The organism is Tidjanibacter massiliensis (assembly GCF_900104605.1).
Lineage (GTDB): Bacteria > Bacteroidota > Bacteroidia > Bacteroidales > Rikenellaceae > Tidjanibacter > Tidjanibacter inops.
This window is the reverse complement of sequence record NZ_LT629960.1, coordinates 633,520-690,668: the sequence shown is the minus strand read 5'-3', so window position 1 is coordinate 690,668 and position 57,149 is coordinate 633,520. Positions and strand designations below refer to the sequence as shown.

Sequence of the window (57,149 nt, the reverse complement as noted above, 5' to 3'; positions counted from 1 at the left end):
AAATTCGGAATTGATTTACCTTTGGCCCGCCGGATATTCCGGCCAATCACTTTTAAAAACTTTTCAATCATGAAGAAACGTTCTAAAAGTGGGGTAAGGTGTTTCACTCGCTGGTCACGCAAGGGATACGGCGCGTTCGCTTCACTCGGCAAAGTGGTGAAGATAGGCGTGCTCTCCCTGTCGATGTCCATCATCACGCTCAACGCCAAAAGCGCGTCGGCACAGCCCGACACGGTGAGGCTGCTACGCGAAATGGAAATCGAGGCGTTGCAGGTAACGGCCGAAAGACTGAATCCCACAAGGGGTGTAGTGACACCCACGGCGGTGTATAGCCGCGACACGCTGGGCATCGCGCCTCAGCAGACTATCGAAGGCGTACTCAGGCTCAATCCCGCGATAGACGTGCGAGAGCGGGGCGGAAAGGGAGTACAGGCGGACATCTCCCTGCGGGGAGGAACTTACGACCAGACCATGGTCCTTCTCAACGGCATCGACTTCACCGATGCACGCACAGGGCACCAGAGCCACAGCCTGCCCGTCGATATCGACATCATCGGTTCGATAGACATCATCGAAGGGCTGACCGGCATCGGGGCCTACGCGGGAGCGGTCAATATGGTGACTACTCCGCTCCGTCCGAACTACATGAGGACGGAAATCTCCGGAGGAGCCTACGGCTATCTCTACTCCAACATCTCCGGAGCCATCACCCGCAACGGCCTTTCGGTATTGGCCGCCGGTTCCGTCAGACGGAGTGACGGATACATTGAAAATACCGATTTCAACAATTCCAATCTTTTCACGCGTATTACTTACACTTCGTCTTCAGCCGGACTGTTCGACATGCAGGCCGGCTATCAGCGACGGGATTTCGGTTCCAACGGGTTCTACTCACTCTCTTTCCCCGACCAGTTCGAGCATACGGAGACTGCGCTCGCGTCGGTGAAATGGAACCGCAGTTTCGGCAGGTTTACCCTCAATGCAAATGCAAGTTATCGCAAGAACAACGACCGTTACGAGCTTTACCGCGGAGGCAAAGGGGCTCCCGAAGGATGGACTCCCAACTACCACACGACGGACAACGCCGGTGCGAGCATCAGTGCGGCATTCCGCTGGGCGGCGGGAGAGACGTCGGCCGGAGCGGATTACCGATACCACCACATCTACAGCAACGTGCTGGGCGACCTCCTCACGCACCCCATCCGGGTGCCGGGAGCGGACGCTTTTTATACCCACGAAAAAGGACGGAACATTTTCAACGGCTGGCTGAGCCATCGGGTACGGCTCGGCGGCACATCGCTGGCCGGTTCGGCGAATCTGGCCGGAAGTCCTTACGGGACCTTCCCTTCGTGGAGCCTCTCCGTTACCCAGCAAATCATGGAAGGCTGGAGCGCCGACGCCAATGCCACCCGTTCCATGCGCCTCCCGACCTTTACGGACCTATACTATACCAATGCCACCCACATTGGCAACCCCGACCTCAAGCCGGAACACGCCATGACCTACCGGGTGGGAACGCGCTACCATGCAGGCCGCTTTCAGGCCGCCCTTTCGGGATATTACCGCCATGGCCGGGACATCATCGACTATGTGCAGACGGAGACTCCCGAGGGGATGAAATGGAAATCAACCCAGCTTACCGAGCTGGATACCTACGGGATAGAGATGCAGGCTTCCTACCGTGGCCGGCGGATTCTCCGGCACATCACGGTGAGTTACGGCTGGATGTCTTCATCCAAAGCCGCTGCCGACCATATCACCAAATACGCTCTCGACTACATGAAACACAAGGCCGCCGTACAGTGCGGAATCGATATCGGCAAGGGGTTCGCCGCCGAAGTGACGGCATCGTGGTACTGCCGCAACAATACCCCGGACACCGCTTATGCTCCCTATTGGCTGCTGGATGCCCGTCTCAGTTGGAGCAGGGGCGTATTCTCCGTCTATGCAGAGGCTACCAACCTGCTCGATACGAAATATTACGATTTCGTGGGACTGATTCAGCCGCCACGCTGGATAACCGCAGGCGTCGTTTTGACCATTTGACTTTGACAAGGAGGGCGCACCGCGGTGCGCCCTCCTTGTATTCGGCGGATATATCGTTTATCGGCGTAACAGTTCAAGTATCCGGCGACACGCATCTCCGTTGGCGTTCGTTCGCTGACTGTCGCACATACGTTGCCGGTACGCATCGTCATTGCAAAGCCGAAGCGCAACGGTTACCTGCTGCTTCACCTCCAGAGAGCTGTAAGACATGCCGTGATAATGGAAAAATTCCGCATTCCGCGTTTCGCATCCGGGAATGGGAGCCGTATGCACGATGGGGATGTTTTTGACCGCCGCTTCTGTACTCGACAGACCGCCCGGTTTCGTAAAAAGCACGTCGCAGGCATCCATCAGCAGGGACATCCGGTCAGTGAATCCCAACAGGTGTATGTTGTCGAAACGACCGAACTCCGCCTTCAGAACGGTTTGCAGTTTCGCGTTGTTGCCGCAGACCATGAAGACCTCGGCACCTTTTCCGCAGCGCGACAGAATCTCACGAATCAGGTCGGCCGAACTGCCGAACCCCATGCTTCCGGAGGCAACGAGGAACCATTTCGCGGTCATATCGGCTCCGCTGTCGAAGGCCGCCGCACATGCCACTCTCGCCTCTCTTTTCGCAATGCGCTCGCGGAAGGCCCGGCGTACCGGAATCCCGAACGGAAAGAGCCGTTCTCTTCGCAGTCCCTTTTGGACACACTCCTCGACCAGGTGTTCGTGAGGGACGATATAATAATCCAAATCGGTCTCCCGCGTAAAGGGGATACACGTATAGTCCGTCATGACGAATACGGTTTTCCGGTCCAGTCGTCCTGCTCGTTTCAGTGCGGTCAGGGCTTCGGCCGGGAAAAGATGCGTACAGACCACCGTGTCGAAACCGTTGTCGACGATGTAATCGTACAGCCGTTTCGCATAGAGCTTGTTGGCCATATAGACAGGCGACTGGAGCGAAAGACCGGTACTGACCGTTTCTCCCATCCTGTACACCGTCTTGAAGAGGTTCCTGCGGGTGGAAAAGAGATAAACGTCCGATACCATCTGCGACACGGGAGAGGTCACGAGCGAGAGGGGGTCTGTCATTTCGCACGCCACCCCATTTTCCTCGAGGTATTCGAGAAGTGCTTTGCCGGCAGAGTTGTGTCCTTCGCCGGTGGAACAGGAGAGAATCAGCAGTTTCATGCGGGTGAGGAAGATGAGTGGATATTATGCGTTTTTTCGTATAGTTCGAGTGCCTCCCGCATCCGGCGGCGCCCTTCCGAAGAGATTCGGGCCGCCTTGTCGTAATCGCATCCTCCGAATCGGTTCATGGGGATATCTACCCGTATGTCGGGCGGATAGAGCTGTGCCGTCAGTTCCGCATTGCGCTGGAGCATCATGACGAAAGTTTTGCTCAGCACGGAATAGAAATTCTCATCGGGCAGCCTCCCCAGCGCAGGCAGCCGGCCGGCCGATGTCCGGTTCCGTTTGCGGGTTTCCCGGAGGTGTTCGAGCCGCATATCGCTGTGTGCGCTCACATTGACGGACACGAGCAGGTCGCCGTCGCTGCGTGTCACCCTGTTCAGCGGCAGCGGATTGAGAACGCCGCCGTCGATAAGGAGCATCTCTCCGTTCCTTTGCGGCTTGAAAAATGCGGGAATGGAGATAGAGGCCCGGATGGCTTCGTACAGACTTCCCGAATCGTACACGACTTCGCTGTTGTCGGCCAAGTCTGTCGCCACCGCACAGAATGGAACGGGAAGCGTTTCGATGGGAATATCCGGCATGATTTCCCTTAAAATTCCCATCACTTTCTCCCCTTTCACAAGATGGTCCGGGCCCATGGAGATATCGGCCAGCGCGAGCATCCGTTTCCGGTCCAGGGCGAACGCACGCTCCTTCACCTGTTCGAGTTTACCCGCAGCGAACATGCCGCCTATCAGGGCTCCCATCGAGGTCCCGGCCACGGATGCAATCTCATATCCCCGTTCCTGCAACTCCTCTATCGCTCCGATATGCGCGAACCCCCGCGCACCGCCGCTGGACAGAACTAAAGCCACTCTCTTCATCTTTATCCGCAATCGAATCTGCGCCAATATTCCGGACGGCCGTTACCGTAATCCGAAAATCAAAAATACGGAAATCTTTTCATATTTCTCCGCAAGGTACGCCGTTTGCAGAAAAACGATACGGGTGCGGAGAGCAAATCGGCATACGGGACAGCTCTCTGTGATTTTATGCTTCATTTTTAATTTTTTATTGCTACATTTGTCGTCCGGTAACGGAACTGAGCCATGGTGTAATGGTAACACTGCAGATTTTGGTTCTGTCATTTTGGGTTCGAATCCCGATGGCTCAACTTCTTCCCGACCCTGCCGCCACATCTGCCGGCAGGGTCTCTTTTTTACGGCAATTATTCTCTATCTTTGCGGAAGACTTAAAGACGAAACGAGATGCGGATAGTGGATTTCAAGGATACTTCCGGCGCGGTGCGCGAAAAGGTATGGCGACTGTACGAAGAGAGTTTTCCGGCGCATGAACGGCGCAGCCTTACCGCACAGGAGCAAGCGTTTGCCGACTGTCGTGCCCGGAGCAAGGTGATGCTGGACGATGAGGGCGAAGTGATGGCTCTCGTGTTTTACTGGCTGTATGCCGGCATGGTCTATGTGGAGTTCCTGGCGGTGAATCCCGCCATGCGCGGACGAAACATCGGGTCCGGGGTCGTGGAACGGTTGCTGGAACTCTATCCCGGCAAACTCGTCATTCTCGAAATCGAACCTCCGCAGGAGGAAATGGCCGTACGGCGCCTTCATTTTTACGAACGGCTCGGATTCGTTCGCAATCCGTACAATTACATCCACCCTTCCTACCGTAAAGGTACCGATGCCTGTCCGCACGAATTGGTGCTCATGAGCCACGGCCGCCTTGCGACCGAGAAAGAATTCTCCGGATTTACGGAGTTCATGCGGGAAGTCATCTGGGAATATGCCGACTGACGGATGAAGATTACGGCAGAAAAGGCGGCGGGCCTGAAAACGAAAAACAGAAAAGTACGGGATGAAAAGAGTTTTCTTGATAGCAGCGACAGTCGTTTTGCTGTGGGGATGCGGCAGCCATGATAACACGGCCGAAGGCAGGCTGCACTCGCTTCTGGCCGAGACGCATGAGAAGGCGGAACAGGACAACGGCAATCCGTCGGACATCGTAGAGGTCAGGATATCCTATTTTCGCGACGGAGAGGTCGTTTCGCAAGCGTGCCGCGGTTTTATCATGGATACGCACAGCCCGCTGATTAACAACGTAGGCATCATACTGGGAACGACCGACAAAACCTTGCTGTCGGTACCGTTCGTAGCGAGTTTCCCTACCGAAAGAAAGAAGAGTACGTTCACCTGCATCGTATTTCCCAAATACGTACACATATTCGACCATGTAACGGAAGACGGCACGGACTGCTACATCCTCAGTACGGCAACCTCTGCGGAGGGCCGGCCGGCCGTAACCGTCCAGGGAGAGTATGCGGCCGATATCAGGCCCTATCTGTTCGCGCTTTCGACGACCCTGCAGCCGGAAGGAGAATAAGGTCGGAACCGAGCCGGGAGAAGCGACGCGGGAGCGGTCACATCATGTCGCCGAATACCTTGCGCCCCATGCAGTAACGGAGCACGATGGATTTACCGTATATACCGCAGGGACGGGCTTGTGCCTCCCCCTGTATCTTTTTGCGTTTCGTGTGCAGCACTTTCAAGTTCCTGTAAAAATCCATGTGTGCCCGCCACACTTGCCGGAACGCATCCGTCCGTCCCTGTGCGAGATATACGAGAGCCGACGCTCCGTCTATCGCCATGCGCAACGGAACGGTGAACCATAACCTGCCCGCAGGCAGATTTTTGTAGAGCATCCACAGGTTATTCCGGTAATTCAGGTAAATTTTACGGGGCGAATCATTCGGCAGCGTCCCTCCGCCTAAATGATAAACGACGCTCGCCGGTTCTACGGCTATCCGGTATCCGACAAGCTGTGCCCGCCAACACAAGTCTATCTCCTCCATATGAGCGAAAAACTCCTCATCGAACCCTCCGACGCGGGTAAACATTTCCCGGCGGCAGGCCATGCAGGCTCCTGAGGCCCAAAAACAGGAACGGAAAGTATCATATTGCCCCTCGTCCCGCTCCGTGGTAAACAGTATCCTGCCCCGGCAGAACGGATAGCCGAACGCATCGATGAATCCGCCGCATGCACCGGCGTATTCGAAATACTCCCGCCGGCCATAGGCACGCAGCTTCGGCTGGACGGCGGCAAGCCGCGGGTCGGCATCCAGTGCGGCTATCAGCGGTTCGCACCAACCCGGAGAGGTCTCTACATCCGAGTTGAGCAGAATGTAGTAGTCGGCCTCGATGCATGCCAGGGCCCGATTGTAACCGCCCGCATAACCGTAGTTCCTGTCGAGCAGGAGCACTTCCACGCGGGGAAACTCCGCACGGAGCATCTCTGCCGAACCGTCCGTAGAGCCGTTGTCGGCCACGACAACCCCCACCTTTTCCGGCGTATCGCGCAGTACCGACGGCAGGAAGGTACGCAGATGCGCATAGCCGTTCCAGTTAAGTATGACGACCTTTACCTCGGACATTCCTCCTCCCTTTGTTTTTCGAGTTCTTCTGGAGTGGGCTTATGTTTCCAGCGTCTGTGCGACCAGAGCCACAACTCCGGCCGCTGCCGTATCATCGCTTCGAGTTTCGCGGCATACCGCTTCGTAATCTCGTGCGGCGCTACCCTCTCCTGCCCGTCGTAAATGAGTTCAAAACGGGCCGTATAGTGTGCCCGCCGTATCTTGTCGATGTGTACGAAATAGACCGGCATGCCGAAGCGCAAAGCCATGTTTTCCAACCCATCGTAAAACGAAGTCGGTTGACCGAGAAAGTCGTACCAGTAGTCCCGATGGAACCACGGAGGCGCCTGGTCGGCGATGAGACCTATCCCCATCCGGATACCTTGCTGCCGGTCGCGGACTACATGGCGCAGGATGACCGACATGGGGACGGGTTCCATGCCCATTCGCGACCGGATGCTGCGGTAAAGCATGTCCATCACCCGGTTATGGAGCGTTTTGTACACTCCGATGGTTTCCCGGCCCTCTCCGTCGCCAAGGGCATAGGCAATGAAATATTCCCATGAGCCGTAGTGCGACATGCCTGCAATCCAGTCCTTCCCCTCCACCTCCTTTCGGTGGACGGCTTCGTCCTTTATCATCATTCGGCGACGCAACTGCCTGCGGCTAATGCTTGTCAGGTCTATCGTATCAATGAATACTTCAGCCAAATGTCTGTAGAACCGCCGTTCGATACGGCGCAACTCCTCTCTGCTCTTTTCGGGGAAAGCGTTTTGCAAGTTGTCCCGCGTCACCTGCAGTCTGTACCGGAAAAGATAGTACAAGAGCAGGTAGCACACCCCTGCCAGCGGATAGTAGAGAAACCATGCCGGCAACAGTCCCACGGCCTTCAGCAGGTAGTACAAGGCGTAATAAGCGGCCTTTTGCGTCCGACTTGCGCCTGCGGTTATGTCATTCCTCCCCTTCTTCAATGTAAACGATAACATTATCGGTTTTCAGCCTCGTGCGCAGCCATCCCTCTATCCGGTCGTACTCCACTGCTCCCTGCGAGAGGCTGTCCGGCCGGACGGTCACCACGAGAGCGGTGTCGGTCGGGACACCCTGTACGTCGTAGAATATGTGTTTCGACATCGATACCCGTCCCACATGGTCGGCGACGTGCGCCATTTCGCGCGAAATATCTCCGGCGGCAACGGTATCCGCCGGCTGCACGGATGCGAGCCTCTCTTCCAGCCGGGCGATGGTGCGGTTCTTCTCGTCTATGATTTCCGCATAACTGTGCTGTATTTTGGAGAAATCGATGCGTTCGTTCTCATCCGCCTGCCGGACTATCAGTTCGGTGTTTTCCAGGCCGTAATAGGCCATCTGGGCGCTGGCATTCTCTATTACGTTGTGCGACAGCGGTTCGCCGACGAGGCGTACCTCCACGGCCGACTGCCTGCCTTCGTACCGGTAGCGGACGTCGTAATCAACGAGCATCGTCTTGTTGAACTGGAAGACGTTCGTCACGTACCTGTCTACGTTGGCTTCAAACTGCGTTTTACGCAGGATATTGACAGTAAGTATCATACTCGGCACGAGAATGATGACGGAAAAGAGAATGACATAACGTCTCATCCGCTTGCTGGCCGCCTGGTCGAGTGCCGTCTTTTTCTCATATTTCAGAAAAATCACCATGAGATAGGAGGCCAGGGCGATGAATACCGTATTGATGATGAACAGGTAGAAGGCACCAAGTACATACATGATTTCGCCGGACGCGATGCCGAATCCCGCGGTACAGAGCGGGGGCATGAGTGCGGTGGCTATCGCCACGCCGGATATGACGGTTCCGGTACGGTCGCGGCGCGTTTGGGCCAGCATACCCGCGACGCCGCCGAAAAAGGCGATAAGCACGTCGTAGGTCGTGGGACTCGTTCGCGCCAGCAGTTCGCTCTGAGCGCTGCTATACGGCGATATAAGGAAATAAACGGTCGAGGTGATAATGCTCACTACAAACATCCACAGGAAGTTGCGAAGCGATTTTTTCAGCAGTTGGAAATCGTTTATCCCGATGGAGAGTCCGATGCCCATTATCGGGCCCATGAGCGGGGATATCAGCATCGCACCGATGATGACCGCCGTGGAGTTTACGTTCAGTCCGAGCGAGGCGATGAACGTGGCGCAGATGAGCACCCACAGGTTCGTCCCGCGGAACTCCACTCCTTTGTAGATGCTCGCTTCCACCTCCGCCTGCGTTGCATTGTCCTCGCCGAGGTCGAAGCGGTCACGCACGTTACCGAAAAAACGTCCTATCAGTGTCTTGTAAACTCTTTTTTTCCTTTTTTTATCCTCTTCTTTCATGGCTTCCAATCATTTGTCGTCGATACCTTCATTTTCCGCGGCCCGTGTGGCCTGCCGGCCGGCAAGAACGATGACGAATTCCCCTTTCGGTTCGTGCTCCCTGAAATGGGCAGCCACTTCGTCCAGCCTTCCCCTGACCGTTTCCTCGAACTTTTTGGTCAATTCGCGGGAGACCGATACGGGCCGTTCCGGCCCGAACAGCACTGCGAGCTGTTCCAATGTTTTCACTACCCGGTAGGGCGATTCGTAGAATATTATGGTACGCGTCTCCTCTTTCAGTTGTTCCAATCGTTTGTTTCGCCCCTTCTTCTGCGGAAGGAATCCCTCGAAACAGAAACGGTCTGCCGGGAACCCGCTCTGTATCAGTGCAGGAACAAAAGCCGTAGCTCCGGGAAGCGTCTCCACCTCCACGCCGTGCGCGATGCAGGTGCGCACGAGCAGGAAACCGGGGTCGGAAATGCCCGGTGTCCCCGCATCGGAGACGAGAGCGATTGTCTCGCCGCTTTCGATGCGGGCGGCAACCGACTCCACGGCGGCGTGTTCGTTGAATTTGTGGTGGGCGAACATACGCTTCTCTATGCCGAGATGTTTCAGCAATACGGCCGTCGTGCGCGTATCTTCTGCCAGTACGACATCGGCCTCTTTCAACACGCGCACAGCGCGCAGCGTGATATCTTCCAGATTCCCTATCGGCGTAGGGACAATGTAAAGTTTACCCATGACGCAGCGTTACAACAGTTTTCTGGCCAGCATATCGGAGAGCAGAAGAGCTGCTTCGCTGGAACTGTTCCACCCGTAGCGGTCGTGTATGAAGAGCATGGCGTCTTCTATCGAGGTGAAGCCGTCGAGACGCGACAAGGCTTCCTCGTAGGCGTCCGCATCCCCGCCGAACAGGTCGCGTATGAACATATAGCGGTCGTTCAGTCCTATCATCCGGCGTAATGAGCCGGCCTTTTCGTGTCCCAGCACGGACGCGACATCCGCTACGGGAGCATTCAGCGTATCGGCGAATGTGCGGACACCCGTCCCCATGACTTCGCCCAAAACCGGACGTCGGGTATCGGAAAGATTACTGCCGCAGTCGGGCGTGTCGGCTTCGCGCGGTACGGTCGGAAGTGCTTCTGCGCGGTCGTCCGTTCCTTCCGCAGCTCCTTGCAAGTTTTCCGCAGCGACGGGCTCCGTGACGAAATAGCGGTGGACGGTCTCGATGTGCGCCATCCCCTCTCCGTCGTCATACAGGGCGCGGACGGTTGTGCCGCCGGGACGCTGGTATGCAGCCGTATGCGCCTCGGTCGATTCCAACGGAAACACCCCGGCAGAAACAGACGGTTCCGGTTCACGTGAACCGACCGAGGCGGCTTCCCGACAGGGCGTGGATTCGTCATGCTGTCCGCCGCCGAACCTCACCGTTTCGTAGAGGCTCTTTATTTTATCTAACAGGAGGTCATACTCCAACCCGCCAAGACGGCCTGTTTTCCTCCACTCTTCCAACAAGCCCGAAATGACTTTCAGGTCCTCCTCCGCAACTGTATGGTTCATATCTTCACGAATATATTATCTTGGTTCTCACCCCTTCCGCAAATGCGGACATCGGCATTTTTATCTTTCAAAGATACGGCAGCCGGCGGTATATTACAAACGTGCGACGGGAAATTCCGTGCATGCGGATGAACAATATCGTCTCGGAAGGACGTTTTTTTACCGCAGCCCCCTCCTGCCCGACCTCGACAATCTTTATCACCGCATCACGTCCGCGACCGCGGACCGGGCTGTCATCCGCCGGCCGTTTTCGGTTTCCATTGAATGGATTTTCCTGTATTCGCTTCAAATGAATTGCTTCGCAAGCGTGCACCGGCTTTTGGACCGACATGCACTTTCGTATTTCAGCGAATATAATTTCACTATATTTGTACTCCGAAACAATACAAACATTCAAAACATGGCGTTACAATGCGGGATAGTCGGTCTGCCCAACGTCGGCAAATCGACGCTGTTCAACTGCCTCTCCAATGCGAAGGCTCAGGCGGCCAATTTCCCATTCTGCACGATAGAACCCAATGTGGGAGTCATTACCGTCCCGGACGAACGGCTGGTGGAACTCGCCCGTATAGACAATCCGAAGAAAGTGATTCCCACAACGATAGAGATAGTAGATATTGCGGGACTCGTGAAAGGGGCGTCGAAAGGAGAGGGGCTCGGCAACAAGTTCCTTGCCAACATCCGGAATACGGATGCCATCATCCATGTGCTCCGGTGCTTCGACAACGGCAACATCACCCATGTGGACGGCTCGGTGAATCCTGTAAGAGACAAGGAGATTATCGACACGGAGCTGATGATAAAAGACCTCGAAACGGTAGACAGCCGTCTGGCGAAGGTTCAGAAACAGGCGCAGACGGGCGGCGACAAGAACGCCAAACGGCAGTACGAGGTATTAGTCAAATATAAGGAAGCGCTCGAATCGGGCAAGGCGGCCCGCACGGTCGAACTCGACAAAGAGGAACGGAAAACGGTTTCCGACCTCAATCTATTGACCGACAAGCCGGTACTGTACGTATGCAATGTGGACGAAGCGAGCGCCGTATCGGGCAATGCCTACGTGGAGGCCGTGCGCGAAGCCATACGCGACGAGAATGCGGAGCTGTTGATTGTTGCGGCGGCTACCGAAGCCGACATCGCGGAGCTGGAGAGTTTCGAGGAACGGGAGGCATTTCTTGCCGACGTAGGACTGAAAGAATCGGGGGTCAGCAGGCTTATCAAAGCGGCCTACCGACTGCTCGACCTGCAGACCTATTTCACCACGGGGCCGGACGAATCGCGGGCATGGACCTTTACCAAAGGAACGAAAGCACCTCAGGCAGCTGGAATTATCCATACTGACTTCGAGCGGGGCTTTATCCGTGCAGAAGTAATCAAGTACGACGATTACATCGCACTCGGTTCGGAAAAAGCATGCCGGGAGGCAGGCAAGATAGCGATAGAGGGAAAAGAATATGTAGTACAGGACGGCGACATCATGCACTTTCTGTTCAACGTATAAAACGCATCCGAAGGCATTTTTCGGCTTCCTGCTGCCGGCATTCCGTTCCCTCGGGAAGCATTGAATCGGAATGGAGACAACTGTTTGGTTTAACCTAAAACTCATATCCTTATGAAAACAAACACGGCAATCGTCATCTGTGCGGCCATTATCGTCTGCGCATTCATCCTCGGGGGAGCGTACAAGTATAAGTACAAGGAGCAGAATACCATTGTGGTAACCGGACTTGGAGAGGAAGAGTTCGTGTCGGACCTTATCGTTTGGCGCGGATGGATAGTAGTGGACAACCCCTCGATAACCGACGGCTATGCCCAGCTTGAAGTAAACAAGCGCAAGGTACAGGATTTCATTATGCAGAAGGGCATTGCACCGGATGATATCGTATTCATGTTCGTGGATTCCTACAAGAATACCGAACCTATTTACCAGAACGGCAACTATGTCGGCCAGCGTTTTACGGGCTATACCCTGCGGCAGCAGTTCACCGTGGAAAGCACCGACGTGGAAGCGGTGGAGAACATATCGCGCGAGATATCCGCTCTGTTGGCACAAGGCGTACAGCTCGAGTCCTCTCAGCCTGATTATTATTACAGTAAGCTGGATGACCTGAAACTGGAGTTAATCGAAAAGTCCACCGTCGACGCGAAAGCCCGTGCCGAAAAGATAGCGGCGAAATCGGGCGCGAAACTGCGCAAGCTCAAGACCGCACGCATGGGTGTGTTTCAGATAACGGGGGCCAATACCAATGAAGAGTTCTCCGCCGGAGGCAACTTCAATACTTCGAGCAAAAACAAGAAAGCCCGCATCACCATGCGTCTCGAATATAATATAAGGTAAGGCGCGGCTCGGGAGACAAAAATAATTACAGTTACATAAAAGCGATATACAAATGACGAAGAGACGGGTAAGGGTTCGTTTCGCGCCGAGTCCGACAGGCCCCCTGCATATGGGTGGTGTCCGAACGGCATTGTACAACTATCTGTTCGCACGCCGGGCCGGCGGCGACTTCATCATCCGCATCGAGGATACCGACTCGCACCGTTACGTGCCGGGAGCGGAGGAGTACATATTCGATGCCTTGCAGTGGTGCGGTATCCGGGCCGACGAAGGGGTACGCGAAGGCGGTCCGCACGGACCCTACCGGCAAAGCGAAAGAAAGGAAATCTATCTGCAATACGCCCTGCGGCTGGTCGAGTCAGGCAATGCCTACTATGCCTTCGATACTCCGGAGGCTTTGGATGCCCTGCGTACGGAAGCGGAACAGCGGGGCGACGCTTTCGCATATAATTATAAGGTACGAGGCCGGTTGGCGACCTCGCTGGCCATGACCGACGAGGAAGTGCGCGCGCGTATCGAACGAGGCGACCAATGGGTCATCCGCTTCATGATGCCCGAAAACGAGGAGGTGCATATGCACGACCTTATCCGCGGCGAGGTAACGGTGAACACCTCTACGCTGGACGACAAAGTGCTCTATAAATCGGCTGACCGGCTGCCTACCTATCATCTGGCCAACATCGTGGATGACCACCTGATGGAGATATCGCACGTGATACGCGGAGAAGAGTGGCTCCCTTCCCTGCCTCTTCACTATCTGCTTTACAGGGCGTTCGGATGGACGGATACGCAGCCCGAGTTCGCGCATCTGCCTCTGCTGCTGAAACCTACCGGGCAGGGCAAGTTGAGTAAACGGGACGGAGACAAGATGGGATTTCCCGTCTTTCCGCTCGAATGGAAATCGCCTACGGGGGAGGTGTCGCGCGGCTACCGCGAAGACGGCTACTTTCCCGAAGCGTTCATCAACATGCTCGCGCTGTTGGGCTGGAATCCGGGGACCGAGCAGGAGCTGTTTTCGATGGACGAACTGATTGCCGACTTTTCGCTGGAACGCGTCAGCAAGGCCGGGGCACGGTTCAATCCCGACAAGGCGCGTTGGTTCAATGCACAGTACATGCACGTACGCGACAACGACGAATTGGCCGAAGCCTACCTCCCGCTGTTGCGTGAGCACGGCGTGGAGATACCTTTCGAGAAGGCGGCACGCATCGCAGGGTACATCAAAGGACGAGCTGCTTTCGTCAGCGATTTCTGGGAACTCTCCTACTTTCTGTTCCGCGCGCCCGTGTCGTTCGATGCCAAAGTGGCGGAAAAATATTGGAAAGGAGAGAACCCGGAATCCGTCGCAGGACTGCGGGAGGTACTGGCCGGTATCGACGACTTTACGAACCGAAATATGGAGACCGTCTGTCACGCCTGGATAGAGGAACATGGCTACAAGATGGGGCAAATCATGAATGCTTTCCGCCTGGCCATCGTAGGAGAAAGCAAAGGCTTCTCGATGTACGAGATGTGCGAAGTCCTCGGCAAGGAGGAGACGCTCCGCCGGCTCGACTACGCATTGGCCAATATCCCGCGGACCGACCGATAATACCATCCTTTCAAATCGTCCCCGCGAGCCCTCTTTTCCCGGCAGTTCGCGGGGATGGTGTTTTTTGTTACGACATCTCCGTAGCCCCCTCCCCTTATGTCGGTATGCCCCCGTCGGAGGTACGGTTATGCCGGATGCCGCCCCCCCTTCCGGCCCCCTCCGGAAGCGATTGTCGCCCCTCATACAGGCAATTTGCAATTCATGCTAAAAAAAACGTGTGTACCTATTTTTAGTTACAAAATAAGTATATATATTTGTAAGCAAAATAGCCCATGGCTTAACAAATCATAATATATTATGGCTAAAATCAAAGGAACTATCATTGTAGACATCGAACGCTGCAAAGGTTGCGGCGTGTGCGTGCCTTCATGTCCGAACAATGTGCTGGCCCTTTCGCCGCACGTGAACGGCAAAGGTTACAACTACAGTTATATGGCTAACCCGGATGACTGCATCGGCTGCGCAAGCTGCGCTATCATGTGCCCGGACAGCGTCATTACAGTTTACAGACAAAAATTCGAGTAAGCGATGAAGAAAGAGGTAAGATTGATGAAAGGCAACGAAGTGCTCGCCGAAGCGGCGATACGTTGCGGCGCCGATGGCTATTTCGGCTATCCTATCACCCCCCAGTCGGAGGTAATGGAGACGCTCATGGAACTCAAACCGTGGGAGACTACCGGAATGGTCGTTCTTCAGGCTGAAAGCGAAGTGTCGGCAATCAACATGGTGTACGGTGCGGCCAGCACGGGCAAAAGGGTACTGACCTCCTCGTCGAGCCCCGGTGTCAGCCTCATGAGCGAAGGCTTCAGCTACATTGCAGGTGCCGAACTGCCCTGTGTGGTCATCAACGTTACGCGCGGCGGCCCCGGTCTGGGTACGATACAGCCCTCCCAGAGCGACTATTTCCAGGCTACCAAGGGCGGCGCACACGGTGACTTCCACCTTATCGTACTGGCTCCGAACTCCGTACAGGAGATGCACGACTTCGTATTCGACGCATTCGACCTGGCGTTCAAATACCGCAACCCGGTAATGATTCTTTCCGACGGTGTCATCGGACAGATGATGGAGAAGGTGGTACTGGCCGACCAGCGTCCGCGCCGTACCGCAGAAGAAATCATCGCCCAGGACGGCGATTGGGCACTGACCGGCAAAACGGCAGACAGGAAAGAACACGTCATCACGTCGCTCGAACTCGACCCGTATGCACAGGAGAGGTTCAACGAGAAGCTCATCGCCAAGTATGCAAAGATACGCGAGAACGAGGTACGTTACGAGGAGTTCATGACTGAGGATGCCGATTACATTATCGTAGCATTCGGTTCCGCGGCACGTATCTGCCGGATGACCGTAGAGATGGCCCGCGAAGCAGGCTACAAGGTAGGTCTCGTTCGTCCCATCACCCTTTATCCGTTCCCGTCCAAGGTGCTCCACGACCTCGCCGCAAGGGGGGTAAAGGGTTTCCTCTCGGCAGAGCTCAACCACGGACAGATGGTAGAGGATGTACGCCTCGCAGTAAACGGCCAGGCTCCCGTAGAGCACTACGGCCGCAGCGGCGGTGCCGTATTCTCGCCCGACCAAGTTTACGAGGCATTGTTAACGAAAATAATAAACAAGTAAAGATATGGCTGAATTCGAAGTACAAATAAAGGAAGAGAACCTGGTATTCCGCAAATCGCCTGTACTCACGGACAAAGTGATGCACTATTGCCCGGGGTGCAGCCACGGAACGGTCCACAACCTCGTCGCCGAAGTGATAGAGGATTTGGGCATACAGGACAAGACCATCGGCGTATCGCCCGTAGGCTGCTCGGTGTTTGCATACAATTACCTTCACATAGACTGGTCGCAGGCCGCCCACGGACGTGCATGTGCAGTGGCTACCGCCATCAAGCGTACCAATCCCGACAAGATGGTGTTCACCTATCAGGGTGACGGTGACTTGGCTGCTATCGGTACCGCGGAGACGATTCACGCCTGCAACCGTGGCGAAAACATCGTCGTTATCTTCATCAACAACGCCATCTACGGTATGACCGGCGGCCAGATGGCCCCGACCACCCTGGTGGGCATGAAGACGGCTACCAGCCCGTACGGACGTGACCCGAAGATACACGGGTTCCCCTACAAGATTGCCGACATGATAGCTCCGCTTCCCGGCGTATGCTATGTAACCCGTCAGTCGGTACACACCCCCGCTGCCGTGCGCAAGGCAAAGAAGGCTATCCGCAAGGCATTCGAGAACGCCCTCGCAGGCAAGGGACTCTCCTTCGTCGAAATGGTTTCGACTTGCAACAGCGGTTGGAAGATGTCCCCGGTTGATGCTAACAAATGGATGGAGGAGAACCTCGTTCCGTTCTATCCGCTCGGCGATATCAAAGGTTAATTAATTCAAAATCGGCAAAGAAACTATGAAAGAAGAGTTAATTATAGCAGGATTCGGCGGGCAGGGCGTGCTCTCCACAGGTAAGATTCTGGCTTATTCGGGTGTCATGCAGGACTACGAGGTTTCGTGGCTTCCTTCCTACGGTCCCGAGATGCGTGGCGGTACCGCGAACGTGACGGTCATCATCAGCGACAAGCCTATCAGTTCGCCTACCCTCCAGACTTTCGATACGGCCATCATTCTGAACCAGCAGAGTATGGACAAATTCGAAAGCCAGGTGAAACCGGGCGGAGTGCTCATTTACGACACGAACGGCATCACGCGCCATCCGCAGCGCAAAGACATCAAGATATATGTCATCGACGCTACCGAAGAGGCTGCCAAAAGGGGAAACTCCCGCATTTTCAATACGCTTATCCTCGGCGGTTATCTGAAGGTACGTCCGATTGTAACGCTTGAAAATGTCTATAAAGGACTGAAGAAATCGCTTCCGGAACGTGCATGGAAGTCGCTCCCGATGAACGAAGAGGCCATCCGTATCGGTATGGACATCATCAAGGAGATTCAGTAATTCCCGATAAAGCAGGCTTGCGGGCCTGTTGCAATAAGCGAAACGGGGCCGGACAATCCGGCCCCGTTTTTTATGTCTGTTCTCGACAGCCTTACCTCTTGTTTTATCCTCCTATCCGTCTGTTTTCCCTCCTGCCGAAGAGTGTCTTCCGTTGCAGCCAGTAGTCAAGGGGCCCGGATATACTCCGGATATACACATTTCAAAAACAGGACAAGTTTCCCGGGCAATACAGTCAATTGCCCCGCCGGATGCGGCAGGGCCCTGTTTAGTTTGTTTACGGTTCTTATCCGCTTCGGACAGATCGTGCATTGTCCGAAACGGCTTACGACCGATTCTCCCCTACGGTCTCAATGGATATTTCGGCATTTCCTATCGGTGTGCCGTCCTTGAAACAATCATCGGTGAACGTATAGGTATAGCATGTTATCTGTAATAAATATTGCTTCTCCGTTGTCCGTACATACGCTTTTTCCTCGAATATATTGGAATCGTCAGTAGGATGCCCAGACCTACGATAAATGACCTCGACTATTCCGTTTGATATGGAAATGCGAACCATGCTGCCTTCTGGATATAATTGATTCAAAGGAGAAAATCTTCCCGCATTGTACTTCTGTATAAATTCATATTTATCGCCTTGTTTGATTTGAACGGATTCTCCCACCCGCTTATCCCCGTTCGAAGAAATGTATTCCATTTCGATATCGAAAGACGATTCATTCTTATAGATGTAATGAGTTTCCCATTCGGTACACATTGCTTCCGGAGGGTCACCGATGGTTATATCCGACTTTGAATCGCATCCCGTCGATAGCCACGCCAGCAGGCAGAGGCAAAACAGCCATTTCGTCCGTGATTTCATGGTTCATACGTTTTAATTAGGATAGTCCCTTTCTTCTCAAAGCGCACAAATCCGCTGCGCCGACTCATACAATCTTAATGATAATTTCCGGATTATCAAAGAATATATAAGTGGGTGTCCCATGAAAGATTCTTTTGCGGGACACCTGTTCCGTTTCGCAGCCAGGAACGGCCACTCCAGTACGATAAAGTCATTCCTTTCGAAGCAGTCGCCGGTTTCTACCGGCCGGATGAAAGATATTCTTCCCATTATTGCGGCAAATTTTCAGATTGTTTCTTCTGTTTAGACAAAATCTTACAACATTGGAACGTTCTGAAAATCATATCTCCTTCCACAACATAATCTATACACAAACCTTCAATTATGTATTCATAGCCCTTTTCGTAAGAAAAGTCGGTATAGGCCATGTATGCCAACTCCAAGGGTGATCTTCGGCAAATTTGATAATGTAATAATAGTCACTTGCATATAACTCTTCTTCCGAACAATCTAAATCCGGGTGATGGTATTTCTCGGAGGCGATATAGAGTTTCATCTTTTTTACCTCGAAGATTTCATAGGGAAAATCCTTGAGTTTGCATTCCGGTTCCGGTTCGGTCTTTTGGCAGGATGCGAGGACGAGACAGACAAGGTACGAAACAATGAGAAGAGTAAACTTTTTCATCATGAGACATTTTTCGGTTATCCAACAATACAACTCTCTAACGAATCCCGGTTCGGAATCCGCTTCGTTATTATAGATGCGAAATTAGTCTTTCCTGTTGCATGCCGTAAAAATTTTAGCTGCAAAACAGCGCCATGACCGACCGGGAACAGGATTGAAAAGAGGCAGCACGGCAAGATTTTCAAGACGACAGGTGCCAAACAGAGGTCATAAAAAAACGGAACGACAGTCAATCGCTGCCGTTCCGTCGTTATCATCGGTTTTTCCTATTCGAACTTCAATTCGCCCCGGACTTTCAGCCCGTTCAGGTACTCCTGTATGCCCATGCGCTGTTTTCCGGCCGGCTGTACCTGCTGCGGCAGGATATATCCGTCGCGACAGGCAATGCGCATCGTACCGTTCTCTACTGCCACGCTTCCCGGCGCGTCTGCGACATCCGCATCGGGCAGGAAAACGACCGAATAGAACTTCACGCTCCCTTCGCGGATAAGTACCCCATCCGTAACGGCACGTTCCCGGAGCATAGCCCATGCTCCAGGATAAGGCGATACCCCCCGTACAAGATTGACGATACGAACGCCTTCAGCCATAAAATCCACATGGCACGTCTCCTTGAATATCTTGGGAGCCGGTTTCAACTCCTCTTTCATGGCTTGAGGTTCAGGCCGAAAACCGTCTGCCGCCACGGCATTTACGCTCTCTGTAACGAGCCGTGCGCCCTCCGTCATCAGTTTGTCGTGCAGGATTCCCGCATTGTCGTCGTCGGCAATCGCTACCCGACGGGACGCAATGACCGCCCCTTCGTCCATCCGCGGATTCAGCATGAAGGTCGTGACGCCGGTTTCCCGTTCGCCGTTGATTAACGCCCAGTTTATCGGAGCCGCTCCCCGGTACTGCGGCAACAGGGAGGCGTGCAGATTAAATGTTCCGTATCGCGGAAGCTCGAATACCGCCCGCGGAAGCATTCTGAATGCCACGACAATCCCGAGGTCGGGACGCAGGGCAGTAAGTTCCGCGATGAATTCCTCAGCCTTGAGGTCTGTCGGCTGAAGGAGTGGCAGACCGGCGGATACGGCATAACGTTTTACGGCACTCTCCTGCAGTTTCAGTCCCCGACCAGCCGGTTTGTCGGGCATGGTAACAACCGCCACTATATGATAGCCCCCCTCCACCAGCGCCTTCAAGGGCGCGACGGCGAAGTCGGGCGTTCCCATATACACGATACGCAAGGTTTTCGGATTGGCTGCCATACGGGAATATCCGGTTCAGTGTCGCTCCTGCTTGAAAAGACCGAGCTTGTGCCCCATCCGCTCCTCCTTGGTCTTGAGGTAACGCTCGTTGTATTTCGTGGGTTCGGTCACGATAGGCACTATCTCTTCGATGGAGAGTCCGTATCCTTCGAGTCCGGCACGCTTGGTGGGATTGTTGGTCATCAGACGCATCTTGGTAATGCCGAGCGCATGCAGGATGCTGGCACCCACACCGTAATCCCTCTCGTCCACGGCAAAACCGAGCTGCAGGTTGGCTTCCGCCGTGTCGTATCCGTTCTCGTCCTGCAATTTGTAGGCCCTGATTTTGTTGCAGAGGCCGATACCTCTGCCCTCCTGCATCAGATAAACCACGGCACCCTTACCCTCCTTTTCTATCATACGGATAGACTCTTCGAGCTGTGCACCGCAGTCGCACCGGACGGACCCGAAAATATCGCCCGTTGCACACGACGAGTGAACGCGGACGAGGACCGGTTCGCCCGGCTCCCATGTTCCTTTGATAAGAGCCATGTGCTCCAGGCCGTTGCTTTTCTGTTTGAAGGGGATGAAACGGAACTCGCCCCACTTGGTAGGCATGGCCACCTCTTCGCCCTTTTCGACGATGCTCTCTGTCCTCAGACGGTAAGCGATAATATCGGCGATGGAGACGATTTTCAGTCCGAACCTGTCCGCAATCTCCAGCAACTGGGGCAGACGGGCCATGGTACCGTCCTCGTTCATTATCTCGATAAGCGCACCGCCGGGCCGCATGCCGGCCATGCGGGCAAGGTCGATGGTCGCTTCGGTATGGCCCGGACGCCTCAATACTCCCTTGTTGCGTGCACGCAGCGGATTGATGTGTCCCGGTCTGCCGAAATCCTCAGGCTTGGCGTTCGGGTCCACCAAAGCGCGAATGGTAGCAGCCCGGTCGTGTATCGACACACCCGTAGTACATCCGTCATGCAGGTAGTCCACCGTCACCGTGAACGGCGTGCCCAACAGGGAAGTATTATTGCCGACCATCATGTCGAGGTCGAGCTCCCGGCACCGGTCTTCGGTCAGCGGGGCACAGAGTACGCCGCGGCCGTTATGCAGCATGAAATTGACTATTTCCGGAGTTATCTTCTCGGCTGCCACGATGAAGTCGCCTTCGTTTTCCCTGTCTTCGTCGTCCACTACGATGACGACCTTACCCTGGCGGAAATCCTCGAGGACCTCCTCTACGGTATTAAGCTTCCTTTGTTCCATGCTTTTTGCTCTCTTTTCTGTGTTGTCTTTTTCTGCCGACCCACTCTTTGAGTTTGGCATATTGTATTCTGTACCAATCCATGTTGAAGAGATTGGAATCGTTCGTCGATTTGTAAATTAAGTAAAGCGCTATCGGCAGCAGGATGAAGGACGACAGCCACATTCCCTGAAAAGCGGTACTGATGCCGTCGCGCGCCATCTTCTCGCCGGACATGCTGATGATGTAGTACACCACAAAGAAAAGTACCGACACCACCACGGGCATCCCCAGCCCTCCCTTCCGGATAATGGCCCCCAACGGAGCGCCTATCAGAAAGAATATCATGACCGATACGGGAAGCGACACTTTCCGGTGCCATTCGATTTCGGAACGGTAGAGGTTGTTCAGATTCTGTTTATAGGAGTCCTCTTCGTAGTTTATCGCGTTTCTTGAGTTCTTCGCCTTCATCAGCGCATTGTTGAGTATATCCTTGCGCTGTACCAGCGTCATGTAATCCAGCCTTTCGTACACGGGCTCCGGCCTGCGGTAAGAGTAATCCGTCTTGACACTGTCCATCATCCCCATGACCACAGGGTCGTACTGGAGCAGGTTGTTCCGCAGGAGCGGTTCGTAGGAACGGGCCATCTCCCGCGCCACGACGATGTTGAGCGAATCGATATCCTTTTCGAGCCGCGCGATGGACTGTGTCTGCGTCCCGTGGCTGAAGCGGTCGCTGCTGCTGCGCTCAAAATCGAAACCCTCCAACGGAATGACCGCATTCTGCATATCGAAGGTCTGCTGCGTGAACTGGCTTTCGTTGTACCACTGATAGTCGCGCCGCGTCTCGTAACGTTCGCCTTTATAGAGTGTTACAAGCAGGTATTTCTTGTCGTCCGAGAGGCGGATGTAACCCGAATCCGCTATGGTGGTGGACATCGTTCCGTTTTTGGACTGATTCCGCGTATCGTATATCAGCACATCATTCAACAGACCGGTTTCCCGGTCCTGATGCCCAACCCGGATACTCATGTCGTCGATACCATTGAAGAAGGCTCCGTCTTTGAATTCGATGGTCTGCTTCTGCTGACGGATATCGGCGATGAGTGCGTTCATCTGCTTCCAGGCATAAGGCACGAGGTTGTTGGAGGCGAAAAAACTGCCTATGGCGATGAAGACAACAAGGACGGTCAGCGGGGCCAGTATGCGCGGAAGCGATATTCCCGCCGATTTCATGGCGAGCAGTTCGTTGTTTTCGCCGAGATTGCCCATTGTCATGATAGCCGCCAGAAGCGTAGCCAGCGGTAGCGACATGGGGATGGTCGTAGCCGACGCGTACCCCAGCAGTTCGAGGATGACGCCGAAGTCGAGTCCTTTCCCGACAAGGTCGTCGATATAAAGCCACAGGAAGTTCATAAGGAATATGAACGACACGATGAAGAAGGTAAGAATCATCGGCCCTATATATGACTTCAGGATGAACTTATCGAGGGTTTTCACTATACGCCACGGTTTTTCGGCTACGCAAAGGTAGCAGTTTTATAATTATAAGCGTAAGCGCCAGCAGAAATATTGTAGCGGCTCCGGCGGGAATATCCATGACGTAACTGAGGTACAGTCCGGCGATGTTGCCTATTACGGCAACGACCGAGGACCAGGCAGCCATGCGGGTGAAGGATTTGGTGAAGGAGTTGACGATGACCGCCGGAACGGTGAGCAGCGAGATGAGAAGAACGATGCCTACGCTCCGGATGCAGAAGACGACTGCGAGCGCCACCAATACCGCCATGACATACGATACGGTTCCCGTCGCTACCCCCCTGCTCCGGGCGAACTGGGCATCGAAGGCGACGTACATCACCGTCCGCAGAAAACAGAATGCCAGCAGGAGCAGAACAGCGACCAGGCACCCCAAAGCGACGATATCCGCCGTCGTCACGGTCAGGATATTGCCGAAGAGAAAACTCATCAGGTTGGGTGCATAACCCGGCGTCAGATAGACGAATATAACCCCGACAGCCATGCCGAAGCTCCAGACCATGCCGATGGCCGAATCTTCGCGGATTTTCCCCTTCCGTGCCCCCCACTCGATTCCGAGCGACGACATCACGGCGAATACCAGCGCGCCGAGAATGGGGTTCAGACCGAAATAATAGGCTATGCCTATCCCGCCGAACGAGGCATGCGTTATTCCTCCGCTCAGGAAGACCATGCGACGGGCCACGATATAGGTGCCGATGATACCGCAGACGATACCCGAAAGCACCGCGGCCGCCATGGCATGCTGCAAAAAGCCGTATTCGTAAAGTGCCCTGAAAAAATCCATCTCCGTCTCTTCCGGCAAAACCGTCGGTGCGGCTCTGCGGAATGCAAATTTACGGAAAAATCGCCAGCAATGCGCACGACAGCGACCGGCGGTGCTTTTATTTCACGCTTTACCGCCTTTTTCGTAACTTCGCACTCCGAAACAGATGAAATGAAGATGCCTTCGCCGAAAAAAGTCAGTTTCCATACGCTGGGCTGCAAGCTGAACTTCTCCGAAACCTCCACCATCGCGCGGCAATTCGAAGAGGGCGGCTATGCGACCGTCCGTCACGCCGCCGAAGCGGACATATGCGTGGTAAATACATGTGCCGTGACGGAACATGCCGAGAAGAAGTGCCGCAACCTGATTCGACGGCTTCACCGCGAAGCGCCGCAGGCCATCATCGCCGTCACGGGCTGCTATGCCCAGCTTCGGCCCGAAGAGTTGGCCGCCATCGAAGGGGTGGACCTCGTATTGGGCAACCGCGACAAGGGAACGCTTTTCGACCGGGTGGCCGCTCTCGGCGGCAAGTCGGGCGCCCGCATCTATTCATGCGACACGGCTGAACTGACCAACTTCTTCGCCGCTTTTTCCACAGGCGAACGTACACGTGCATTCCTGAAAGTACAGGACGGCTGCGACTACAAGTGCTCCTACTGTACGATACATTACGCCCGCGGAGCGAGCCGCAACATGCCCGTCGCCGACCTCGTGCAGGAAGCGGAGCGAATCGCCGCTTCGGGTCGAAAGGAAATCGTGATAACGGGCATCAATACAGGCGATTTCGGACGGACTACCGGCGAGCGGTTCGCTGACCTGCTCACGGCGCTCGACCGGGTGGCGGGCATCGAACGCTACCGCATCTCTTCCATCGAGCCGAACCTTCTGACCGATGACATCATCGGCTTCTGCGCGGCGTCGGCCAAGTTCCAGCCCCATTTCCACATTCCGCTGCAAAGCGGTTCGGACCGTATTCTCGGCCTGATGCGCAGACGTTACCGGGCGGAAACTTTCCGCAACCGCATCGAAACGGTCCGCAGCAGCATGCCTGATGCCTTCATCGGCGTGGATGTCATCGTAGGTTTTCCGGGTGAGACGGACGAGGATTTCCGGCAGACTTACGACCTGCTCGAATCGCTCGCTCCTGCTTACCTGCATGTCTTTCCCTTCTCGGAACGCCCCGGCACGCCCGCGGCCGACATGCCCGGCCGGGTGCGCGACGACGTGAAAACCCTGCGGGCCGAGCGGCTCGGTGCACTCTGCTCGACACTTCACCGTCGTTTCTGCGAGGCATACGAGGGACGTTCGGCCGAGGTACTGTTCGAAGGACGCGGCAGTGGCGGCATGATGTACGGATACACCGGCAACTACATACGCTGCAAAGCCCCCTACGACCGAACGCGCGTGAACGAACTGTGTTCCGTACGGCTTGGCCGGCCCGACGCCGACGGAACGGTTCCGGTCTCACTGCCGGAACGATGACTCCCGCAATGCCGTACGGAAAAAGCCGTCGGCACGAATACTGTCCGCAAAACCGGCCGAACCGGAGTAACGTCCGGTATCCGTCTTCTTTTTCATCGAATTATATGTTATATTTGCCGTAAGAATCATCAACAACAACGCGTTGCCATGCGCAAGAAAATTTCGATAGGTTTCATCAGCCTCGCCCTCGTACTCCTGCTGGCGGGGGCTGTATCCGTCTATGAACTGCAAAGGCTTCGCAACCAGTCGGAAGAGATAGTGGCCCTCAATATGCGCAACACCGAACTGGCCGACCGTATGCTGACCGCCCTGCAGTCCCAGAACAGCGCGATATTGCGTATGATATTCTCGGATGCGACGACCCCCGACGCGGGATACGAACTCGGCCGGACGGCTTTTTACGATGCCTTGGAGGCCGCTTCGGTAACGGAAGAGGATATATCCGACCTGGCCGCAGTCCGGGTGGCCGACCGCGAATACCAAGAGGTCGTGACTGCCCATCTGGCAGACGACGGCACGGAAGACCTCGACTGGTTCCTCGCAACCTACATGCAGGCCTACTACCACCTCGACGAAACGCTCAAGGAGTACCTCACCTCTCCGGCCAACTCCATACCGGCCCGGGCGCAGATGCTCGAAAAGAGCGTCTACAAGACCATCACGCCCAGTATCCTGACGCTCATGATAGCCATCATCATCGTCCTGATGTTCTATTTTTTCGTGGACAGTTACTACGTGCGCCCGGTAATACGCATCCACAAATCACTGCATAACTACCTGTCGCACGGAATACCGTTCGCCCCGAAATTCGAGAGCAACGACGATGAAATACAGGGACTCAAGGAGATGATAGACGAATTGGTGGAACGGAAAAAGACCGAACCGAAATGAGGACCGGACTGGTATTGAAATACATCGGTGCCGTACTGCTGCTCGATTCTGCCTTTATGCTCCTTTCGGCGGGCATTTCGTGGATAAACGGCATGGACAGCGGTTTCACGCCGCTATTCCTCTCTTTTCTGCTGACAGCCATACTCGGTATGTTCCCCACCCTTTTCGTCCGCCGCAGAGAACAGATAAATGCCAAGGAGGGGTACTGCATCGTGACCGGTGCATGGCTGCTCTCCTGCTTCGTGGGCACTTTCCCCTACCTGCTCTATGGCGGGGAGTTCAACTTCGTCAATGCCTGGTTCGAGAGCGTATCGGGATTCACCACGACCGGTTCCACGATACTCACCGATGTGGAATCGCTGCCTAACGGACTGCTCTTCTGGCGTTCGGCGACGCATTGGATAGGCGGTATCGGCGTCGTCATGTTCGCACTCGCCATCCTGCCTTCGCTCGGCAAGACGAAGATGACGCTTTACAGCGTGGAGCTGTCCACACTGGCCAAGGACAATTATCGTTTTCAGACACGGAAAATCGTCTATATCCTGCTTTTCGTTTACGTGGGCATGACAGCCATGGCCACGGTGATGCTCCGCATCGCCGGGATGGACTGGTTCGATGCGGTGAACCATGCTTTTTCGGCCATCTCCACCGGCGGGTTCAGTACCAAAAATGCGAGCATCGCCTATTTCGACAACCTGTGGATTGAGCTGGTTATCGTCTTCTTTACCTTCGTTTCCGGTCTGCATTTCGGTTTGATATACTCCACCCTGACCGGAAGCAGGAACAACCTGTTCCGGTCCGAAGTGACGCGCTACTATTTTCTCTGTGCAGCGACCGGCGTCTTTCTCATTACACTCAGCCTTTGGCTTTCAGGCACATACGGCTCTTTTGCCACCGCCTTGCGGTACGGATTGTTTCAGGGAGTCACCGTACTGACCACTACCGGATTCGCAACCGCAGACACCAATTTGTGGACTCCGCTGGCCATGACCGTACTCTTCTTTTTCACATTGCAGTGCGCATGTGCCGGTTCAACGGCCGGAGGTATCAAATGCGACCGTATCCTGCTTTCGTTCAAGGTGCTGCGCAACCGTATCCGGCAGCAGCAACACCCCAACGCCGTGCTGCGCATCAAGCTCAACGGCGTAACGCAGGAGGAGTCCACGATAAATTTCGCCATGCTGTACATTGCCGTTTACTTCCTTTTCATTATCTTAGGGACACTGATAAATACCGCCTGCGGAGTCGATTTCATCACCTCGCTGACCGCCTCTGCCACCTGTATGGGGAATGTAGGGCCGGGATTCGGAGAGGTCGGTTCGATGGAGAGTTTTGCAGCGATGCCGGGAGTGATGAAGTTCTCGTCTACTGCACTCATGCTGTTCGGACGTCTGGAGATATTCGGACTTATTCAGTTGTTCATGATAAAGTGGTGGGTATAACCGCAAGGACTTTACAATTTGGGAAAGACTTATGGAACGGAGAGTACTGAAATATTTTCTTTTGCTGTCGCTTCTGGCTCCGTTGACGCTGGCGGCACAGCGACCGGCCAAAGGGCGGAAGACCGTTGTGCAGCAGCCGGCCCCGGTCAGTTACGACTCTCTTGCCATGCGCCGCAACGAACTGGCGGGAAAGGAAGCCCGTCTCAAGGAACGGCTGGATGAAGCACGGGAGCTTTTCTCGTCGGATTCGCCGGGGAAAGAGGCGCTCGGCGCCAATATCGTGGAACTCGAACAGGCCCTGTTCGACGTAAGGGCAGACCTGGAAAGTCTATCGGAGACGATGGCCCGTATGGAACGCGAACAGGGCTTCAGTCTTCCGGTAATGCCTGCCGCCACTGCCGCTGCGGACAACGGGAAAACGATGCTGGTGGACAACGATTATTTCCGCGACAACCTTTCCGCAGCCGATTACAGGCAACTGCTCGCAGCACAGAAGAAAGAGAACGAAGTGGCTGAGCTGATAGGAAAACTGCAGGAGAATTACGACCAGATGGCGCTTCTGCTTCCCGTCTATCATGTCGCAGTCAAAGGCCCACAGGCGGACAGTCTCCATGCACGGATAACGGCACTGGCGGCGGAGAACGAACGCCTGGCACCCGCTATCGGCGACCTCTGGCAAAGCGTCTTCGATACGAAGGTCTATGCCTATAATTATGTGCTCGACAAGAACGGCGAGGGCGATATCCTTGCGGTACAGGAGAAACAGATGAACAACATGCTCCTGCTGGAGGCGGAAATCGAAGGGGAGTATATGTATGAAGAGGTCGCACGGTATGCCCTGCAAAAACTGCTGATAGCCGGATACGAGATACGGATAGCCGACCGGGCCGGACTGACCGGGGCGGCGGATTCGCTCAACAGCCTCACCCCTCCCACCAGCCATATCGACGACTATTTCCTGCCCGTGCTCGACACCCGCGAACGCATGTTTTACGATTTTGCCGATGCCCAAATTGTGCGGCCTGCGAGATATGCGAATATCAACCAGGTACCGCAGGTAGAGATATTTCCACGCGGTTCGATGTACCGGATACTGTTAGGCGCCTATTCGAGACCGCAGCCCGTATCGGTCTTCAGGAATGTCTATCCGCTGTCGCAGGAGACGAAAGCCGACCGGAAACACTACTATTATGCCGGAGGATATGCGACCTATGCCGAAGCGGAAGAGGCGGCGGCCCGGCTTAAACGGCAGGGATTCCGGAACCCGCGGGTGGTGGCATGGCACGACGGTCTGTACGACGCCGCGCCGGGTGCCGAGAGCGGAAGCGCTGTGACCGAACCGTCCACCAGAATACGCTACCGTGTAGAGATAGGCGGAGCCGGAGAGAGCCTGAGCCGCGTCGTCCGCGACGTCATATCGACACAGGCTGCCGGGAAAGAGGTTTCGCGCACGGCCGACCCGGAAACGGGCGAACCCCTGTTCGTGGTCGGTTCGTTCAACAACAAAACACTGGCCGAAGCGCTCGTACAGGATATCGACACCGTGGAACCGGGACTGACAATTCGAATAGTCGCCGTCCAGTAGCCCGAATCAATCGGATATTTTAAACAAAATACATCATGGCACTGGTAATCATTCTCATCATACTCGGCATATTTCTGCTCGGCGTGGAGGTATTCCTGCTCCCGGGCATTACGGTCGCAGGCATAGGCGCACTCATCTCCTGCGGGTTCGGCATCTATGAAGCGTTCGTGAAATACGGCAATGCCGGGGGATTCATTGCGCTGGCGGCCGTACTCGTATTGTCGGTCATCATGCTGGCAATGGGGCTGCGAGCAAAGACATGGAAGCGGCTTGCCCTGCACAACAACATAGACGGAGCCTCGCAGCCGTCGCCCGAGAAGGAGCATATCGCGGCTGGCGACCGGGGAACGACCGTCACACGGCTCGCCCCCGGCGGCAAAGTGATGCTGAACGGCAAGACTTACGAAGCCAAATCCATCGACGTCTACATCGACCCGCACAGGGAAGTGGAGGTCATCGGTTTCGACAACTTCACCGTCGTGGTAAAACCCCTCTCACGTTCCGCAGAAGAGGAGGCATAACGGAACGGTCGTTCCCGAACATCGACACGAACGGACAAAGACAAACCCAAATACCAAACAATGCTTATGGAAAATATCGGACTCATCATCGCGGTTGCCGTAGTTGTCATCGTACTACTTTGGCTGCTTTTCTATTTCGTCCCCGTCGGACTGTGGTTCAAGGCACTGCTGTCGGGTGTAAGGATATCGCTTCTGCAGCTTATACTGATGCGCTGGCGCAAGGTTCCCGCTACGCTGATAGTCAATGAGATGATAACCGGAACGAAAGCAGGGCTCCATCTGAACCCGAATGAACTCGAGGCGCATTATCTGGCGAAAGGCAATGTACCGAACGTCATCCAGGCACTCGTATCCGCACAGAAAGCCAACATCAATCTCGATTTCAAGATGGCATCCGCCATCGACCTGGCCGGCCGGAACGTATTCGAAGCGGTCCAGATGTCGGTCAATCCGAAAGTCATCAATACTCCGCCCGTGTCGGCCGTCGCCAAGAACGGTATCCAACTCATCGCCAAGGCGAGGGTTACGGTTCGTGCCAACATCAAGCAGCTTGTCGGAGGGGCGGGCGAGGAGACGGTGCTCGCCCGCGTCGGAGAGGGAATCGTCTCTTCGATAGGCTCCGCCGAATCGCATACGGTCGTACTCGAAAATCCCGATTACATCTCCCGCGTAGTGCTCGAAAAAGGCCTGGATGCGGGAACGGCATTCGAGATTCTCTCCATCGACATAGCGGATATCGACGTAGGGAAGAACATCGGCGCCGAACTTCAGATTGACCAGGCCAATGCAGACAAGAACATCGCACAGGCCAAAGCGGAGGAGAAACGCGCCATGGCAGTAGCGCATGAGCAGGAGAACAAGGCCAAAGCACAGGAAGCGCGGGCCAAAGTAATACTCGCCGAAGCGGAAATACCGCTTGCGATAGCCGAAGCGTTCCGGAGCGGGAACCTCGGCATCATGGACTATTACAGACTCCAGAACGTACAGGCCGATACGCAGATGCGCGAAAGCATAGCAAAGCCCGAGAAAAAATAGCAAATGCCATCCCGTTCGACAAGGGAATACCGCTGCGGCACGGTATTCCCTTGTCGTTACCCGTTCCTTGTCTTCCGGCCCGACCGTTCCGATGAAGGCTGAAGAGACCGATAACTGCCGCCTTTTCAGCGTTTTTGCAGCCGGACATGTTTCTGCTCTCCTCCCTGCAGTTTCCACTTAAAACTCAAAAGGATTATGGAGAGAGTAATCGTTTACAATGTCAGCCAGTATTCCGTGCTATCCGGAATTGACAGGCATCGCTCACACTCGGTATCGTATTTCTGGCCATCGGTCTCGTATTGATACCTGGCTCGGCCCTCACAGCGGCCGATACCGTCCTTTATGCCGTCCATAGGAATCGGTTACGGAAATTTCTCGTCTAACCGCAGATTGCAACAAGTCTTCGCCGGACAGTCTGTATCAAGCCGGCCGCCGCGGCATTCAGAACAACTTTCCCTGTATTTTCCGCAGACTCTCTGCGGTACGTTCTCGAATGGTATCCTCCGGCCGCGGATATCCCAGCATCATGGGAGAGTGAATATCGTGCATGCCGTACCTCTTCGCCGCCGCTGCCGCACCGCCCCTTACAGCGTAACAATACGTGCAACCGTGCGGGCAGCTTCCGTACATCCCGATATCGATACTCTCCGCACAGTTGCATACGCCGCGCTGGCCGCCATCTTTCCGGGCGGAGAGCGGATACCCCGTCAGCCGCTCCGCCAATTCCCTGTCTATACAACAACCGCTTCGGATGCCGAAACGCCGCAAATCCACTTTGGATGTACAGGTTTCGAGTAAGATGCCGTACTTCGCAGCCGTATCCCCGAAAGCAGCGGCCAGACGTTCCGTATCCTCCGGAGACGGAGCCCCTGCCCCAGCCTCATCCATGACCTTGCGAATATGGCGATAAAAGTCGAGGAATCCTATCATACACTTCTCGGTATATCCCTTCAATCCGGCGGCCAGCGCGGCGAAAGCCCCCGTATGGAACCGAATATCGTAAGCACCTCCCAGCAGTACCGGGTCGTAACGCCATATCACACGTTCCGGGCCTATCCGTTCCGCCAACCGCCGGAAAGTACCGAGCCTCGCTTCCAATGCCGGCAGGTTACGTTCCATATCCCGGCCGTATGGATTCAGCGTGAACTGGAAATAATACCGGTAATCTCTCAGCCGCTCCAATCCGTCCAGCATGGGAGCGGGATTCTTCGTCCAGAAAACGATGCAGTCCACCGTATCGGGAGTAAGGCCGACCCGGCTTACCGTACGCGGATTGAATGGATTGGGTACGAGTACGTACCCCTCCTTCAACCTGTTATAGAACCACGGCGCATAAAACGCCGGAATATCCGTTCTCCTGCTCGCACTTACTATCATGGTGCACAATGAACGTAAAAGGGCGTTGTCGAATTGTCCCTGCACCAGCTTTCCTGCAAACAGGGCCGTCCGGACAAAATCGTACCGGTCATGCGGGAAGCATTATCGAAAACCGGCTGCCCTTACCTATCTCGCTTTCGACGCTAATCGTTCCGCCGTGCGCCTCCACAAACTCCTTGGAGATGGCCAGGCCGAGACCGCTGCCCTGCACCTTTGTCCCGGGTACCCGGAAGTAACGCTCGAAAATGCTCTTGTGGTAGCGCGGGTCGATGCCGCGTCCGAAATCCTGAACGTATATTTCTACGGCCTTGTCGTGCTGCACGGCTCCCACGATGATGCGCGAACGTTCGGGCGAATGATGTATCGCATTGGAGAGCAGATTCGTAATGACCCATGCTATCTTCTCGCTGTCCACGAAAATCTTGGAAATCTTCTCCGGATAATCCACTTCCACGAAACAGCAGAACCTTTCGGCCAGTACCCGTGTGGATTTTATTGCGTAATCAATCAGTTCGATAGGCTTCGTAATCTTGGGATGCAGCTTCAGTTTGCCCGTTTCTATCTGCGTCATGTTGAGCAGTTCGCCCGTTATCTCCAGAAGCCGGTCGCTGCTGTCTTTGATGCTCTCCACCAGCTGCTTCTGTTCCCCGTTCAACGTACCGAGACGGTCGTCGTTCAACAGTTGCAGGCTCATCATGATGGATGATATGGGCGTTTTCATCTCGTGCGACACGGTGGATATGAAGTTGGTTTTCGCCGAGTCGAGTTCCTTATATCGTGTAATATTGTTCAGAATAATCAAATTGCCTATGAATTCACATTCCGTTTTTCCGATAGGCGTGATATAGAGCGGCACGTTCTCCATCTGGAAATAACTTTCCTTATTGTCGGCATAGATTTTCAACGGCTCCCTGCTCTCGGGCTTCGCATCGCCGTAAAGTTCCCGGACGAGCCTGCGCAGCAAGTCGTTGGAAAGGGCGACATCGGTCGCGTTGCGTCCGACCACATCGTCCGTCAGATTGAGTACGGAGAGCGCCTCCCGGTTCATGAACAGGATGGTACGGTCGGGACCGAGCCCGACGATGGGTTCGTGCAACGAATTCACGATGGCCTCGATACGCTTCTTGGCCATCATCAAATCGTCCAGCGAGCTGCGCCGGTATTCGTCGAGCCGGGCCGCCATGTCGTTGAACGATTCAGCAACGGACTCGAATTCCCTATTGCCCGAAAAGTCGAGCCGCTGGTCGTAATTATGGTTGGCTATCTCCGTTATTCCTTTCTTCAATTCGTCTATCGGCCTCACGATTACCTTGGGAAACCACACGAGGAACACTCCGGCAATAACCGCACACAAGGCGGCAATCACTATCAGCCACCACATCACTTGGTCGGCCCGTTCCTCCACGCCCGCACTCTTTGCACGGATGGCCGCCATGTTGACCTCCATGATGCGCAGCAGGTCTTCGCGCACGAGTTGCAGTTCCTGTTCCGTGACGGAGTCGCTCAACGCCGCCACATGCCTTTCGAGGGAAGAGGTAATCTCCTTCTCATTGATTTCCGTAATATTCCGCTGCTGCATGGCGAGACTCTGCCGCAGGTCGTGCCGCGAAACGGAATCCTCCCCGATGTCGTTGAGCGAACGGAGCATGTCGGCCGCATACTCCAGCGACGCGTAATTGTCGGCAAGTATGGTTTTCGTAGCCTGCGAAAGCTGCCGGACATAACTGGTGGACAGCACGCCGAGCAACAGTATCATGGCGAACAGAACGCCGATTCCCAATGTAAGCCTCTTCTGTATCTTCATAGCCTACGATAAGATTAAAAGGTCTATATTCATGCGGGAAAGCCTTCCCGTCAGTTTCCAGAATCCGAGTATCCCTTTTACGGGTGAAAATTCGGGACGCGCGATGCAGACGAAACTCACCTTCTGTTCGCGGCATACCTCAAGAATGGTTTCCACCGGTCGGTTGGAATGTATCCTGCGTATCTCGCCGCCGAGTTCCGATGCAAGATTCAGGTTGTTTATCAGATACCGCTGATTGGCGAGCGGTATCCGGTCCGCCGTCTCGCGGTCACTCTGTATGTAGAGTACGGAGAAGGGCGCATTGATGTGGGTCGCCATACGGGCAGTCTTGCGTATCACCCGCCGGGAGCGTTTCTCGGACGAGTCGATGACGGCCAGCAACCGGTCGCGGTGCGGTTTGTCACCCGCCGTGATTTCATTCTCCACCTTCTTCTCTACCCGCATGGCCACCTCCTTGAGAGCCAGTTCGCGCAGTTGCAGGATGTTATCCTGCGTAAAGAAATTATTGAGCGCGGCATTTATCTTGTCGGGTTTGTATATCTTACCGGCTTTCAGCCGATTGATAAGCTCCTCGGCGGTCAGGTCGATATTCACCACTTCATCCGCCATGGCCAGTACGCTGTCGGGAATACGCTCCCGTATCTCTACGCCCGTAATTTCCTGCACGGATTCGTTCAGTCCCTCGATGTGCTGGATATTCACCGCCGAGATAACGCTGATACCCGCTTCGAGTATCTGCATCACATCCTGCCACCGTTTCGGATTGCCGCTCCCCTCGATGTTGGTGTGCGCCAGTTCGTCCACGATGACGATTTCGGGATGGAGATTGATGATGGCCTGCGTATCCATTTCCTCCAGCTCCTTCCCCTTGTAAAACAGTTTGCGTAAAGGCACGACCGGAAGCCCTTCGAGAAGAGCTTCCGTATCGGGCCTGCCGTGCGTCTCGATGTATCCGATTCGCACGTCCACACCGGCTTCAAGCAGTTGATGGGCCTCCTGGAGCATACGGTATGTCTTGCCCACACCGGCACTCATACCAATGTAAATCTTGAATTTTCCCCGGTGCGAACGCCGTATGAGTTCCAGAAAACGCTGTACACTGTCTTGTTTATCCATCTCCGTTACATCCTCAGGGATATGCCTCCCACAAAATTAACATCTTCCAGGGCAGGATTCCAACTGAGCGAGGTAAAAAGTCCCAACTGGAGCGAACCGGCCACCGTCCAGCTTTTTCCAGCATTCAGGAAAACATTCTGGACGTAAAAGTCCCTGTCGATACCATAGGTGCCGTAAGCGTTCCAGGGAACGATGCCGATGCCGGCCTTCATATCAACCCCCTTGACAGCAAACGGATAGGAGAGCTCCACGTAAGTCGCATAGGCGCGGTTACCTTTGGAGTTCACGTCCGCTGCGCCGAACAGTACCGTATTCCATGCAAGCGTAAGAGGGACTTTTTGCGAAATGCACCAGCTTACTCCAAGTTCCACCCGATGGGGCGAATCGGCACCGAAATGGAAATAGCGACGGCCGATAGTGTTTCGGTCTGCCGCACTCCCCTCCCAATAGAGGTCGGCCAACGAAACGGTCACGGGACCGAGTGCATAGGCGAGCGTGAGGTCCATCTCCTTGTAACTCGTCGAAGCGAAATCCACCGAGCCCCATGCAGTCGCCGAGAAGTTGCCTGCCGACAGCACCAGTGTCGGCTGGATGCTGGGCCCCGCTTCCCAAACACCGCGCCAGATATATCCGCTCACTACATCGGCACCTCCACCGAAACGTACTCCGCGTTCGTTCTCCTGAGCACACACGTCTATGGAGAAGAGTACTACGAATACGGCCACCATGGCCCATATCCACCTTTTCATTACCTTATTTACTTTCATAGCTTTCAAAAATCCATTTATCGTTTTCTGTTTCATTTTCCATCCGTAGCCGTCCGCTTTCCGCAGGAAGGCAGCATAACCGACGGACCGTCCGTCCCCCTCAGCGGAAATTCCTCCGCTGTACGGACGGCCGCCGGCATCTGCCTGCCGCATATGCGGCGACTAACGGAAAAACATTGTTCAAAGGTCGCTTCCTGATTCATTTATGTTCGAGCGTAACGTTGGGCTGCAACTTTTCGAGGGCAATATTGAGTCTGAGCACATTCACTTTCTCGGTACCGAACAGGCCCAGCCACGGACGCTGCGTCAGCGAATCAACCAGACTGCGTACGACCCCCTCGTCCAGTCCGCGGGCCTGTGCCACACGGCGAACTTGTACCTCCGCGCCTCGGGGCGATATGTCCGGGTCAAGTCCCGAACCGCTCGCCGTAACCATCTCGGAGGGTACCTCCTCCCGCGAAAGGTAGGGATGCGCGGCGAGGAAATCCTCCACACGCTGCTCCACCTCGGCCAGATATTCTTCGTTCGTCGTACCCTTGTTGCTGCCGCCCGAACCGGAACCGTTGTAATCCACGGCCGAAGGACGCCCCCAGAAGTAGCGCACGTCGGTGAACTGCTGTCCCACGTTGGCCGCACCGACCACCCGTCCGTCGAAAGTCACCGTCGGGGCTTCGCCGTCGTTAGGCGACGCCACAGCCGCCGTCAGGCGCAGTATCAGGACGTAACCGACCGTCAGCAGGACACACATCGCAAGGGTTATCTTTATGGAAATCCACAAATTTTTCATCTCTTATCCCAATTTAAAAAAATACACTTACTATCATGTCAATCAGCTTGATGCCGATGAACGGGGCTATCAGACCGCCGAGACCGTAGATGAACAGGTTCCGACGCAGCAGAGCCGAAGCACCGATGGGCTTGTAGGCCACACCGCGAAGTGCCAGCGGAATGAGCAGCGGAATGATGACGGCATTGAAGATGATAGCCGACAGGATTGCGCTTTCGGGCGAATGCAGGTGCATGATGTTGAGAGCCTGCAACGAAGGAATGGAAGCTATGAACAGCGCGGGCACGATGGCGAAATACTTCGCGACGTCGTTGGCGATGGAGAACGTGGTCAGCGTCCCGCGTGTCATAAGCAACTGTTTGCCGATTTCGACAATCTCTATCAGTTTGGTCGGGTCGTTGTCGAGGTCCACCATGTTGCCCGCCTCTTTGGCCGCCTGCGTACCGCTGTTCATCGCAACGCCCACATCGGCCTGTGCGAGAGCCGGAGCATCGTTCGTACCGTCGCCCATCATGGCCACCAGTTTGCCCCCGCGCTGCTCGCGCCGGATGTATTCGAGTTTGTCTTCCGGTTTGGCCTCGGCGATAAAATCGTCCACCCCGGCCTTTTCGGCTATATACTTCGCAGTAAGAGGATTGTCCCCCGTGACCATCACCGTTTTCACACCCATCTTGCGCAGACGTTCGAAACGTTCGCGAATACCGGTCTTGATGATGTCCTGCAATTCGATGACTCCCATGACACGGTCGTTCTCGCAGACGACGAGCGGTGTACCGCCGTTTTCGGAAATCCGGCATACGGTACGGTCGATTGCTTCCGGATACTCGTTGCCTGCCTCGGTCACGATACGACGGATGGTTTCCGATGCACCCTTACGGATACGAACGCCGTCCGGCATGTCCACTCCGGAACATTTAGTTTCGGCCGTAAAATTCACCATACGGACTCCGACCAGCTGCATCGGGTCAATCCGAACACCGTTATCGGCACCGAGTTCCACAATCGACTTGCCTTCGGGCGTCTGGTCGGCTATCGATGAAAGCACGCACAAGCGGACGAATTCCCCTGCATCAATTCCGTCGGCCGGGTAGAATCCGGTCGCCTTGCGGTTTCCTATCGTAATCGTCCCCGTTTTGTCGAGCAGCAGCGTATCGATGTCGCCGGCCGTTTCGACCGCCTTACCCGATTTGGTAATGACATTGGCACGCAGCGCACGGTCCATTCCCGCAATGCCGATGGAAGAGAGCAACCCGCCGATGGTAGTCGGTATGAGGCAGACGAACAGCGATATGAAAGCGGCCACCGTGATGTTGGCACCCACGTAATCCGCGAACGGTTTCAGCGTAGCGCAAACGATGATAAATACGATGGTAAAGCCGGCCAGCAGGATGGTGAGCGCGATTTCGTTCGGCGTCTTCTGACGCGAGGAACCTTCCACGAGGGCTATCATCCGGTCGAGGAAACTTTCCCCGGGGCGTGCCGTCACCTTTACCAGTATCCGGTCCGACAGCACCTTCGTACCGCCGGTCACGGAACTCTTGTCGCCCCCGGCCTCGCGTATCACCGGTGCGGACTCGCCCGTAATGGCGCTTTCGTCTATGGAGGCCAGTCCTTCGATGATTTCTCCATCGGCAGCGACCGTATCTCCGGCTACGCATTCAAAGACATCGCCCTGTTTCAACTCCGAGCTGCTGACGATACGGACCTGACCGTCGGCGGCGACGAGTTTGGCCGGCGTTTCCTCACGCGTCTTGCGGAGCGAATCGGCCTGCGCCTTGCCGCGTGCCTCGGCTATCGCTTCGGCGAAATTGGCGAAAAGTACCGTAAGAAACAGAACGACGAAGACAACGAAATTGTAGGCGAACGACCCCTGCGACCGGTCGCCGGTCACAGCTATGTACACGAGCAGGAGCAGCATGACGAAAGTCACCACCTCCACCGTGAACATGATGGGGCTCTTTATCATCTTCCGCGGGTCGAGCTTCACAAAAGAGGCGTGCAAGCTCTGGCGTAAAAGGGATTTGTCGAACAGTGAAATATTTCTGTTGCGTTTCATATTCGGTTGCTATTTAAAAAGTCAGATAATCGGCTATTGGCCCAAGTGCGAGTGCAGGGAAGAACGACAGGGCTGCCACGATGATGATGACGGCGAAGGTCATGACCGAGAAGGTCGCCGTATCGGTCTTGAGCGTACCTGCGCTTTCGGGAACGAACTTCTTGCCGGCCAGCAGCCCGGCTATCGCCACCTGTCCTACAATCGGGAAATAACGACCCATAATCAGGACAATGCCGGTCGTGATGTTCCAGAAAGGCGTATTGTCCGAAAGGCCTTCGAAACCGGAACCGTTGTTGGCGGCCGAAGAGGTATACTCGTACAGCATTTCGCTCAATCCGTGGAACGACGGGTTGTTCAGCCAACTCGATGCCAATTCCGGATTTCTGGCGGCAAGCCACGACGCGAGGCCCGTACCGACGAGAATGAGGAACGGATGCATCAATACGACCATGGTGGCGATTTTCATTTCGCGGGCCTCCACTTTCTTGCCGAGGAACTCCGGCGTACGCCCTACCATGAGGCCGCTGATGAATACGGCGATGATAAGGAAGGCATAGTAGTTCATGAAACCGACGCCTACGCCACCAAACCAGCAGTTTATCTGCATGTTCAGCATCTGGAGCATCCCGCTGAGAGGCGTTTGCGAATCGTGCATGGAATTGACCGAACCGTTCGAAGTGACGGTTGTGGTCATACCCCACATAGCCGAAGCGGCCGAACCGATTCTTATCTCCTTGCCCTCCATGGAACCGAGGTCCTGTGCGATACCCATTTCGTCTATCTGCGGACTTCCCGCCATCTCCTGCCATACGGATATGACGATGCCGCACGTATAGGCCGCCAGCATGACCGTGAAGATGCACGCGGCCAACTTACGGCGTTTCAGGTAGAAGCCCAGCGCGAACACCATCGCCATCGGGATGATAAGGATAGACCAGCATTCGAGCATGTTGGTGAAGGCATTCGGGTTCTCCAGCGGGTGCGAAGAGTTCACGCCGAAATAACCGCCGCCGTTCGTACCGAGCTGCTTGATGGGGACGATGGCTGCCGTCGGTCCCTGCGAAATCTCCTGCGTGGCGCCTTCCAGCGTTGTAAGCGTCTGCTTGCCGTCGAAGGACATGGGCGTACCGTTTATCACGAGCAGGATACCCACCAGCAGCGACAGAGGCATCAGGATACGGGTGACGCTGCGGGTCAGGTATACCCAGAAGTTCCCTATCGACTTGGTCGTCTTGGCTGCCATACCCTTGAATATCCCGGCCAAAGCTGCCATACCACAGGCGGCCGTGATGAACTGGAACAGCATGATGACGAACAGTTGGGTAAAGTAGCTCAGACCGGTTTCCCCGCTGTAATGTTGGAGGTTGCAGTTGACCATGAACGATATGCACGTATTGAACGCCTGGTCGGGTGTCTGGCCCGGATTGCCGTCCGGATTCAGCGGCAGCCATCCCTGACACACGAGCAGCACCATACCCCATATGAACCAGAACAGGTTCACGGTCAACAGCGCTTTCAGGAACTGCTTCCAGTTCATCTCGCGTTCCGGGTCGATGCCGCAGACCTTATAGATAAAACGTTCTACGGGGGCCATGAAGTCCATGATGTTCTTCTCCCCCTTGTACACCTTCGCAATGTGGCGTCCCAGCGGATAGCAGAGCACTACCAGGCACACCCATTGCAGTATGACGCCTAAAATCTCCGTATTCATTTATTTCTTCATTTTTGTGAGTAGACTATCAGAATTCTTCGGGTTTGACGAGTACGTACATCATGTACACGAACCCGACGACGCTCAGTATGAACAATGTGGTAAACATCTCTCAATCATATTTTTTCAAACCAATCCACACATTTGTAGAAAAACAGGTAGCACAACAGGCCGAGTGCGACCAAAAGCAAAAACATTACGAATCCATTCATCTCATTTCATTTTCCTTTTCGAGTTAGACAATTGTTTCACAAAGCCTGAAAATATGCGGCATATCATATACAGTATGATACACGACAATACGATTACAAATACAACATCCATTCATGTACCGTCCTTAACTTCCGACGCTTCCCCCTTAACCAAGCGGATGCCAAAAAGCTCCAATACAAGATAATTAAATGATTATAAACCACTTGTAACCAATCAAACAAATACGAAAAAGAGAGGGAGTCTATCAAAATGATAGGCTCCCTCTCTCAATTTGAAAGGACACGGCCGTTCCTGCAGCTCAGGATTTCAGGCCCCAACTCTCCAGTTTACGGTACAACGTCGCCACGCCTATACCGAGCAGGCGGGCCGCTTCGCTCTTGTTGCCGCCCGTATACTCCAGTATCTTCACGATGTGGTTCCGTTCCACGTCCTCAAGCGTCATGGAACCGTCTGCGGCCACTCCCGCATCGTTACGGAATTCGGGCGGAAGCGTTCCCACAGAGAGCACATTGCTGTCGGCCATTATCATACTGCGCTCCACGGCATTGCGCAGTTCGCGCACGTTACCCCGCCACGTATGGTTCTCCATGGCTTCGATATATCCCTTGTCGATATTTTCGATGCGTTTCCCCATCTTGGCCGAGAAAAGACCGGCAAAATAGCGGACATAATCGGCGATATCGCCCCGTCTTTGGTTGAGCGACGGGAGCTGTATCCGGAAAACGGAGAGGCGGAAAAAGAGGTCTTCCCGAAAGTTACCGGCTTTTATCTCCTTTTCCAGGTCTCGGTTAGTCGCTGCGATAATACGCAGGTCGGCCTTGGTGGGACGTGTCTCTCCTATCTTGATAAACTCACCGTTTTCGAGTACCCGAAGCAGTTTGGTCTGCAGTTCCAGCGGCATTTCGCCTATTTCATCGAGGAAAAGAGTCCCTCCGTCGGCCTCCTCCACAAGTCCTTTCTTGTCTTTGGTAGCCCCTGTGAAACTCCCCGCCCGGTGGCCGAACAGTTCGCTTTCCAGCAGCTCCTTGGAAAAGGCGGAACAGTTCACGGCAACGAACGCCTCGTGCGCCCGACGACTGGCATGGTGGATGGCCCGGGCGAACACCTCCTTTCCCGTACCCGTTTCACCGGTCAGCAGTACGGAGGTATCTGTCACCGCCACCTTCCGGGCGAGCTCTACCGCCTCCCGAAGTGCCGCCGAAGAGCCGATAACCCGGTCGAAGGAGTTCTCCTCGGAAAGTTTGTCCTCGAAACGGGCGAGTCGCCGCTGCATCTGGGCCTTTTCGGAGGCACGGCTGAGCAACGGCAGTATCTTGTTATTGTCGTCACCTTTGGTAATGTAATCAAAAGCTCCGTTCTTAATGGCCTGCACACCGTCTGGAATGTTGCCGTATGCGGTCATCAGGATAACTTCCACCGCAGGTGCCGCCTCCTTGATTCTGCTCACGAGCTCCACGCCGCTGCCGTCCGGCAATTTGACATCGCAGAGCACCACATCCGGCTCGTGCTGCCGGAGCATCTTCATTCCCGAAGCGCAGTCCGCCGCCTCCGCGACTTCATATCCTTCGAGTCCGATAATACGCGAGAGTAGTCTGCGCAGTTGCATTTCGTCGTCTATGATAAGCACCTTTGCCATACGATACTTCATTCTTCCCCTGTTTCAATCCGCCGCTGCCTGGAAACATGCCGGACGGTTTCCGTCCGCCTTTACCAATCCGGGAACAAAACGGCAGGCTTTATGCATACGGGATACAAAAATAGGGCAAAAAATAATGTCAGTCTCCATGCGCTAAATCGAACGTTCAAAAAAAGAGATTGATTAACTTGCACTGAAATTCGACCGATACCATGAAAAAGAGAGAATTGAGCGAATCGGAACGGCATGTCATCATAAACAAGGGAACGGAGATGCCGTTCAGCGGCAAATACTGGAACAACCGGCAGCCCGGTACATACGTCTGCCGTCAATGCGGAACTCCGCTCTACCGGTCGGCAGACAAGTTCGATGCCGGATGCGGCTGGCCAAGTTTCGACGACGCGATACCGGGCGCGGTCATCCGCCGGCCCGATGCCGACGGCATCCGTACCGAAATCGTCTGTGCGGCCTGCGGAGGCCATCTCGGCCACGTCTTTACCGGCGAAAGATTCACCCCGAAGAACACCCGCCACTGCGTCAATTCCATATCGTTGGAATTCATTCCGGAGACACGGTCCGAAGCCACAAACGGCTACGAAACGGCTGTTTTCGCCGGAGGGTGTTTCTGGGGTGTGGAATACTACATGCAAAAGGCACCCGGCGTTATCTCCGTTGAATCGGGCTATACGGGCGGCAGCGTCCCGGCACCTTCTTACGAAGAGGTATGCAGCGACCGCACGGGCCATGCTGAAGCGGTACGGGTCACCTTCGACCCGACGCAGACCACTTACGAAGCGCTCGCCCGCCTCTTTTTTGAGATACATGACCCGGAACAGGTCAATCGGCAGGGCCCGGACATCGGCAGGCAGTACCGCTCGGAAATCTTCTATAACAGCGAGGCACAGCACCGAACCGCGGAAAGGCTTATCGACGAGCTGGTGGCGAAAGGCTATGACATAGCCACCCGCCTTTCGCCCGCCGGTCCCTTCTGGAAAGCGGAAGATTACCACCAGAATTACTACGAACGGAAAGGGACGACACCCTACTGTCACAGATATACCCGCCGGTTCTGAAACCGATACATGATATCTCCGGCCTCTTTTCCGATAAAGGTGCGACAGAGAGGCCGGTCAGTCGTCGGCCCTGTCCCGTTCAGGGTATTCGGCCCGATTTCCGCCTGTAAAAATTGTTCGATACCCTGCTGGGAGTTATCTTTGCAGCCGATTTCGGCAATTCATTATGACAGGTCAGGCGAACGGCAGTACGACGGGAGGGGCACCCGTCATCTCCGGCAATACGGAATGGAACGGGATACCCATGCCCAAACGATTATGGGCCATACTGGCCGTTACATTCGGCGTATCGCTCTCCGTCCTCGACGGAGCCATCGCCAACGTGGCGCTCCCGACGATAGGCAGCCTGCTGAACATTTCGCCGGCAAACTCCATCTGGATAGTAAACGCCTACCAGTTGGCTATCGTGGTATCGCTCCTCTCTTTCTCGGCTCTCGGCGACGTCATCGGCTACCGGAAAATATACATCGGCGGACTGCTGCTCTTCACCATTGCTTCGGCCGGGTGTGCGCTCTCCGACTCACTCGCCACGCTCGTGGCGGCACGGGTATGCCAGGGATTCGGTGCCGCAGCGGTCACCAGCGTGAATACCACACTCATACGCATCATCTATCCGCGCAACCACCTGGGTCGTGGCATGGGGCTTAATGCCACGGTCGTGGCGGTCTCTTCCGTCGCGGGCCCGACGATAGCGGCGGGAATACTCGCCGTTGCCCCCTGGCAATGGCTCTTCGCAATCAATATTCCCATCGGCATTACGGCCTTCTTCCTGAGCCGACGTTTCCTGCCCGACAATCCTGTAAAAGTGGCCGGACGGCGGTTCGACTGGCGCGACGGCGCGATGAACGCCCTGACTTTCGGTCTGCTCATCGCTTCGATAGAAGGATATGCACACGGGATAGACCCGCGCTACATCACCACGGGCATCATTCTCCTGCTCATCGTCGGAACGCTCTTCGTGCGCAGTCAGTTACACAAGCCCTACCCCATCCTTCCGTTCGACCTGCTGAAGATACCGATATTTTCGGTTTCGGTACTCACCTCCATCTGTTCGTTCATTGCCCAAATGTCGGCCATGGTGGCCCTGCCGTTCTATCTCCAGCATACGTTCGGATACAGTGCCGTCACCACAGGTCTCGTCATGACGGCCTGGCCGGCCGTCATCGTGGTCGTAGCACCGCTCGCAGGCATACTCGTCGAACGCGTACATGCAGGATTGCTGGGAGGCATCGGACTCTCCGTCATGACCTGCGGGCTCTTTCTGCTCGCCTGGCTTCCGCCCCAGCCCCGCGAAATAGATATCATCTGGCGCCTCGTCCTCTGCGGGCTCGGATTCGGGCTCTTCCAGTCGCCGAACAACAGCATCATGGTAGGCTCGGCACCGCCTCACCGAAGCGGAAGTGCAAGCGGCATGCTCGCTACGGCGAGACTGTTGGGACAGACTACCGGAGCCGCACTCGTGGCCCTGCTCTTCCACATCACCTCGACCGACAGCATTCACACTGCACTCATTCTCGCGGGCGGTTTCGCCGCCGCCGGTGCGGTCATCAGTTTCACCCGGCTCTCGCTTCCCATGCCCCGGGAACTGCGCCCGGCCAAAAAACGTTGACGGATTTTAAGGATGCGTACCTACTCCAGATACCACCCACCCGGTCAAAAAAGCGGTTTCCGGCACGTAAAAAAATTTTCTGTCTGAAAAACAAGCCGCCAAGCGGCAACAAAAAGCACAGGCACGGGAAACGATTCCGTGCCTGCGCAGCATTTACCGACCGTACCCGCTTTTTCAGGGCATTACGTACCGGGCCCATGCCGTAGCGTACCAAGCCTCCCGCGTTACGGGCAGCCACTCCCGCGGAATGTAGGAGGAGATGCCGCACACATCGTCCGCAGGGAAAAAACCGCCCGAAAGACCGGTTCCCAACGCAGAGTATATCTGCGGAGTATGGCTTTCCGCCACGATGGCGTTCGCCAAAGCCGTCTCGAACTCAGCATAGGCACTCTTCGCCGCACCGTTTCCGGTAATGTTCTTCAGATAATCTTTCAGGTCGAAAAAAGCGTGTTCGGGCTCCAATACTTCGAGGTACTGTATCTCGCCGAAATCGGGCTCTTCCACCCCGGCCGCGAATATCCGTTTCACGGCATCGGCCACACCCTGCAGGCCGGCGGTCGCGACGACCGTAAATGCAGCCGAAGGATAACTCTCTTCCCTGTAATACTCCACAATTGCAGAAGCCGCCGAAGCGAGCCTGCGGTCGATGGGATAATCACGGCTGAAGAGCAACGGCAGCACCTTGTGATAAGGTATCCCCTTGCCCATTATCTCCGCCGGCGAAGCCAGAATGTAACGGGCATTGTCCTTCAAGTCGTACAGCAACTCGATGGAAGACATGAAACAGACGTCGAATATCACATAATCGAACTTTATCTCCGAGAGTCCCTCCGCCAAATCCCCGGCGGACATATACTCTTCCCCGTCGGGACCATAGGCCCTGGTCAGCGCATTGTCAGGCCGCCGCAGGTCGTGTTCGATATAGGGTTCGCCCGACATGGGCTGCCGCAGATTGTTGAGTTCGGGCGGGAACCACCCCGTTCCGTGGCCGTGCAGCGAAATGCCGTACACTTCGGCCGGCGCATAATACTGTACGTCCTGCAGAACGGCCTTCATGACGGCGGGGTCGGTCGAATCCTGCTCGCCATACTGCTTCAATACCCGTTCGATTACCTCCCCGTTCTCCTTTACGATTTCCGTCAGCACCGTCTTACTTTCGCCCGTATAGTTCGTCAGTCCGTCCCAATAGACCAACACCCGCGTATCGGCCGGAAGCCCCGCACGGACCGCTTCCATCGCCATGTTGACATTCCCTCTGATGTAACGCCACAAATTGTTGTTCGTCACTGCGTAAATGAGAAATGTATGGCTGCCTTCGGTCGGCTCGCAGCCCGGTCCGCCGGGACACACCGGTCCCTTCGTGCAGCCGACGAATGCCGCTGCCGTCGCAACGACGAGAAACGTTCTCCTTATCCTGTCAAAAACACTCATACCGCACCTTTTATTTATCATATCCGCCTATCGGATAGTCATTTATTTTCCACCGGCGTTCTTTCTGCGGAGCATCTTCCGGATTGCCCCAGTAAACCCGGCTGTAATCGAAATAATATCCCTTGCTCAACTGCCGCCCGTTCTCGTTCGCAACCGTAATATACTCCGTGGTACGCGAAACGACCAATCGTTTGGCTACGGAGAGTCCCAGCGTCCCCAACACGTCGCTGGCATGCGAAAACCGCAGCACATGCATGGGCGACTTCTCCGTCAACCCCGTCCCCGAAGCGCTTATCGCAGCGAGCACCTTGTTCAGCCGGTCGTAGTTTATCCGTTCATTCAGCGTGTCCCCGACGGCCCCGTAGGCATAGGCGAGGAAATTGAGGTTCGTGGGGCTGAACGGATCCGACCGCATCACCTCCTCCGCGTAACGGATGATGTCGCGCATGTTTTCCTCGGAGGGGTCGCCGTGCGCCTTCTCGAAAGCCATCAATACCTTATCTTCCGCCGGTATGGGAGCCAACGGATGATAATCGTCCGAAAAGGCATATCCGTAGTAAAGGTAATAATAATCCTTTTCCGTCAGCGTCGTATCGCCCGAATTATACCGCAGCATCAAAGCCGAATAGTAATAGGGCGACTCGTTGTTGATGGTCTGTTCGAATATGTCGTCGTTGTCGGGAGCGACCTGTCCCGACAGCGCAGGGGCTGCCAGCACGGCCGCCAACAAAATAACGAATAATTTACGCATATATCAATAACGTTCAACGGGCGGTATTTATTGGCCCGCTTTCTCTGTCTCCGTCCGAAACGTCCAGGTCAGCCCCCGTCGTCAGAGACCGGCTTCCGAAGCGAGAAGGCGTATCCTGTCGGAAAGTTCCGGCGACGACGCCACCAGAGGCAGGCGCAGGTTGTTTGCAATCAATCCTTTGATACTCAAGGCGGCTTTTATACCCGTCGGATTGCCTTCGGCGAAAAGGCTCTTCTCAAGCTCCGCGATGTCGCTCCACAACCTGTGCGAGCGCTTCGCATCCTGTGCCATCGCCGCCCCCACCATCTCCGCCATATAGGCCGGATAGGCATTGGCCACGACGGAGATAAGCCCGTCGCCCCCCTTTTCAATCAAGGGTACGGCCAACGCATCGTCTCCCGACAATACATGGAAACCGTCCGGCCTGCCGGCTATCAGCTCGTCGACCTGCTCCATGTCGCCGCTCGCCTCCTTGACGGCGATAATGTTGCCGGTCTCTTCGGCAAGTTTCAACGTAGTCTGCGGTTGCATGTTGACTCCTGTCCGGCTCGGTACGTTATACAAAATGACCGGTACCGGAGAGGCATCCGCGACCGCTCGGAAATGTTCGTACAGCCCACGCTGCGAAGGACGGTTGTAAAACGGCGTCACACTGAGTATCGCGTCCACCCCTGCGAGGTCGAAATCATGCAGAGCGGCCACGACGGCAGCCGTATCGTTGCCTCCTATCCCCGCAACCAACGACAGACGACCGGCACTGCGGCTTTTGATACGTTCGAGAACGGCCTTGCGCTCGGCCGTAGAGAGAGTCGGGGTTTCGGCTGTAGTACCGAGAGCCACCAGATAGTCCACACCGCCGGCTGTCACATAGTCCACCAATGCGTCCAAAGCCGGAAAATCAATCGCTCCGTTATCCTGAAACGGGGTAACCAAAGCAACCCCGAGTCCCGAAGGAAAAGGTTTCATACGTTCATCTTATAAAATTCCATCCGCCGGCAAACTGCCGATACACCGACAAGGCAAAAGAAACCGACATCTTTCCGCCATTTTCTAACGGATGCTCATCTGCCCGACAGGAAGTCCTTCCCGTTCGTCAGGCAAATATAGATATTTTTTTCTTATCCTACCGAAAATATATAGACAAAAAGTAAAAATAAATAAATTAAAACACCCATAAAATAAGGATAGGGCAAAAATTAAAACAGTGATTGTTGGCCCGTTCCGTCCGTATCCGGAACAATACCATCGGTGGGTTCCCCATTTGCCATAGGTCTCTCTGCGGCCGTCTTCTCCACCCCTTCTTCCACCATGCGCTCGAAATCCTCTTCGGAAATTATCCGTACACCGAGCTTCGTGGCCTTGGCCAGTTTCGCAGGCCCCATGTTGTCGCCCGCCAGCAGATAATCCGCATTTTTCGAGACGGCCGCGAGGTTGCGCCCGCCGTGCGACTCTATCAGCGCTTTCAGCTCATCCCGGCTGTGACGGCGGAACGTGCCGGAAATAACGATATGCAACCCTGCCAGCGAATCGGAGAGCCGCTGCTCTTCGTCGGCTGCGAATTGCACGCCGGCGGCCCGCAGCCGCTCGACGATACGTAGATTCACCGGGTCGGCGAAATACTCCCGAATACTGCCGGCAATCTTGTCGCCCACCTCTTCGGCCTGAGCGAGCTCCTCCTGCGAGGCGGCCATGACGGCATCGAGGCTCCTGAAATGCGCCGCAAGGTTGCGGGCCGTCGTCTCGCCGACAAACCGTATGCCCAATGCGTAGAGCACACGTGCAAACGGAACTTCGCGCGAACGGAGAAGGCTTTCCATAATGTTGGCCGCAGACTTCTCGCCCAACCGGGGCAACACCGCCACCTGTTCCGGCTTCAGGTCATACAGGTCGGCCACATCCCGAACCATCCCTTCCGAATAGAAAAGTGCGGCGGTCTCCTCGCCTATTCCCTCGATATCCATCGCCTTGCGGGAGATGAAATGTACGATACGTCCGACTATCTGGGGAGGACAGCCGCTGCTGTTGGGACAGTACCAGGCCGCTTCGCCTTCGTACCTTACGAGCTCCGCTCCGCACTGCGGACAGTGTGTGACGAACTCGAAAGGTTTGCTGTCCGGTCTTCGCATCGCCTCCTCGACACCGGTTATCTTGGGGATGATTTCCCCCCCTTTCTCCACATAGACCATATCGTCGAGGCGCACATCGAGCAGCGCTATCTGGTCGGCATTGTGAAGGGACGCCCGTTTCACCGTCGTACCGGCAAGCTGTACCGGCTCGAGGTTTGCCACCGGCGTGACAGCCCCCGTACGCCCTACCGAAAACTCGACCGACACCAAACGGGTGAGTGCCTGCTCAGCCTTGAACTTGTAGGCTACGGCCCATCGGGGTGCCTTGGCTGTAGAGCCGAGACGACGCTGCAGGTCGTAACGGTCGACCTTGACTACCGCACCGTCCGTATCGTACGGCAGGTTCGGCCGCAGTCGGTCGGCATCGTCTATGAAACCGATAATCTCCTCCCAGGTACGGCACAGCCGCATGTGGTCCGAAATACGGAATCCCCACTCCCGAGCCTTGTTCAAATTCTCCCAATGCGATTCATAAGGCAATCCTTCGCCTGCCATGGCATACAGGAAACACTCCAAACGCCGCGATGCAACCACCGAGGAGTTCTGCAGTTTCAGCGTCCCGGCCGCCGCATTGCGCGGATTGGCGAAAGGCTGCTCCCCTATCTCCTCCTTCTCCCGGTTCAGGGCGGCAAACACCGCACGGGGCATATATATCTCCCCCCGCATCTCGAAATACCGGGGCCAGTCGTCTCCGGAGAGTACCAGCGGAATACTGCGTATGGTACGCACGTTGGCCGTCACATCGTCACCCATCGTACCGTCGCCGCGCGTCACGGCACGGACCAGCCTGCCCTCCTCGTAAGTGAGTGAAATAGCCGTACCGTCGAATTTGAGTTCGCAGGCGAACTCCGTATCGCCCGTCTCCTTCGTCACCCGGTCGTAAAATTCACGGAGCTCTTCCAGCGAATAGGTGTTCGCCAGCGACATCATCGGATAACGGTGCCGGACGGCCTCGAAACGGTTCGTCATATCACTGCCCACCCGCTGGGTGGGCGAATTGACATCGTAATACTCCGGATATCGTTGCTCCAGTTCCTGCAGTTCGCGCAGCATCTCGTCGAACTGTCTGTCGCTCACGGCCGGAGTATTCTCCACATAATATAATCTGTTGTACTCATTAAGCTTTTCGCGCAGCTCCTCTATCCTCTCTTTCGGGGCCATAGATACACTATTTCGTCTATTCTTTTCCAATATCCGCTACGGACACGATAAAGGTACGGATTTTGTCGTTCCTATCAGCACAAACCTGCTGAAAATCGTTGTCTGAAGGCCCTGCAAGGCACAAAACGTTTTTTCGCTGAAAAAACTCCGATTTGGTACTTGTCTTGCAAATTTTGCTTATACTTGCAAAAATTTTTTTCAGACTATGCCAAACGTAAAGACAAATAAGAAACGTGTAGTTGTCAAACTGCAGAACATGCCCGAAGAGCTGCAGGAAGAGGTGAGGAAACAGTACCCTTACGGTTTTACCGACCACATGATGCGCATAGACAAAGGACCGGGCGATTTCTTCTATGCCGTCGTATTCGAGACGGAAGATACGAATTACCTCGTCAAGATAGACGTCAATGTGGACGGACAGATAGAGGACGACGACGATAAGGAGTATTATAACGACGAAATAAAAGGTGCGGATGAACTCGCCGACAGACCGGACGACGAATCCGACGAGGAGGACGAATAGAGGGTTCGCAGCTTTGCGGAGGGACGGCCCCGTAACCTCCTGACAGACAAACCGACAAACAAAAGGACAAGATTATGGCAGAGAATCACAAACATTACGACAACGGGGAGATAACGGTGCATTGGAAACCGGAGCTTTGCTGGCACGCCGCCGAATGCGTAAGCCATCTTCCGAAGGTTTTCAACGCGAAGAAACGTCCGTGGGTGGATGTACGGGGCGCCTCTACCGACGAAATCATCCGGGTGGTGGAGATGTGCCCGAGCGGAGCCTTGTCGTGGTCGAAGACGGAACCGAAAGGATAATCCGTTCACAAACCGCTCCAAAAGAGAAGGCAGACCGTTATGGTCTGCCTTCTCTTTTGGCCGCTGCGGTATCCGTCAAGGCCTTTCCCATTCGAGAATATTGTACAGGTCGTAATTCTCCGGGTCCGGCACATACCGGCGCGCCGCCTCGTAATCCGCCGGCCCCACATACGACAGGAGATTGTCAATCACATACCTGCACCGGTCGGATTCGATATCCACCGTCCGGGGCGGAATCTTGCCCGTCACCGGGTCCTGAATATCCCGGAGATAGAGGTGTCCGATACGTCCCGTCCGGTCCGCACAAACCATACATCCCGTCTTCCCTTCCGAGAAGAGTTTGTAAACCCCCACCCCGAGCGTGGAACAGTACTCGAGGTCATAGGCTACCGGCGTCTGGCATCGCATCTCATAACCGAGTTCCACCGGCCGCGGACGCACCTTCAGGTTAATTTTCGCCAGTTTGTCGTCTATCAGCGTACAGAACACATGCGCTTTCGACACCTTCCACAACTCCGGATGGCCATGGTCGTCGTAGGAGAAACATACGCCGGCAGCAGCTATCTCTTCGGGTTTGAGTTCATGAAACACCCCTTCGGATATCATTGCCGCACCGTAATTCATCCCCATCAGACGGCGTTTCACCATCGACGAAACGACCAGCCGCAGAATCTTGTCCACCGTGATTTCCGTCCGGTTGAACATCTCCGGTATCACTATCATGGGGTAATGGGCGGCCGTCCCTATTCCGAAGGCAAGATGCCCGGCCGAACGTCCCATCGCCGTAATGACGAACCAGTTGCTGCTGGTACATGCATCGGCATACACCGTGCGGGCGATAACGCTCCCCTTGTCCTTGGCCGACTCGTATCCGAAAGTCGGCATTCCATCGGGCAAAGGCAGGTCGTTATCTATGGTTTTCGGCACATGGATATTGGCGATGGGATAGTGCTTTTCTTCGAGAAATTTCGCTATCCGATTGGCTGTCGAAGCCGTATCGTCGCCGCCGATGGTCACGAGCAGCCGGACGTTGTTATCGACGAAAAAACCGAGGTTGAACCGTTCGGCAAAGTCCTCGTCGCTGGGCCTGTAACGGCTCATGTGGAGGTACGACCCGCCGCGGGCGAAAATCTCGTCGGCCAGGCCGTAGTCTATGTCCAGCATTTTGGGCTCTCTGGAAAAGAGCCCTTTGTAACCGTCGTGAAGCCCTATCACACGGTATCCGTGTCCCAGAAAGGTCTTCGCAACGCTGCTGATAACGGTATTCATGCCCGGTGCCGGGCCACCCCCGGCAAGTATGGCTATAGCATTTTTCATTGCACTGCTTATCTTTTACAAGTTCGTTCCATATAGCTCCCCCTCCGTTCCCGGCCTTCCCTGCGCGGAGACCGTTCCGAAAGATGCGGATTCAAAGCTTCGACAGGAATTTGGCCCGGTCCACGATATAACGCACATGGGTTCCTTCGCCTATCAGCGCCTCCCCGTCGAAAGCGGCTACCCGGAAGGTGAGCCTGCGTCCCTCCGTCTCCACGAGTTCCGCCTCCGCGGCGATGACGGCCCCGACGGCCGACGGCCTGACGTGCGTCGTCTCCATGCTGGCGCCGACTGTCGTGCTCCCTTCGGGAAGGTCGGCAGCGACGGCATGCATCGCGGCATGCTCCATCAGCGCGACCATAGCGGGCGTAGCGAAGACCTCCATGTCGCCGGACCCCATCGCCAATGCCGTATTGTCGGCCCCGACCGTCGTCCGGGCAACGTATTTCAATCCCTTCTCCGGCATGGTCTACTTCCTCCCTGCCTTAATCCTTTCGGCCACAGCATCGGCCAAAGGCTCGAATTTCGCAAGGTTGGCGGGCGTCGCCGTACCGGTCACCTCCACCGGCTCGCACATCAACTCCCAACCGCTCGCTTCGGCGAATTTCCGGAGCGAACGCACGCCGCCGCCCCCGAAACTGCAGCTCCCGAAAATGGCCAGTTCCCGGTTCTTGAGTCCGTAGTGCAGCATGGAGTTGCAGAGCAGCTCCATGAGCGGGAACATATCGGCATTATAGGCGCAGCTGCCGAGCATGACGTAACGGCAGCGCCAAATCTCGCTGATGAGATAGGAGAGGTGCGTCTTCGACACGTCATAAACCTTGACGCCCGTAACGCCCCGTTCGGCCATCCTGTCGGCAATGTGGTTGGCCATGTGGGCCGTGTTGTTGTACATGGAGGCATAAATGATAACGGCTTCCTCGTCAGCCTCGCAACGGCTCCACTTGTCGTAAAGCCCGATGACTTCGCCGGCCTGACGCGACCATACCGGCCCGTGCAGCGAACAAAGCGTTTTTACATCGAGGGACGACAGTTTGGCGAGCGCCTTCTGTACCATGCCTCCGTATTTGCCGACGATATTGGAGTAATAACGCCTCATCTCCTCCCGGTATTCGGCCAGGTCGGTCAGCGCATCGGTCATGGCGCCGTCCGTAGCTCCGAAAGTACCGAACGCATCGGCCGAAAAGAGTATTTTCTCGGTCGATTCATAGGTCATCATGGTCTCCGGCCAATGTACCCATGGCGTCATGTAAAAATGGAGCGTATGCTTGCCCAATGACAGCGAATCGCCGTCTTTCACCTCCATGAACCGGTCGCCGAGGTCGCCCGTATAACCGAGCAGTATCTTACGTGTCATGGCATTGCCTATGAGCTTCACGGAGGGATAACGCTTCAGCACCGTGCCTATCTCGCCCGAATGGTCAGGTTCCATATGATTCACCACCAGATAGTCGAGCTCCCGCTCTCCGAGTATCTCCTCAATCCGGTCGAGATACGCACCCTCGCTGCCGAATTCCACCGTGTCGAGCAGCGCACACTTGTCATCGCGTATGAGATAGGAGTTGTACGACACCCCATAGGGAATGGGCCAGATATTTTCGAACAGGGCCGTCCGCCTGTCGTTGACGCCTATCAGATAGACGCCCTCGGCGATACTAACATTTGTTTGCATACGTTATTTGTTTTAAGTAGATATAACATCGGCACAAACTGTTTACCTTTGCAAAGATAAGGCTTTTCGATGAGACCGAAATACATATTTGCACTTATACTTGCCGCGTTGGCTGCAGGGGAAACGTTGCAGGCACAGCAGCCCAATCCCTACCGTTTCCGCGGCGGGAGGTACAACGGTTTCGAAATCGAACAGGGCGACACCATCATCAGTGTGGCGGTAGACCCGCTCTATGTATTCGCCCCGCCGAAAAACATGAAACAGTACGAACGTCTTGTCCGGAACGTCAAGAAGGTCTATCCCTATGCCATCGAGGCGAGACAGTATATGCGGACGCTGGAAACGGAGCTCGACAAGATAAAATCGCCGCGCGAAAGGGAGAAATTCATCGCCTCGATGGAGAAGGAAATCGTGGTGAAATACACCCCGATTCTCGAAAAGATGACCTATACGCAGGGCAAGATACTGATTAAACTGATTGACCGGGAGACCAGTCGCACGCCGTACCAACTGCTCCGCGATTTCCGGGGACGGTTCACGGCGGGTTTCTACAACGCTATCGCCAAGATATTCAAAGCCGACCTGAAGCAGCATTACGACCCTTCCCAGGGCGGGGAGGATGCCATGATAGAGCAGATTATCACCCTGATAGATGCAGGGTTGCTGTAAAGGCACCGCTTTGTCGGCGCACCGAAAACGCAGGGAAGCATCGGGGGTACGTTCGATGAACGTACCCCCGATGCTTCCCTGCCGGAATACGACCGGCGACCGTCATGAGCCGCCCTGTTTTCGAGCAGCCTTTTTCTCCCGTCTGCGCCGCAGACCGTTGACGATACCTGAGGTCATGCCCGTATAGAGCCCTTTTCCCATATAACGCACGACACTCTGCACGCTGTCCAGCACACTGAATCCATAACAGATGACATCGCGCCACGAAAAAGCCTCCAATGCCGCTTCATAGTCATCCTTCACACTCTCCTCCATTTCGCGTATCGCACGGTTCACCCTTCTTTTCGCCGCCTGCAAATCCTTCACCGACCCCAGACGGGCCAACTGCCTGTCCTCAATCCTCTTCATCGTCACCCTCCGTATCGTTAGAATTGTTCTCGAAAAACATCCTGCTGAACGTCCTCACCATACCTCCGGTAAAGAGCCTGTCCCGAAGCAGATAAAAGAGCAACGCCGCAATCAGATAGAAACCGCCTACAATGACGAATGCCCAGATAAGTGACCCTATCCAGAGGGCTACGGCAGCGACGAGCGCACCCGTGAGCGTCAGCATAGCCAACAGCAACATCAGCAAGAATGCCGTCAGGGATATGGCTCTGCTGCAAAATGCGGAGAGGTTATCCACCATATTGAGTTTAAACCTCTTGATGCGCAGGTCGATGTAGTATTTGATATCCTGAAAAAGTTCTTCCATTGTCACCGTGTGTTACGCTTACACTATTCCTCCTTATTTTCGCAGTCGCAAAGCTCGGCCCGAACACCGGCGATTTCATTGTTCACGAACTCGCGGGCCTGCGATACGCCGTGCTTGACCTGCTTTACACCGCGGCTCACGGCATCTTTCGCTTTGGCCGTAGTACGCTCCACGAACTCACCCGCCTGTTCCATCTCCTCGCCCACATATTCGCGTATCTGTTTACGGGTTTTTTTACCGCTCTGGGGCGCATAGAGAAGCGCCGCCACCCCGCCGGCGATAGCGCCGATGAGGAATGCTGCCACATGAGAACCTTTCATAGTTTTATTTTTTATTAAGTTAAACGAATAATTTCTTCTCTCCGCCTATCTGCCCACCCGGTGGTGAAGCCTCACTTCGATATTGCCTCTTACGGCCTTGGAATAGGGACAGAAACCGTGCGCCGCCTCCATCAGTTCGCCGGCCTGCTCATCGGTTATCCCTGCCGGGAATGTTCCCGTAATGTCCGCCTGCAATTTGAATCCTCCGTCGGCAGGGTCCTTTCCTATCCCTACCTCTACGGTAATCTCAGCTTCCTCCACATCGAGTCTCTTGCGCCGCGCCAACATGGTCATGGCCGAATCGAAACAAGCCGCATACCCAGCTGCGAAAAGCTGTTCGGGGTTGCTGTATCCGCTCTCACCCCCCATCTCCTTCGGAGTACGGAGTTCAAGGTCGATGATACCGTCCGACGACGCAACGTGTCCGTTGCGCCCGCCCTTGGTCGTTGCCCGGGCCGTATATAATACTTCCATAATACGATATTTAAAATTCCGCCGGAACAGGCCGGCTCTCCTATAGTAACATACAAAGCAATATCCTTGCCAACACCGGCCGCCGACCAACCGGAAAAACAATTCTGCGGCCACCGTACAGACAGCGATAACAGATATGCCAAAAAGGCGCATCCGGACGGCATGAAACCTGCCTTCCGGATGCTACATAATAGGGTGTAAATGAAAAGGGAGTCGCTTCTGTCACAGGTGCGATTACCCGCACCCCTGCTTATCTTTCCTTTATATTAGGACGCATTACAGTCCCTTTTCGTTGCATGCGCCATCATTTTTATTATTCCTCTTACGGTACGATACGCGTTCCGCCACCTGGCACACCGAGCTGCGTAGCATCGGTTATCACGCACTCCTTACCGCCGTTGCGGACGAAATAGAGCGCCGCTTTTACTTTCGGAAGCATGGAGCCTTCTGAGAACTGCTTCTCCTCGATGTAACGTTCCGCCTCGGCCACCGTGATGGTATCCAGCGCCTTTTCGTCGGGCTTACGGAAATTGACGTACACCTTGGGCACATCGGTAAGAATATAGAATTCGTCGGCCCCTATCCGGACGGCAGTCAGGGCGGATGCCAAATCTTTGTCGATAACGGCTTCCACTCCTACGAGACGCTCTTCCTCGCGATAGACCGGTATGCCGCCTCCGCCCGCGGTTATCACGATATTTCCCTCCGCCGCGAGGCGTTTCACGATATCCACATTGATTATCTCGAGCGGTACGGGCGAAGCTACTACCTTACGCCAGCCGTTCCCTTTCGGGTCTTCCCGGAAGATGGAACCGTCGGCCTCGGCCATCCTGTCCGCCTGCTCT

At 55.1% G+C, this 57,149-nt stretch carries 53 protein-coding genes and 1 tRNA gene (1 of these 54 running past the window's edge); 22 read left to right on the top strand and 32 right to left on the bottom strand.

The features are described from left to right. The first annotated feature begins 69 nt into the window (after positions 1 to 69). On the top strand, positions 70 to 2,046 hold the full coding sequence (locus tag BQ5361_RS03960; RefSeq protein WP_035473257.1) for a TonB-dependent receptor: 1,977 nt from the start codon (positions 70 to 72) through the stop codon (positions 2,044 to 2,046). 57 nt (positions 2,047 to 2,103) lie between these two features. Here BQ5361_RS03960 and BQ5361_RS03955 read toward each other — a convergent pair whose 3' ends face one another. Then, positions 2,104 to 3,222: an MGDG synthase family glycosyltransferase gene (locus BQ5361_RS03955; protein ID WP_035473255.1), complete on the bottom strand. Its 1,119-nt coding sequence runs from the start codon at positions 3,220 to 3,222 to the stop codon at positions 2,104 to 2,106. Beyond that, the gene (locus tag BQ5361_RS03950) at positions 3,219 to 4,088 is read right to left on the bottom strand and encodes a patatin-like phospholipase family protein (RefSeq protein WP_035473253.1); all 870 of its coding nucleotides are present in this window, start codon (positions 4,086 to 4,088) and stop codon (positions 3,219 to 3,221) included. Before BQ5361_RS03950 ends, BQ5361_RS03955 begins: the two co-directional genes overlap by 4 nt. 219 nt (positions 4,089 to 4,307) lie before the next feature. Here BQ5361_RS03950 and BQ5361_RS03945 point away from each other — a divergent pair. From BQ5361_RS03945 to BQ5361_RS03935, 3 genes are all read left to right on the top strand, one after another. Then, a tRNA-Gln gene (locus tag BQ5361_RS03945) sits at positions 4,308 to 4,378 on the top strand. Between the two features lie 94 nt (positions 4,379 to 4,472). After that, positions 4,473 to 5,015: a GNAT family N-acetyltransferase gene (locus BQ5361_RS03940; RefSeq protein WP_035473251.1), complete on the top strand. Its 543-nt coding sequence runs from the start codon at positions 4,473 to 4,475 to the stop codon at positions 5,013 to 5,015. Between the two features lie 61 nt (positions 5,016 to 5,076). After that, on the top strand, positions 5,077 to 5,601 hold the full coding sequence (locus tag BQ5361_RS03935; protein ID WP_035473249.1) for a hypothetical protein: 525 nt from the start codon (positions 5,077 to 5,079) through the stop codon (positions 5,599 to 5,601). Positions 5,602 to 5,638: 37 nt separating this feature from the next. Here the strand turns inward: BQ5361_RS03935 and BQ5361_RS03930 are convergent, their stop codons facing one another. The 5 genes from BQ5361_RS03930 to BQ5361_RS03910 are packed head-to-tail and all read right to left on the bottom strand — an operon-like array spanning position 5,639 to position 10,510. Then, on the bottom strand, positions 5,639 to 6,649 hold the full coding sequence (locus BQ5361_RS03930; protein ID WP_035473247.1) for a glycosyltransferase family 2 protein: 1,011 nt from the start codon (positions 6,647 to 6,649) through the stop codon (positions 5,639 to 5,641). Further along, complete coding sequence (locus BQ5361_RS03925; protein ID WP_161940424.1) at positions 6,637 to 7,599, bottom strand: lysophospholipid acyltransferase family protein; 963 nt, start codon at positions 7,597 to 7,599, stop codon at positions 6,637 to 6,639. The genes BQ5361_RS03930 and BQ5361_RS03925 overlap by 13 nt, the downstream gene beginning before the upstream one ends. Beyond that, positions 7,580 to 8,971 (bottom strand): DUF389 domain-containing protein, encoded by a 1,392-nt coding sequence (locus BQ5361_RS03920; protein WP_022063542.1) that lies wholly within the window; start codon positions 8,969 to 8,971, stop codon positions 7,580 to 7,582. Before BQ5361_RS03920 ends, BQ5361_RS03925 begins: the two co-directional genes overlap by 20 nt. A gap of 9 nt (positions 8,972 to 8,980) precedes the next feature. Then, positions 8,981 to 9,691 (bottom strand): 16S rRNA (cytidine(1402)-2'-O)-methyltransferase, encoded by a 711-nt coding sequence (rsmI, locus tag BQ5361_RS03915; protein ID WP_035473243.1) that lies wholly within the window; start codon positions 9,689 to 9,691, stop codon positions 8,981 to 8,983. Between the two features lie 9 nt (positions 9,692 to 9,700). After that, the gene (locus BQ5361_RS03910; protein WP_035473241.1) at positions 9,701 to 10,510 is read right to left on the bottom strand and encodes a hypothetical protein; all 810 of its coding nucleotides are present in this window, start codon (positions 10,508 to 10,510) and stop codon (positions 9,701 to 9,703) included. 400 nt (positions 10,511 to 10,910) lie between these two features. On the opposite strand from BQ5361_RS03910, the gene ychF reads away from it, so the two are divergent. From ychF to BQ5361_RS03875, 7 genes are all read left to right on the top strand, one after another. Next, the gene (gene ychF, locus BQ5361_RS03905) at positions 10,911 to 12,011 is read left to right on the top strand and encodes a redox-regulated ATPase YchF (protein ID WP_022063538.1); all 1,101 of its coding nucleotides are present in this window, start codon (positions 10,911 to 10,913) and stop codon (positions 12,009 to 12,011) included. Between the two features lie 111 nt (positions 12,012 to 12,122). Continuing rightward, positions 12,123 to 12,848, top strand: a complete 726-nt coding sequence (locus BQ5361_RS03900; RefSeq protein WP_022063537.1) for an SIMPL domain-containing protein — start codon at positions 12,123 to 12,125, stop codon at positions 12,846 to 12,848. Positions 12,849 to 12,900: 52 nt separating this feature from the next. Next, a complete protein-coding gene (gene gltX / locus BQ5361_RS03895) occupies positions 12,901 to 14,439 on the top strand; it encodes a glutamate--tRNA ligase (protein WP_035473238.1) in 1,539 nt (512 codons plus the stop codon). Between the two features lie 297 nt (positions 14,440 to 14,736). Beyond that, a complete protein-coding gene (locus BQ5361_RS03890; RefSeq protein ID WP_022063535.1) occupies positions 14,737 to 14,964 on the top strand; it encodes a 4Fe-4S dicluster domain-containing protein in 228 nt (75 codons plus the stop codon). Positions 14,965 to 14,967: 3 nt separating this feature from the next. Continuing rightward, complete coding sequence (locus tag BQ5361_RS03885) at positions 14,968 to 16,059, top strand: 3-methyl-2-oxobutanoate dehydrogenase subunit VorB (RefSeq protein WP_022063534.1); 1,092 nt, start codon at positions 14,968 to 14,970, stop codon at positions 16,057 to 16,059. Between the two features lie 4 nt (positions 16,060 to 16,063). Further along, positions 16,064 to 16,825: a thiamine pyrophosphate-dependent enzyme gene (locus tag BQ5361_RS03880; protein ID WP_022063533.1), complete on the top strand. Its 762-nt coding sequence runs from the start codon at positions 16,064 to 16,066 to the stop codon at positions 16,823 to 16,825. Between the two features lie 25 nt (positions 16,826 to 16,850). Next, positions 16,851 to 17,396 (top strand): 2-oxoacid:acceptor oxidoreductase family protein, encoded by a 546-nt coding sequence (locus tag BQ5361_RS03875; protein ID WP_022063532.1) that lies wholly within the window; start codon positions 16,851 to 16,853, stop codon positions 17,394 to 17,396. Positions 17,397 to 17,718: 322 nt separating this feature from the next. Here BQ5361_RS03875 and BQ5361_RS03870 read toward each other — a convergent pair whose 3' ends face one another. From BQ5361_RS03870 to BQ5361_RS03845, 5 genes are all read right to left on the bottom strand, one after another. After that, the gene (locus tag BQ5361_RS03870; protein ID WP_143047492.1) at positions 17,719 to 18,258 is read right to left on the bottom strand and encodes a hypothetical protein; all 540 of its coding nucleotides are present in this window, start codon (positions 18,256 to 18,258) and stop codon (positions 17,719 to 17,721) included. A 930-nt stretch (positions 18,259 to 19,188) separates the two neighbouring features. Beyond that, positions 19,189 to 20,172, bottom strand: a complete 984-nt coding sequence (gene fmt / locus BQ5361_RS03860) for a methionyl-tRNA formyltransferase (protein ID WP_035473232.1) — start codon at positions 20,170 to 20,172, stop codon at positions 19,189 to 19,191. Between the two features lie 15 nt (positions 20,173 to 20,187). After that, positions 20,188 to 21,420, bottom strand: a complete 1,233-nt coding sequence (locus BQ5361_RS03855) for a bifunctional 3,4-dihydroxy-2-butanone-4-phosphate synthase/GTP cyclohydrolase II (RefSeq protein WP_022063527.1) — start codon at positions 21,418 to 21,420, stop codon at positions 20,188 to 20,190. Beyond that, the gene (locus tag BQ5361_RS03850; protein WP_022063526.1) at positions 21,401 to 22,897 is read right to left on the bottom strand and encodes an LptF/LptG family permease; all 1,497 of its coding nucleotides are present in this window, start codon (positions 22,895 to 22,897) and stop codon (positions 21,401 to 21,403) included. Before BQ5361_RS03850 ends, BQ5361_RS03855 begins: the two co-directional genes overlap by 20 nt. Beyond that, positions 22,881 to 23,723: a metal ABC transporter permease gene (locus tag BQ5361_RS03845; RefSeq protein WP_035473361.1), complete on the bottom strand. Its 843-nt coding sequence runs from the start codon at positions 23,721 to 23,723 to the stop codon at positions 22,881 to 22,883. Before BQ5361_RS03845 ends, BQ5361_RS03850 begins: the two co-directional genes overlap by 17 nt. A gap of 156 nt (positions 23,724 to 23,879) precedes the next feature. Here BQ5361_RS03845 and mtaB point away from each other — a divergent pair, with 156 nt between their 5' ends. From mtaB to floA, 6 genes are all read left to right on the top strand, one after another. Then, positions 23,880 to 25,184 (top strand): tRNA (N(6)-L-threonylcarbamoyladenosine(37)-C(2))-methylthiotransferase MtaB, encoded by a 1,305-nt coding sequence (mtaB, locus tag BQ5361_RS03840; RefSeq protein WP_074021978.1) that lies wholly within the window; start codon positions 23,880 to 23,882, stop codon positions 25,182 to 25,184. Positions 25,185 to 25,331: 147 nt separating this feature from the next. Continuing rightward, the gene (locus BQ5361_RS03835; protein ID WP_022063523.1) at positions 25,332 to 26,075 is read left to right on the top strand and encodes an MCP four helix bundle domain-containing protein; all 744 of its coding nucleotides are present in this window, start codon (positions 25,332 to 25,334) and stop codon (positions 26,073 to 26,075) included. Then, a complete protein-coding gene (locus BQ5361_RS03830; protein WP_257526588.1) occupies positions 26,072 to 27,517 on the top strand; it encodes a TrkH family potassium uptake protein in 1,446 nt (481 codons plus the stop codon). The genes BQ5361_RS03835 and BQ5361_RS03830 overlap by 4 nt, the downstream gene beginning before the upstream one ends. Before the next feature lie 31 nt (positions 27,518 to 27,548). Beyond that, positions 27,549 to 29,102: a hypothetical protein gene (locus BQ5361_RS03825; protein ID WP_035473231.1), complete on the top strand. Its 1,554-nt coding sequence runs from the start codon at positions 27,549 to 27,551 to the stop codon at positions 29,100 to 29,102. 35 nt (positions 29,103 to 29,137) lie between these two features. Further along, positions 29,138 to 29,623, top strand: coding sequence for an NfeD family protein (locus BQ5361_RS03820; RefSeq protein ID WP_022063520.1), 486 nt, complete (start codon positions 29,138 to 29,140; stop codon positions 29,621 to 29,623). A 66-nt stretch (positions 29,624 to 29,689) separates the two neighbouring features. Beyond that, a complete protein-coding gene (gene floA / locus BQ5361_RS03815) occupies positions 29,690 to 30,658 on the top strand; it encodes a flotillin-like protein FloA (RefSeq protein ID WP_022063519.1) in 969 nt (322 codons plus the stop codon). Between the two features lie 441 nt (positions 30,659 to 31,099). Here the strand turns inward: floA and BQ5361_RS03810 are convergent, their stop codons facing one another. From BQ5361_RS03810 to BQ5361_RS03770, 8 genes are all read right to left on the bottom strand, one after another. Then, entirely contained in the window at positions 31,100 to 32,035 is a 936-nt protein-coding gene (locus BQ5361_RS03810; RefSeq protein ID WP_035473230.1) for a DUF1848 domain-containing protein, read from the bottom strand. Positions 32,036 to 32,123: 88 nt separating this feature from the next. After that, positions 32,124 to 33,839, bottom strand: a complete 1,716-nt coding sequence (locus BQ5361_RS03805; protein WP_035473228.1) for a sensor histidine kinase — start codon at positions 33,837 to 33,839, stop codon at positions 32,124 to 32,126. A gap of 3 nt (positions 33,840 to 33,842) precedes the next feature. Then, on the bottom strand, positions 33,843 to 34,955 hold the full coding sequence (locus BQ5361_RS03800; RefSeq protein ID WP_022063516.1) for a sensor protein KdpD: 1,113 nt from the start codon (positions 34,953 to 34,955) through the stop codon (positions 33,843 to 33,845). A 5-nt stretch (positions 34,956 to 34,960) separates the two neighbouring features. Then, on the bottom strand, positions 34,961 to 35,704 hold the full coding sequence (locus BQ5361_RS03795) for a hypothetical protein (RefSeq protein WP_022063515.1): 744 nt from the start codon (positions 35,702 to 35,704) through the stop codon (positions 34,961 to 34,963). A 217-nt stretch (positions 35,705 to 35,921) separates the two neighbouring features. Continuing rightward, entirely contained in the window at positions 35,922 to 36,509 is a 588-nt protein-coding gene (locus BQ5361_RS03790; protein WP_074021965.1) for a K(+)-transporting ATPase subunit C, read from the bottom strand. Positions 36,510 to 36,522: 13 nt separating this feature from the next. Continuing rightward, positions 36,523 to 38,565, bottom strand: coding sequence for a potassium-transporting ATPase subunit KdpB (gene kdpB / locus BQ5361_RS03785; RefSeq protein WP_035473226.1), 2,043 nt, complete (start codon positions 38,563 to 38,565; stop codon positions 36,523 to 36,525). 13 nt (positions 38,566 to 38,578) lie between these two features. Further along, positions 38,579 to 40,276 carry a potassium-transporting ATPase subunit KdpA gene (gene kdpA, locus BQ5361_RS03780; RefSeq protein WP_035473224.1) on the bottom strand — a complete coding sequence of 566 codons (1,698 nt, stop codon included), beginning with the start codon at positions 40,274 to 40,276 and terminating at the stop codon, positions 38,579 to 38,581. A gap of 511 nt (positions 40,277 to 40,787) precedes the next feature. Then, positions 40,788 to 42,125, bottom strand: coding sequence for a sigma-54-dependent transcriptional regulator (locus BQ5361_RS03770; RefSeq protein WP_035473220.1), 1,338 nt, complete (start codon positions 42,123 to 42,125; stop codon positions 40,788 to 40,790). 212 nt (positions 42,126 to 42,337) lie between these two features. Between BQ5361_RS03770 and BQ5361_RS03765 the strand changes: the two genes are divergently transcribed. Both BQ5361_RS03765 and BQ5361_RS03760 read left to right on the top strand, forming a co-directional pair. Next, the gene (locus tag BQ5361_RS03765; protein WP_035473218.1) at positions 42,338 to 43,198 is read left to right on the top strand and encodes a bifunctional methionine sulfoxide reductase B/A protein; all 861 of its coding nucleotides are present in this window, start codon (positions 42,338 to 42,340) and stop codon (positions 43,196 to 43,198) included. A gap of 244 nt (positions 43,199 to 43,442) precedes the next feature. Continuing rightward, entirely contained in the window at positions 43,443 to 44,807 is a 1,365-nt protein-coding gene (locus tag BQ5361_RS03760) for an MFS transporter (protein WP_035473353.1), read from the top strand. A 174-nt stretch (positions 44,808 to 44,981) separates the two neighbouring features. Here the strand turns inward: BQ5361_RS03760 and BQ5361_RS03755 are convergent, their stop codons facing one another. The 4 genes from BQ5361_RS03755 to ligA all read right to left on the bottom strand — a co-directional run bounded on the left by BQ5361_RS03755 (position 44,982) and on the right by ligA (position 50,276). Then, positions 44,982 to 46,238: a clostripain-related cysteine peptidase gene (locus BQ5361_RS03755; RefSeq protein WP_035473217.1), complete on the bottom strand. Its 1,257-nt coding sequence runs from the start codon at positions 46,236 to 46,238 to the stop codon at positions 44,982 to 44,984. Positions 46,239 to 46,248: 10 nt separating this feature from the next. Beyond that, the gene (locus BQ5361_RS03750; RefSeq protein WP_035473215.1) at positions 46,249 to 46,989 is read right to left on the bottom strand and encodes a DUF4919 domain-containing protein; all 741 of its coding nucleotides are present in this window, start codon (positions 46,987 to 46,989) and stop codon (positions 46,249 to 46,251) included. An 81-nt stretch (positions 46,990 to 47,070) separates the two neighbouring features. Then, complete coding sequence (gene dapA / locus BQ5361_RS03745) at positions 47,071 to 47,955, bottom strand: 4-hydroxy-tetrahydrodipicolinate synthase (RefSeq protein WP_035473212.1); 885 nt, start codon at positions 47,953 to 47,955, stop codon at positions 47,071 to 47,073. A 230-nt stretch (positions 47,956 to 48,185) separates the two neighbouring features. After that, positions 48,186 to 50,276: an NAD-dependent DNA ligase LigA gene (ligA, locus tag BQ5361_RS03740; RefSeq protein ID WP_035473210.1), complete on the bottom strand. Its 2,091-nt coding sequence runs from the start codon at positions 50,274 to 50,276 to the stop codon at positions 48,186 to 48,188. Positions 50,277 to 50,481: 205 nt separating this feature from the next. On the opposite strand from ligA, the gene BQ5361_RS03735 reads away from it, so the two are divergent. Beyond that, positions 50,482 to 50,799: a hypothetical protein gene (locus BQ5361_RS03735; RefSeq protein WP_022062823.1), complete on the top strand. Its 318-nt coding sequence runs from the start codon at positions 50,482 to 50,484 to the stop codon at positions 50,797 to 50,799. 74 nt (positions 50,800 to 50,873) lie between these two features. Beyond that, positions 50,874 to 51,101: a (4Fe-4S)-binding protein gene (locus BQ5361_RS03730; RefSeq protein ID WP_022062822.1), complete on the top strand. Its 228-nt coding sequence runs from the start codon at positions 50,874 to 50,876 to the stop codon at positions 51,099 to 51,101. A 75-nt stretch (positions 51,102 to 51,176) separates the two neighbouring features. Here the strand turns inward: BQ5361_RS03730 and BQ5361_RS03725 are convergent, their stop codons facing one another. From BQ5361_RS03725 to BQ5361_RS03715, 3 genes are all read right to left on the bottom strand, one after another. Beyond that, complete coding sequence (locus BQ5361_RS03725; RefSeq protein ID WP_022062821.1) at positions 51,177 to 52,418, bottom strand: 6-phosphofructokinase; 1,242 nt, start codon at positions 52,416 to 52,418, stop codon at positions 51,177 to 51,179. A 91-nt stretch (positions 52,419 to 52,509) separates the two neighbouring features. Next, positions 52,510 to 52,881, bottom strand: coding sequence for a thioesterase family protein (locus BQ5361_RS03720; RefSeq protein WP_035473207.1), 372 nt, complete (start codon positions 52,879 to 52,881; stop codon positions 52,510 to 52,512). A 3-nt stretch (positions 52,882 to 52,884) separates the two neighbouring features. Then, positions 52,885 to 54,087: an FprA family A-type flavoprotein gene (locus BQ5361_RS03715; RefSeq protein ID WP_022062819.1), complete on the bottom strand. Its 1,203-nt coding sequence runs from the start codon at positions 54,085 to 54,087 to the stop codon at positions 52,885 to 52,887. Positions 54,088 to 54,156: 69 nt separating this feature from the next. Here BQ5361_RS03715 and BQ5361_RS03710 point away from each other — a divergent pair, with 69 nt between their 5' ends. Then, a complete protein-coding gene (locus BQ5361_RS03710; protein ID WP_022062818.1) occupies positions 54,157 to 54,756 on the top strand; it encodes a DUF4294 domain-containing protein in 600 nt (199 codons plus the stop codon). Positions 54,757 to 54,858: 102 nt separating this feature from the next. Here the strand turns inward: BQ5361_RS03710 and BQ5361_RS03705 are convergent, their stop codons facing one another. The 5 genes from BQ5361_RS03705 to arcC all read right to left on the bottom strand — a co-directional run. Beyond that, entirely contained in the window at positions 54,859 to 55,164 is a 306-nt protein-coding gene (locus BQ5361_RS03705; RefSeq protein WP_035473205.1) for a hypothetical protein, read from the bottom strand. Next, positions 55,151 to 55,510, bottom strand: a complete 360-nt coding sequence (locus BQ5361_RS03700) for a phage holin family protein (protein WP_022062816.1) — start codon at positions 55,508 to 55,510, stop codon at positions 55,151 to 55,153. The genes BQ5361_RS03705 and BQ5361_RS03700 overlap by 14 nt, the downstream gene beginning before the upstream one ends. A gap of 23 nt (positions 55,511 to 55,533) precedes the next feature. Further along, entirely contained in the window at positions 55,534 to 55,830 is a 297-nt protein-coding gene (locus tag BQ5361_RS03695; RefSeq protein WP_052131052.1) for a YtxH domain-containing protein, read from the bottom strand. Between the two features lie 45 nt (positions 55,831 to 55,875). Beyond that, positions 55,876 to 56,304: an organic hydroperoxide resistance protein gene (locus BQ5361_RS03690; RefSeq protein ID WP_035473203.1), complete on the bottom strand. Its 429-nt coding sequence runs from the start codon at positions 56,302 to 56,304 to the stop codon at positions 55,876 to 55,878. Positions 56,305 to 56,626: 322 nt separating this feature from the next. Further along, positions 56,627 to 57,149, bottom strand: the 3' portion of a protein-coding gene (gene arcC, locus BQ5361_RS03685; protein WP_035473201.1) for a carbamate kinase. It continues 416 nt past the right edge of the window; 523 of the gene's 939 nt are visible here — the last part of the coding sequence; its start codon lies beyond the right edge, outside the window; its stop codon occupies positions 56,627 to 56,629.

What these genes read in the sequence shown, in the direction of transcription:
- BQ5361_RS03690 (WP_035473203.1), bottom strand. Translation starts at nt 56,304, where the DNA reads ATGGAAGTATTATATACGGCCCGGGCAACGACCAAGGGCGGGCGCAAC.
- BQ5361_RS03920 (WP_022063542.1), bottom strand. Translation starts at nt 8,971, where the DNA reads ATGAAAGAAGAGGATAAAAAAAGGAAAAAAAGAGTTTACAAGACACTG.
- BQ5361_RS03930 (WP_035473247.1), bottom strand. Translation starts at nt 6,649, where the DNA reads ATGTCCGAGGTAAAGGTCGTCATACTTAACTGGAACGGCTATGCGCAT.
- BQ5361_RS03715 (WP_022062819.1), bottom strand. Translation starts at nt 54,087, where the DNA reads ATGCAAACAAATGTTAGTATCGCCGAGGGCGTCTATCTGATAGGCGTC.
- BQ5361_RS03770 (WP_035473220.1), bottom strand. Translation starts at nt 42,125, where the DNA reads ATGGCAAAGGTGCTTATCATAGACGACGAAATGCAACTGCGCAGACTA.
- BQ5361_RS03735 (WP_022062823.1), top strand. Translation starts at nt 50,482, where the DNA reads ATGCCAAACGTAAAGACAAATAAGAAACGTGTAGTTGTCAAACTGCAG.
- BQ5361_RS03830 (WP_257526588.1), top strand. Translation starts at nt 26,072, where the DNA reads ATGAGGACCGGACTGGTATTGAAATACATCGGTGCCGTACTGCTGCTC.
- BQ5361_RS03875 (WP_022063532.1), top strand. Translation starts at nt 16,851, where the DNA reads ATGAAAGAAGAGTTAATTATAGCAGGATTCGGCGGGCAGGGCGTGCTC.
- BQ5361_RS03810 (WP_035473230.1), bottom strand. Translation starts at nt 32,035, where the DNA reads ATGATAGTAAGTGCGAGCAGGAGAACGGATATTCCGGCGTTTTATGCG.
- BQ5361_RS03710 (WP_022062818.1), top strand. Translation starts at nt 54,157, where the DNA reads ATGAGACCGAAATACATATTTGCACTTATACTTGCCGCGTTGGCTGCA.
- BQ5361_RS03820 (WP_022063520.1), top strand. Translation starts at nt 29,138, where the DNA reads ATGGCACTGGTAATCATTCTCATCATACTCGGCATATTTCTGCTCGGC.
- BQ5361_RS03700 (WP_022062816.1), bottom strand. Translation starts at nt 55,510, where the DNA reads ATGGAAGAACTTTTTCAGGATATCAAATACTACATCGACCTGCGCATC.
- ligA (WP_035473210.1), bottom strand. Translation starts at nt 50,276, where the DNA reads ATGGCCCCGAAAGAGAGGATAGAGGAGCTGCGCGAAAAGCTTAATGAG.
- BQ5361_RS03890 (WP_022063535.1), top strand. Translation starts at nt 14,737, where the DNA reads ATGGCTAAAATCAAAGGAACTATCATTGTAGACATCGAACGCTGCAAA.
- BQ5361_RS03910 (WP_035473241.1), bottom strand. Translation starts at nt 10,510, where the DNA reads ATGAACCATACAGTTGCGGAGGAGGACCTGAAAGTCATTTCGGGCTTG.
- BQ5361_RS03790 (WP_074021965.1), bottom strand. Translation starts at nt 36,509, where the DNA reads ATGAAAAATTTGTGGATTTCCATAAAGATAACCCTTGCGATGTGTGTC.
- BQ5361_RS03855 (WP_022063527.1), bottom strand. Translation starts at nt 21,420, where the DNA reads ATGGAACAAAGGAAGCTTAATACCGTAGAGGAGGTCCTCGAGGATTTC.
- BQ5361_RS03755 (WP_035473217.1), bottom strand. Translation starts at nt 46,238, where the DNA reads ATGAGTGTTTTTGACAGGATAAGGAGAACGTTTCTCGTCGTTGCGACG.
- BQ5361_RS03935 (WP_035473249.1), top strand. Translation starts at nt 5,077, where the DNA reads ATGAAAAGAGTTTTCTTGATAGCAGCGACAGTCGTTTTGCTGTGGGGA.
- gltX (WP_035473238.1), top strand. Translation starts at nt 12,901, where the DNA reads ATGACGAAGAGACGGGTAAGGGTTCGTTTCGCGCCGAGTCCGACAGGC.
- BQ5361_RS03805 (WP_035473228.1), bottom strand. Translation starts at nt 33,839, where the DNA reads ATGAAGATACAGAAGAGGCTTACATTGGGAATCGGCGTTCTGTTCGCC.
- BQ5361_RS03795 (WP_022063515.1), bottom strand. Translation starts at nt 35,704, where the DNA reads ATGAAAAGGTGGATATGGGCCATGGTGGCCGTATTCGTAGTACTCTTC.
- BQ5361_RS03960 (WP_035473257.1), top strand. Translation starts at nt 70, where the DNA reads ATGAAGAAACGTTCTAAAAGTGGGGTAAGGTGTTTCACTCGCTGGTCA.
- BQ5361_RS03870 (WP_143047492.1), bottom strand. Translation starts at nt 18,258, where the DNA reads ATGAAATCACGGACGAAATGGCTGTTTTGCCTCTGCCTGCTGGCGTGG.
- mtaB (WP_074021978.1), top strand. Translation starts at nt 23,880, where the DNA reads ATGCCTTCGCCGAAAAAAGTCAGTTTCCATACGCTGGGCTGCAAGCTG.
- BQ5361_RS03705 (WP_035473205.1), bottom strand. Translation starts at nt 55,164, where the DNA reads ATGAAGAGGATTGAGGACAGGCAGTTGGCCCGTCTGGGGTCGGTGAAG.
- fmt (WP_035473232.1), bottom strand. Translation starts at nt 20,172, where the DNA reads ATGGCAGCCAATCCGAAAACCTTGCGTATCGTGTATATGGGAACGCCC.
- BQ5361_RS03845 (WP_035473361.1), bottom strand. Translation starts at nt 23,723, where the DNA reads ATGGATTTTTTCAGGGCACTTTACGAATACGGCTTTTTGCAGCATGCC.
- BQ5361_RS03940 (WP_035473251.1), top strand. Translation starts at nt 4,473, where the DNA reads ATGCGGATAGTGGATTTCAAGGATACTTCCGGCGCGGTGCGCGAAAAG.
- BQ5361_RS03800 (WP_022063516.1), bottom strand. Translation starts at nt 34,955, where the DNA reads ATGGATAAACAAGACAGTGTACAGCGTTTTCTGGAACTCATACGGCGT.
- rsmI (WP_035473243.1), bottom strand. Translation starts at nt 9,691, where the DNA reads ATGGGTAAACTTTACATTGTCCCTACGCCGATAGGGAATCTGGAAGAT.
- BQ5361_RS03695 (WP_052131052.1), bottom strand. Translation starts at nt 55,830, where the DNA reads ATGAAAGGTTCTCATGTGGCAGCATTCCTCATCGGCGCTATCGCCGGC.
- BQ5361_RS03720 (WP_035473207.1), bottom strand. Translation starts at nt 52,881, where the DNA reads ATGCCGGAGAAGGGATTGAAATACGTTGCCCGGACGACGGTCGGGGCC.
- dapA (WP_035473212.1), bottom strand. Translation starts at nt 47,955, where the DNA reads ATGAAACCTTTTCCTTCGGGACTCGGGGTTGCTTTGGTTACCCCGTTT.
- BQ5361_RS03955 (WP_035473255.1), bottom strand. Translation starts at nt 3,222, where the DNA reads ATGAAACTGCTGATTCTCTCCTGTTCCACCGGCGAAGGACACAACTCT.
- kdpA (WP_035473224.1), bottom strand. Translation starts at nt 40,276, where the DNA reads ATGAATACGGAGATTTTAGGCGTCATACTGCAATGGGTGTGCCTGGTA.
- BQ5361_RS03885 (WP_022063534.1), top strand. Translation starts at nt 14,968, where the DNA reads ATGAAGAAAGAGGTAAGATTGATGAAAGGCAACGAAGTGCTCGCCGAA.
- BQ5361_RS03750 (WP_035473215.1), bottom strand. Translation starts at nt 46,989, where the DNA reads ATGCGTAAATTATTCGTTATTTTGTTGGCGGCCGTGCTGGCAGCCCCT.
- BQ5361_RS03730 (WP_022062822.1), top strand. Translation starts at nt 50,874, where the DNA reads ATGGCAGAGAATCACAAACATTACGACAACGGGGAGATAACGGTGCAT.
- BQ5361_RS03880 (WP_022063533.1), top strand. Translation starts at nt 16,064, where the DNA reads ATGGCTGAATTCGAAGTACAAATAAAGGAAGAGAACCTGGTATTCCGC.
- BQ5361_RS03825 (WP_035473231.1), top strand. Translation starts at nt 27,549, where the DNA reads ATGGAACGGAGAGTACTGAAATATTTTCTTTTGCTGTCGCTTCTGGCT.
- kdpB (WP_035473226.1), bottom strand. Translation starts at nt 38,565, where the DNA reads ATGAAACGCAACAGAAATATTTCACTGTTCGACAAATCCCTTTTACGC.
- BQ5361_RS03900 (WP_022063537.1), top strand. Translation starts at nt 12,123, where the DNA reads ATGAAAACAAACACGGCAATCGTCATCTGTGCGGCCATTATCGTCTGC.
- BQ5361_RS03765 (WP_035473218.1), top strand. Translation starts at nt 42,338, where the DNA reads ATGAAAAAGAGAGAATTGAGCGAATCGGAACGGCATGTCATCATAAAC.
- floA (WP_022063519.1), top strand. Translation starts at nt 29,690, where the DNA reads ATGGAAAATATCGGACTCATCATCGCGGTTGCCGTAGTTGTCATCGTA.
- BQ5361_RS03760 (WP_035473353.1), top strand. Translation starts at nt 43,443, where the DNA reads ATGCCCAAACGATTATGGGCCATACTGGCCGTTACATTCGGCGTATCG.
- BQ5361_RS03950 (WP_035473253.1), bottom strand. Translation starts at nt 4,088, where the DNA reads ATGAAGAGAGTGGCTTTAGTTCTGTCCAGCGGCGGTGCGCGGGGGTTC.
- BQ5361_RS03835 (WP_022063523.1), top strand. Translation starts at nt 25,332, where the DNA reads ATGCGCAAGAAAATTTCGATAGGTTTCATCAGCCTCGCCCTCGTACTC.
- BQ5361_RS03725 (WP_022062821.1), bottom strand. Translation starts at nt 52,418, where the DNA reads ATGAAAAATGCTATAGCCATACTTGCCGGGGGTGGCCCGGCACCGGGC.
- ychF (WP_022063538.1), top strand. Translation starts at nt 10,911, where the DNA reads ATGGCGTTACAATGCGGGATAGTCGGTCTGCCCAACGTCGGCAAATCG.